This is a genomic window from Caulobacter sp. RHG1, assembly GCF_013181195.1.
Lineage (GTDB): Bacteria > Pseudomonadota > Alphaproteobacteria > Caulobacterales > Caulobacteraceae > Caulobacter.
This window is the reverse complement of sequence record NZ_SMZP01000013.1, coordinates 1-52183: the sequence shown is the minus strand read 5'-3', so window position 1 is coordinate 52183 and position 52183 is coordinate 1. Positions and strand designations below refer to the sequence as shown.

Here is a 52183-nt window from a genome sequence, read left to right as displayed (position 1 = left end):
CCGCGCCCGCCCGTCGCCCGACTGCCAAGGCCCTGAAACCCTGACGTGACAGGAGGTCCCCTCCCCGTCATCCTGCCCAGGCCCTTCGTCGCACTTCAGTTAGAACCCACATTGGGCTCACCTCAAGGTTTGTTCGCTAGAGTGCGCCAAGAAGAACAAAAGCGGCATAAGGCGGCTAACGCCTCATCGCAACCTGTAGAGTGGAAGGAGTCCAGGGGCAGCGAAACTAAGCCGCGTTCCGCTGCGCGCCCTTGCTGCGCCCCGCGAACACTTCAACCAATCGCCCTAGCTGAACCGCCTCGCGGCTCAGGCTGTGGCTCGCCGCCGTCGTCTGCTCGACCATAGCGGCGTTCTGCTGTGTGACCTGGTCCATTTCGTTTACTGCCGTGTTCACCTCGGCGAGGCCGGCAGCTTGTTCTCTGGCGGCCTGCGCGATGTCCCGAACCAACCCTTCAATTCGGCTGAACTCGGAAACGACACTGGTCAGTGCGTCGCCTACCTTGACCACAAGGTCCACACCGCTCTGGACGCTTGAAGACGCTTCAGCAATCAGCCCCTTGATCTCCTTGGCGGCATCGGCGGACCGCTGGGCGAGTGCTCTCACCTCTTGAGCCACAACCGCAAAACCCCGGCCCGCTTCGCCAGCTCGTGCGGCTTCAACGCCTGCGTTCAACGCCAGAAGATTGGTCTGGAAGGCGATCTCGTCGATCACCCCGATGATTTGGCCGATCTGACGCGAAGAGGCGTCGATGCGCTCCATGGCGCTGATCGCCTGGCCCGCCACTGCGCTGGATCCGGCGACGTTGTTGCGACTTTCGGACATGGCCTGCTGCGCCATCAGGGCGCTTTCCGAGGTCTGCCGGATAGTGGCAGTCACTTCGTCCAAAGCAGCTGCCGTTTGTTCGAGACTGGCAGCCTGATGCTCGGTGCGTCGTGACAAATCATCAGCAGCAGCGGAGATCTCACGCGCACCGCTGTCGACGGCAGCCGCGCTCGCAACAACCTGCGCAATGATGTTCTGGAGCGATTGCAACGAGCTATTGAAGTTCACACGCAGCTGCTCAAATTCCTCCGGGAACGTGTTGGCGATCCGGTGCTGCAGATCGCCGGCGGCCAGGGCCCGCAGCCCCTGATCCAGCGACCGGACGACTTCGTCGCGCCGTTGCGCTTCTGCGGCAATCCGCTCTTGCTGCTCGGCCCTTTCCTGCCAGACACGGGCTTCCATGGCTTCGTTCTGCTCGCGCGCCGTTCGGCGCTCCAGCACTGCCTGGCGGAAAACGCCGACGGATCGGGCCATGTCGCCGACCTCGTCGGGCCGGGCGCGATGCGGAACCTCTTGGGAATAGTCCCCCGCCGCCAGACGGCCCATGTAGCCGGCCATATGCAGGACGGGATGAACGACTTTTGCGCGTAGCGAAGCGACCCCGCCGATCACGACAGAGAGCATCAGCAGTGAAGTCACCGACAACAGGGCGACGATTTCGATTGTCAGCCTATTTGCCCGCTGGATCTTCTCGTCGGCGATGCGCTGGGCTTGGATCGCCATTTCGTCAATGACAAGCCGGTGGGCTTGATAGTGCATGCTGAGGTCTGAGATAGCGGCATCCATCTGCGTTGTATCGCCAACCCTTAACGCAGGAATGAACTGACTATCAATCACCTTCCAGAATTTCTGAACCTCAACGTCCGACTTATTCAAAGATTGCAGCAACTCATCTGAAAGCGGGTTTTCGCGCCAATACTCGCGGCGGGAATCATAATCTTGTTTTAGACTTTTTAGCTTTTTCTCAATCTCAGCCGCCCTATCCAGCTCATCTGGTCCCCGATGGGCCGTCAACAGCGCCTCTACTAGGTAGAGCGGGGGCGGAAGGATGTCGGCAATGAACGTCTGGGCCTTTGTCTGCTGCTCGGACACCGGTCCGCCAACGCGAAGCTCCATGAGCGAGTAGGCAGCTGCGCCCGTAGCAAGAATAAAGCCTGCAATGAGCAGCGCTGCGAAGAGGTTCAAAACCCCACTGATGCGGATTGCCATCGTTTGCATGACCCCAGACGTCCAGCCCAAGGGTTGCGCCAGAATGGTTAATGAACAGTAGAAGGCAGATGCGACAATGTAGCCCTCACGTGAGGCCTTAATGCACTGCCGCCATCGCTCGCCCTAGCGATCAGATGGAGGTATCCGCCCAATTGTCGCTTTGCTGACACCCAAGACCTTGGCTAGGTGGCGAACGCTCTCACCACTGGCGCGCTGTTGAGCGACGAAGGTGCGCTGAGCGACGGTCAGGCAGTGGCGGCGTCCAAGCTTAACACCGCGGGCTTTGGCCCGTTCACGGCCCTCGCTGGTGCGCGATCGGATCAAGTCGCGCTCGAACTCGGCCAGGCCACCCAGGACTGTTAGCATCAATCGGCCGTGCGGCGTGGTGGTGTCCGCCCAACTGTCGCGGATTGAGCGAAATTGCGCGCCCTTCTCGGTGAGTGCGGCCAGGACATTGAGCAGATCTCGCGTCGAGCGCGCCAGGCGATCTAGCCGCGTGACCACAAGCACGTCGCCAGCGGCCAGCGAAGCGATGGCTCTATTAAGCTGAGTTCGATCTGTCTTGGCCCCGGACGCCGTCTCGCTGAACACTTTCTGGCAGCCGGCTGCTGTCAGCTCGGCGACCTGGGCGGCGACACTCTGGCCGTCGGTCGAAACACGTGCATATCCGCAAATCATGCGTCTATTTCTGAGACTATAATTCGAGACAGGCAAGCTGCTGAATTCGTTGGGGCTGGTCAGCGTCTCATTTTTCTTAAATTCTGAGCCACCGCAGAAGGTGGGGAGGCTTTCCGATGGCACGGCGTAGCTTGCTTACGGGAGAGGAACGGCGAAAGCTGTTCGAGCCGCCGACCAGCGATTGCGAGATAGCCACCCGTTACACCCTGTCCCCCGACGATCTCGATTGGATCGAAGAACGACGCAATCCCGCCAACAAGCTTGGGGCAGCCTTGCAGTTGGCGCTTCTACGACATCCCGGGTTCGGATGGGCCCTGATGCGGTCCTCGCGCCTACGCTTGTGGATTTCATCGCTGAGCAGATCCACGTGCCGCCAGGTGTGTTGGCCAGTTACGGTGCTCGAGGACAGACGAGAAGCGCTCACCTTACGGCGCTCCGTGCTCGGCTTGGCCTCCGTGCCTTTGGCCGTTCGGATTTGCAAACGACGATCACCATCGCAGCCGAGGCGGCGCGTTCGACCGACAAGGGCGGACCAATCGTCGAAGCGGTCATGGCGCAGCTTCGTCGCCTGGGCATTGCGTTCCCGTCTCCGGACACCCTCGAGCGCATAGGACTGGCCGGGCGCGCCCAAGCAAGGCGACAGTCAGCCACTGACCTTCTGGCGAGCCTATCGCGGGAGCAGCTTGCGGCGCTGGACCAGCTGCTCGTCAATGACGAGACCCTTGGCAAGTCACCGCTGGCCTGGCTGCGAGATCTGCCGGAGGCCCCAAGCGCTCTCAATATGAGCGCGCTGATGGAGCGGTTGGACTACCTTCGCGCCATTGACTTACCCCCGAAGCTCGCCGACGCAATCCACGAACGGCGCTTTGATCAATATGTCCGCGAAGGGGCGATCGCCCCGGCGTTCCTGCTAGGTGGCTATAGCGTAGGACGGCGGCGCGCGACTGTGGCCGCCCAACTCCTCGATCTTGAGCGCCGGATCAGCGACGTGGCTGTCGACATGTTTGACAAGATGGTCGGTTCGCTCTTCGCTGTCCGTCGTCAGGACATTTGGCTCAGATGGGGGCGTAAATTAGCGGAGAGCGGGCCTCGTCTGGGGGTTGATGTTAGGCGGCGAGCTTGCGGTGCAGCAAGCGCCGATATTCGAGGGTCTGTCGCTTGACCCTTTCGCGGTGTTTGATGATGGCGGCGGCCCTTCCGAAGTAGGCGTCGGCCGGGGTCACGTTGGCCAGGCTCTCGTGGTAGCGCTGGTGGTTGTAGTGCTCGACGAAGGCCGCGATCTGGGCCTCCAGATCGCTGGGCAGGAAGTAGTTCTCCAGCAGGATGCGGTTCTTCAAGGTCTGATGCCAGCGCTCGATCTTGCCCTGGGTCTGGGGATGCATCGGGGCGCCTCGGACATGGCTCATCTTGTTGGCCTCGATGTATTGAGCCAGCTCATCGGCGATATAGCTGGGGCCGTTGTCGCTGAGCAGGCGGGGCTTGTGCAGCACCGTGGCGCTGTCGCAGCCGGAAGCCGCCAGGGCCAGGTCCAGCGTGTCGGTGACGTCCTGCGCGCGCATGTTGGCGCACAGCTTCCAAGCGATGATGTAGCGCGAGAAGTCGTCGAGCACGGTCGACAGATACATCCAGCCCCACCCGATGATCTTGAAGTAGGTAAAATCGGTCTGCCACATCTGGTTCGGCCGCGTGGTCTTGGTGTGGAAGGCCTCGGCGGCCTTGATCACGACGAAGGCCGGGCTGGTGATCAGGTCGTGGGCCTTGAGCAGCCGGTAGACCGTGGCCTCGGAGACAAAGTACTGACGTTCATCGGTAAATCGCACCGCCAGTTCACGCGGGGACAGCTCGCTGTGCTCCAGCGCCATCTCGACGATCTGGCCCTGGATGTCGTCGCCGATGCGGTTCCACACCCTGCTCGGCGCCGAGGACCGATCCTCCAAGGCTTCGGGCCCGCCGTCGAGGTAGCGGTCGTACCAGCGGTAGAAGGTCCGGCGGGGGATGCCCAGCTGGTCCAGCGTGCGCTTGGCCGGCAGGTGCGACTGCTCCACGATCCTGATGATCTCCAGCTTCTCGGATGCGGGATACCTCATGCGTCGTCGCCCCCATCCGCGATCATGCTTTTTTTGAGCAGACGGTTTTCCAGCGTCAGGTCCGCCACGCATTCCTTCAGGGCGCGAGCTTCACGGCGCAGGTCCTGCACTTCGCCCGTGGTCGCGGCCCGGGCGGTGTCCCCGGCCAGGCGGCGCTTGCCCGCCTCCATGAACTCCTTCGACCAGGTGTAGTACAGGCTTTGGGCGATCCCTTCCTTGCGGCACAGCTCGGCGATGCTGTCCTCACCGCGCAGGCCCTCGAGCACGATGCGGATCTTGTCCTCAGCCGAGAAGTGGCGCCGCGTCTGCCGTCGAATGTCCTTCACCACCTGCTCCGCAGGGGCCTTCGCCGGCAATTTCACGTTGGAGGATCTGGGCTTCATCTTCGTTCCTTCGTCACTGCGACGAAGCCCAGATCCTCCTCAACTCACAACCTCAAATCTGTGCCAGTGGCGCTGACGGGGGACAGTCAGGCGCATACCAGTAGCGGTCGGGCTCAGCCCGTAGCGACGGCTCTCCTGACCATCAGACTGGACTGTGGGCGTCCCGAATGCGAGCGCGACGGAAGGCGGTGGAAGGGACCATTGGGACGGTCTGTGAACCACACTCAAGCCTTGGCGAAGCCGTCCGGCCCCGCGACACCGGGGTCACCGGTGGGTGCGGGTGCAATAGCGGACAATGGTGATCGCGCCATAGAGCAACGTCAGCGCCGCGAGGTTGAGCAGCTCGATCTTCTGCTCCGCCAGACTGGCCCCCATCTGGTTCACGCCCACCATCAGATGGATGCCGGGCGTCGTCGGCAGCAGCCGCGCCAGCATCGCCAGCCAGCCCGGCGTCGCCTCCGCGGGCCAGGACAGTCCGGAAAGGAAATAGATCGGCACGGAGGTGATGATCCAGAGCTGGATCGGCCGTTCGCGCACCGCGAAGCAACTCGCCAGGGCCAGCGCGCCGGCCACTGTAGCGGCGACGAACAGCACGCTGGCCACCGCCAGCGCGCCAAGGCTTCCGGCGGCGCGCGGGAAGTCCTGGAACCAGAAGACGAAGCCGGTGAAATAGGCGACGTCCGCGCAGCCGATGACGAAGAAGGCCAGCGCAACGCCCAGCAGCTCGCGTGGGCGGAAGGCGAGCGGGCCCTGACGCTCGCTCATGGTTCCCGCCAGCAGCGCCAGACCCATCAGCAGCGTCTGGTGTATGATGACGAAGGTGACGCCGGGGACCACCGCGCTGCCATAGCCTTCATGCGTGTTGAACAGCGGCCGCTGGATCACCTCCAGGGCGGGCGGGGCCGGCGCGCCCCGCGCCATGGCCTGGTCGACCGCCGCTTCCCGGCCCAGCGTTCCCAGCGCCGCGCCCACCCCTGCGAGCGCAGTGCTGCTGCGCAGCAGGTAGGCCCCGTTGCCATGAAGCGTGACCACGCCCTGCTCTCCCCGCAGGATGCGCCGTTCGAACCCTTCCGGGATGACGACGACGGCGCTCGCCCGGCGATCTTCGACCCAGCGCAGGGCCTCTGACGGCGACGCCGGCCGGGCGACCACCTGCGCCTGCTGCAGGGCCGACAGCTTGCTGACCAGCGAACGGCTGGCGGCTGTCCGGTCCAGGTCCACCACCGCGACGGGAATGCGGGTCGGCGTCTCGCCGGAATAGGCGGCGGGATAGAAGAAGGAATAGAGGATCGCCGAGCCGATCAGCAGCATCAGCGCCGTGCTGTCGGTGAGGATCGCCCGGAAGGTGGCGAGGAACGACTTCCCGATCATCGGCGCCCCCAGGCGGCCGGCGTCGCCGCCGCATGGATATAGCGCGGCAGGCCGATGGCCGCGCCGACGGCGAGGAAGACCAGCATGATGAGGACCTGTGGGAACGACACCGCCGCGGGCGACCCCATCATCCATTGCTCGGCGAGCAGCTTGGCGAAGGCCGTGTAGGGCAGGATCGCGCTCCAGAACTGCGCGAAGCCGGAAGCGGATTCGACAGGAAAGATCGCCCCCGCGAAGGCGAAGGACGCCCCCGCGTAGAGCCCCGCGACCGAAAGCGCCCTGCCCATGGACAGGGTTATCCCCGTCACCAGCAGCGCGACCCCGGCGTAGGCCAGATACATCGCCACATAGCCGGCGAAGAGCATCAGCGGGCTGCCCAGCACCGGCCAGCCGCGCAGGCCGGCCAGATAGCCGGTGGCCAGCACGCCCCAGCCCATGAAGAAGACGAAATAGACGGAGATCTTGCCCGCCACGGCCGCCGCCGCCGACAGCCTGGGCGCGCCGCCGAGCCAGGCGCCGATGGTCCCGTCGCGGAGCTCGCGGCCCAGCGCGCTGACCACCGCGACCATGAAGACGAGGTGGAGAAGGGCCGGATGGATCAGGGCCACGAGCTGCAGCTCATAGCTGCCCTGCGGATTGAACAGGATCGTGGTCTGCGCGGCCACCGGCGGCGGCCGGACCTTGTCCGGCCCCGCGACCGCCGCCGTCTGCTCCACGGCGAGCCGCGCCGCATAGCCCTGCGTCACATTGCCGACCTCGCGGAGCGCGGCGCCGGACGCGGTGGAGAAGCTCGCATTGTAGAAGACGGGGATGCTGGCCGTGCTCCCGTGCAGCACCGCCCGCTCCGTTTCCCGGGGGATCAGCACGATGGCGTAGACGGCTTGAGACCGCACCAGCCGCTCGGCGTCCCGCATCTCGGCGGGACGGGCGGCCACGCGCAGGCCCGGCGCCGCGTCCAGGCGGCGCGTCAGTTCGCGGGCGATCGCGCCGCCGTCCTCGTCCACCACGGCGATCGGCAGGTCGCGCATCACGCCGGAAGAGAGCTGGATCGCCATGACCGCCAGGAGCGCGAGGGGTATCCAGCTTACGAGGGCGAGATCCCAGAAGCTCGACCGGAGGAAGCGGACTTCCCTGCGCAGGCCGGCGAGAAAGGCCTTTCCCGTTCCCGCCGTCGCGCCCGTTCCCGGCACTACTGGGGCCATTCGAACAGCACGGTCATGCCCGGCCGCAGACCGCGCACCGGCGAAACCGGGGTGACGCGCACCTCGAAGCTCTTGATATCGAACCCGCTGGACTGGCGCGTCGCGCGCCAGGTGGCGAAGTCGCCGGCCGGGGCAAGATAGGTCACCCGGAAGCGGACGCGGCGCTCGCGCAGGGCCGGAATCGCGCCGACCAGCTCGGCGCCTCGCGCGAGCCCGCGCAACTGGTCCTCCCGCACGTTGAGCGTGACCCAGGGATGGGCGACGTCGGTGAGCACGAAGACCGGGAAGCCTTGCGGCACAAGCTCGCCGGGCTGTGCGAGACGGCGGCCGATCTCGCCGGCGATCGGGGCCGTCACGCGGGTCTCGGCCGCGGCGGCTTCCACTTCGGCGACGGCGCCGCGCGCCTGTCGCACCTGCCCGCTGGCTGCGGCCTTGTCCTCGCCGCGAGCGCCCGCCAGCGCTTGATCGTATTGCGCCCGCGCCGCCTTCGCCGCCTCGTTGGAGGCGATCGCATTGGTGCGCGCCTCGTCGCGCTTCTGGCCGGCGATCACGCCCTCGTCGTGGAGACGCTGGGTGCGCTGGTAGGTGGTCTGCGCGAGGGCGGCGGCGGCCTCGGCGCGGCGCCACTGCGCCTCCGCCGCGCGGATGTCCTCGGGCCGCGCCCCGGTGTTGGCCTTGTTTTCCACCGCCTGGGCCGAGGCGAGCGCGCCGCCGGCCTGCTGCGACCTGGCGGCGATCTCGGGGCTGGCGACGGTGTAGAGCAGCTGACCCGCGCGGACCGCTTGCCCCTCCTCGACATGGAAGGCGGCGATCCGGCCCGTGACCTTGCTTGTGATCCGGACCTCGCGCGCGTCCGCCATGCCCTGGATCTGGCCGGGCGCCGGGCGGTAGGCGAGCCACAGGCCGATCGCCAGCAGCAGCGCGACCCCCGCCGCCACGCCGATCGCCAGCCGACGCCTGTTCCGCTGGCGGGGGGCCGGTCCTTCCGGGCGCGGTTCCACGGCCGTCTCGCTCACGGGACCTCCTTGTCGGCGCGGGCGACATAGTCGGGCAGGCTCGAGATCTGTCCGCTCAGATCGAGAAGCTGCGCGAGCGCCAGCACATACTCATAAGCCGCCTGGGCGCGCTGGATACGTGCGCGGCCAAGGCCCAGTTCGGCGTCGATCACGTCGAGCGACGTCGCCTGCTGCTCGCGATAGGAAAGGCCCTGGAGTCGCAGGTTCTCGCTCGCGGCGTCGAGCGAGCCGTCCAGCAACAGAAAACGCCTGCGTGCGGCTTCCGCCTCGTTCCACGCCCTGGCGACGCCGACTTCGATCTGCATCCGGGCCTCGCGGACGCCGGCGTTCGCCTGCATGGAGGTCTGGCGCGCGGCCTCGACCGTCTGGTTGCGTCCGAGACCAGACACGAGCTTGTAGCGAAGGCCGATTCCGACAGTCCAGTCCGGGTCCGTCAGCAGCGAATTCCGCCGATCGAAACTATACTGGCTAAAGCCATAGATCGTCGGGCGCAGCTTGGACTTCTCGATCTTCAGGCCCGCCTCGGCCTGAGCTTCCAGCGCACGCAGCCGGTCGAGCTCAGGATAGGAATTGAGGGCTTCGGCCCTGTACGTCTCCAAGGGGTCGAGCGGCTGGGAGACGACGAAGAGCGGCGTGGTGGGACGTACGCCCTGCGGCGCGCGGAGCAGGCCGGCGAGAACGGCGTTCGCGGTCTCAAGCTCCGCCACGGCCTTCTCGAACTCACGCGCGGCGTCATCGCGTGCGACCTGCGCCTGGAGGCGCTGCGCGCGGCTGATGAACTGCTCCCGCTCCAGCTTGACCGCATCGGCGAGATGCCGGTCTAGGCCGGCCAGCACGTCGCGCCGCACGCCGAGCGCCTGTTCGGCGAGCTGCTGGCCGTAATAGGCTTGCACGAGTTGCAGCAGCGCCTTGTCGACGGCGCCTTTCTGTTCCGCGCGCGCCTGATCGAGCTGCGCCCTGGCGCCGGCTTTCGCGCCGGCGATCTGGCCGCCGGTGTAGAGCGGAAGCGTCGCCGTCACGATCGGACGGACGGCGGTCTCCCCGCGTCGGAACCGCAGCGGATCCTCGATCCCGAATGATCCGGCAACCGGCGCCAGCGATCCCAGCGGCAGATAGAGCGTCTTCTGGTAGTCCAGAAGCTGCGCCTCGAAGTCCACCTCAGGTCCGCCCAATGTGCGGGTCGCGCCGACCTGGGCCTGCTTGCCGCGCACGTTGGCGTCCGAGGCGGCGATCGCGTCCGATCGATCAAGCAGGCGTTGCTGGGCGGCCTGATAATCGAGCACGATGGCGGCGCTGTCCTGCGCTGCGGCCGGCGCCGACACCGCCAGCGTCACAATCGCCAAGGTCGCTGGAATTCGCATGGCTTGGCCTGACCCCACTGGGTTATCCGGGTTCAATGTTAGTGGACAGCGTTTGCTGGCGCTACGGTCGGGGTGGGTGATCGCGCGTTTTCCGATCGAGCTGGGGGCGTCACATAAAACGGGCACAGATATACGCTAAGGCCTGAGAGCGTCGGAAAACACCTGATTTTCGGTGCTGACTGCCCTGCAGTGGACGTGGTCGGTCGATATTATGAGGCTTACCATCGCTCGCTGTTGGGCGACGTCGCACATTTTCTGCATATTGAATTTTGATTATCGGGAGAACCATATGAGGTGTCTTGCCACAAGCAGCGCGGTGAGCGCCGCTCTGCTTCTTTTCAATCAGTCGGCACAGGCTCAATATGCGCCCGTCGATCCAATGCCAATGGGGCAAACGGCGACCAGTACGATGGCGAATAAACTGTCTGGCGACATCGCCAACGGGAACTCGCGGTCCAATTCGGTATCGGCCCGATGTCTTGCTGATTCTGGTCCGGGACCGGAGAGGCGCGCGATGGAAGCCGAATATAAGCGCCGGTTAGCTGCAAAGGGAACCGCGAATGCGAATGCATGGCGGGCCGAACATGGTCGCTGCTATCGTGCGGCTCTCGTTGCAGCAGGGAAGTGCAAATAGTTAACCGAGTTTGCCTGCTATTCCGGTAGGCGGCAATCACATGTTTTCCGACAGGGTAGCATCGCAACCAGGCTACGCCTCGACAACCATGGTTGATTTTGCACGACAAACCCTGTCGCTTTGATCTAGTGCGCGACAACATCAATTTCAGGGTTTGTCGCACATGCTCATCGGGTACATGCGTGTCTCATCGGTCGATGACCGTCAGTCGGTTGACCTTCAACGCGATGCCCTCCTCGCCGCAGGTGTCGATGAGCGCCATCTCTATTCCGACAAGGCATCGGGCGCCCGGGATGATCGTCCCGGCCTGAAGGCTTGCCTCGAATTCCTGAAGGCCGGCGACACCTTGGTCGTTTGGAAACTCGACCGTCTCGGGCGATCATTGACCAATCTTCTGGCGATCATAACCGATCTGAAAAATCGAGGTGTGGCCTTCCGATCGCTAACGGAGCAGATGGACACAAGCACGCCCCATGGTGAATTGCTGTTTTCGCTCTTCGGCGCGCTCGCCCAATATGAACGCGCGCTCACGCGTGAGCGGGTGATGGCAGGCTTGGTCGCAGCTCGACGACGGGGCCGGCGCGGGGGCCGGCCGCCCAGCATTGACGCGGAAACGATCGAGCAGATCACGGCAGCCCTCGATGCCGGCGCAAGCAAGGCGTCGGTGTGCCGATCATTCAAGGTGCCGCGATCGACCCTCATCGGCACGCTCGATCGCATTGGCTGGACGGGACCGGTCAAGGCCTGACCCGATGCCCCGCCGCTCTGTTCTGACCGAGGCGCAACACGCCGAGTTGTTCGCCTTGCCGGAGAGCGAGCCAGATCTGGTGCGATACTGGACGCTCAGTTCCGCAGATCTGCGCGTCTTCACGAGCCGGAGGCGTCCCCACAACCGCCTCGGTTTTGCGCTGCAGCTCTGCGCCTTGCGATATCCTGGCCGATTGCTGAAACCCGGCGAATTCATCCCTGATGCTCCTCTCAGGTTCGTCGGGGATCAGCTCGGCGTCGAGCCGGACGCGCTTGCCGATTATGCCACGCGTGGTCCCACCCGGTATGAGCAACTCGATACGCTGCGCGAGGTATTCGGTTTCCGGCAATTGAGCCGTCCGATCCATGCAGAACTGCAGGCTTGGCTCTTGCCGATCGCACTGACCATGACCGGTGGAATCGATCTCGCGCGGATCCTGATGGAAGAATTCCGCCGCCGGCAGATAATCGTGCCCGGTATCACGTCCCTGGAACGCATGGTGAGCAAAGCTCTGTTAGATGCCGAGCGGAACGTGGGCAACCTGCTGACGGGAAGTCTGACTTCAGTGCAATGCGGCCTGCTGGACTCGCTGCTGCTGCAGCACAATGCAGGCCGCATCAGCATTCTTGCCTGGATCCGCCAACCACCCGGTAGACCGGGACGACGTGCCTTCGCGGAAATTCTCGAGCGATTGTCCACATTGCGGGCAATCGGCTTGGAGCCTGAAGTTGTAGCCCCAGTCCATCCAGAACGACTGCGGCGCCTTAATCAGGAGGGCGTGCGGCTCACTGCGCAACATCTATCCGTCCTGAACGCGATCCGTCGCCGGGCCATTCTGGCTGCCACCGTTGCCGAAATGCAGATCGCCCTGACTGACGATGCCGTGATGATGTTCGAACGTTTGATCGGACAGATGTTCCGGCGTGCCGAGCGCCGGGAAGAGGCTGCGCTGAAGCGCGACAAACGCACCATCAATGGCAAAATTCGTCTGCTGGCCCGTCTCGGAACTGCGATCATTGATGCAAGGGACAGCGGTGCAGATCCTCTCAGCGCCATTGAAGAGGTTATCGGATGGGACGATCTCGGTTCCGAGATCGAGGAAGCCAAGCGACTTGTCCGTCCCGATCCGCTCGATCCCGTCGAACTCGCGCGATCGAACCTGCCGATCCTGCGACAGATCGGTCCGGCCTTCGTCGCAAGCTTCACCTTCGGTGCGGTGCCTGCCTGTGTGGGTCTTGCTCGAGCCATCGCGACAATGCGCGATCTCGGAAGTGGCCGCCTGCGCAAGCTACCAGCAGATGCCGCGCTTGGTTTCGTCCGACCGGCATGGCGGCGACGGATTGGCCGAGCCGGTCTTGATCGCCGTATTTTCGAGTTCTGTGTCCTCGCCGAGTTGCGGGACCGCTTGCGAGCGGGTGACGTGTGGGTCGAAGGCAGCCGGCGATACAGAGCCGTGGAGCAGCAACTTATCTCCACCCCGGTGTTCACTGCGATGAGGGCCGCTGGTCCATTGCCTGTCCCGGTCGCCGATACGGCCGCAGTCTGGCTCGAGGAGCGCAAGGCGCTCCTTTCCCGAAGGCTGGCCGAGGTGGACGCAAAGGTGGAAGCGGACGCGCTCGAAGATGTGCACTTTTCAGGCGGCAAGCTGCGGATATCGCCACTTCGAGCCATCACACCGGAGGAAGCCGAAAGGGCACTCTCTCCCTTGTATGGCCATTTGCCGGCCATCCGCATTACTGACCTGCTGGCGGAGGTTGATCGTTGGACCGGCTTCTCGAAATGCTTTACCCATCTCACCACGGGCCGCGTACATGATGATCCCCGCACTGTCCTGACAGCGGTTCTTGCCGACGCCACCAATCTCGGCCACGCCCGCATGGCAGAGGCCTGCGATTTGGTGAGCCAGCGCCAACTCGGTTGGCTTGCGGCATGGCATTTACGCGAAGACAGCTACGGCGCCGCCTTGGCGATGTTGGCCGATGCTCAGCATCGCATGACGCTGTCAAATGTGTTCGGCGATGGAAATGTGTCGAGTTCCGATGGCCAGAACTTTCCACTTGATCGCCGCGCGCAGGCGACCGGTTCTGTTAATCCCCACAAGGGCAGTGAACCTTCGGTATCCTTCTATACTCACGTCTCGGATCGCTATGCGCCGTTTCATGCCAAGGTTATTTCCGCCGGTGCGAGCGAGGCAGCCCACGTCCTTGACGGCCTGCTGCATCATGGTGCCGAACTTGCGATTGAACGCCACCATACCGATGGCGGCGGCATTTCCGACCATGTTTTCGCGCTCTGCCATTTGCTGGGGTTCCAGTTCGCACCGCGAATTCCCAATATCGCCGCCCGGCGCCTCCACTTGTTCCGCGATGCGCGGCCAGGGCCGACCATAGCCCCGATGGCCGCGCAAGCCATTGATGAACAGCTCATCGCTAGCCACTGGGAAGACATCGTCCGCCTCGCAACATCTATCCGGACCGGAGTCACGAGTGCCTCCACCATGCTCGAGCGCCTTGGTTCATATCCGCGCGCCAACGGCCTGGCGCTGACGCTACGCGAGATAGGCCGGGTTGAACGGACGCTTTTCACCCTAGACTGGATCGAAAAGCCGGAAGAACGGCGCCGTGCTACGCGCGAACTGAACAAGGGCGAGGCGCAGAACGCCCTCAAGCGCGCGATCTTCTTTCACCGCACCGGCCGGATACGCGACCATGGGCTACAGGCTCAAGGACACCGAGCGTCCGCGCTCAATCTGGTGGCTGGAGCCATTGTCCTCTGGAACACGACCTACCTCGAGGCGGTGCTTCGCCATATGGAGCAGCAAGGAAAGGCAATCCCGGCCGAATTTCTCCAACATCTGTCACCGCTGGGCTGGCAACACATCAATCTGACCGGCGATTACCTTTGGACGGATCATGACTTAACGACCGGCACGCTACGGCCGCTGCGCCAAAAGATCGGCGCTACCGTGCCCCAAAAGGCTTAGCGTATATCTGTGCCCGTTTTATGTGACGCCCCCCACCTGAGTCCGTTTCAGACCGGCGGCTGCTGTAAGAAGTAAATCGTCACCAAAACTGACGCAGCAATGACTTCAAGCCTCAGAGCAACCCCGAACGTGGATAGCCGGCGCGGAGCGGTTTGACCCTAACCGGGTGGTCACCAAGCGCGCCGTTAAGGATTTCGTAACCATACCTACCGATGAATGTTTTCTCCTTTGTTTTAGAGAAAAATCATTCAATTTACGCACCTGCAGTGCGTGTGTGGCGATTCACGGTGGGGATGGCGAAGATGGATGCAAACGTGACCGAGGCGGATCGAATTGGTCAATTGGCCAATGCTGGCGAACAGATGGTTGAGCGGCTTCGTCGCACGGCGTTTCTCCCCGGACAGACCAAGAGCCTCGATGTCCGCATCGGGATTGCTGACGCCGCTGAGCTGTTGGGTTGCTCGTCTAATCGGATTCGAATGGCCGAACAGGATGGGCGCCTCCCCTCCCCGCCCGAATCCGAGACAGGCCGACGGATCGGCTATGACATTCCGGCGCTTCTCAACATGCGACAGGTCTTGGGCGCTTCACCCCAGCGCGGGCCCAACGACACACCGTCCATAATCACCGTGCAGAACTTCAAAGGCGGCGTCGGCAAGTCGACGGTCACAACCCATCTGGCTCACTATCTGGCCGTCGCAGGGTATCGCGTGCTGGTGGTCGACTGCGACAGTCAGGCGACAACCACCACACTCTTCGGGTTCAACCCTCACTTCGCCATTCGACGTGAGGAGACCCTCTATCCTTATCTTTCGATCGAGCCCACCCAGGATGACCTTGCCTATGCGGTCAAGAAGACGGTGTGGCCAAATGTCGATCTTATCCCCTCGAACCTGCAGATGTTCGACATCGAGTATGAACTGGCGGCGGCGGGCACGGGCGGCGGCGGGGTTCTGGCCTCACGATTCCGCAAGCTTCGCGCGGGCCTGTTTGAACTGGCCCAGAACTATGATGTCGTCCTTTTGGATCCGCCACCAGCCCTCGGGACAATCTCCCTAGCCGTCATGCAGGCGGCCAATGCGCTCCTCGTCCCGCTGGCGGCCACAACGCCAGACTTCTGCTCAACAGTTCAATTCCTGTCGATGATGGACCAGGTGATCGGACAGCTCACCGCTGCGGGCATCACCGTCGAATACGATTTTTGCCGGCTGATCTGTTCCAAGTTCAACGCCAATGACCCTAGCCAGGACATGGTCCAGCGCGTGATGGACCAGGCCTTTGGCCCGGCGCTTCTGCCCGTACCCATCCTGGAGTCTGCTGAGATCAGTCACGCCGCGCTTCGGATGATGACGATCTACGAACTCGACAAGCCGATCGGCACGCCGCGGACGCACAAGCGCTGCCGCTCCAACCTGGATGAGGCGCTTTCGCAAGTGGAACAGCTCATCCGCCGGCGATGGGGACGCCCTGCCATGCAGCAGCCGTCCACACTGGCCTCAGTGACGGTCTAAGGCGTCAGGAGGAAGCACGATGTCAAAGCGTCAGTCCGACTATCTGAACTCCCTTCTTGGCCCTGATCCTGGAGCGATGGAACCTGCGGCCGAGCCGGTGGCTTCAACGCCACAGCCGGCAGGCGCCGGCAGCAATCCAGGTGACGCCTCCCCTCCCCTGCCCTCGGCGCGCACCAGTCCCGGTATGACCTTGCTTGCGCGAGAATCCGCCTTGGCGCGGGTCGCTGCGGGCGAGGTCAAGCAAGTGACCCAGCTTCTGCTGAACCCCGCGCGGGTGCGGGTCTGGGGGGGCAATGCGCGGCATCAGCAAAGCTTAAATGAAGCGTCCTGCAGAGATCTGATCGATTCAATCCTGGCGGAGGGCGGGCAGAAGGTGCCCGTGGTTGTACGGCGCGTAACGGACGATCCCGAGCATGACTATGAGCTTATTGCTGGAACCCGTCGCCACTGGTCCATTAGCTGGCTTCGGGCCAACAGCTATCCCGACCTGCAGCTGCTTGCTCAGGTACATACGCTCGACGATGAGAGCGCTTTTCGGCTCGCCGATCTTGAAAACAGAGCGCGTAAGGACGTCTCGGATTTCGAGCGTGCGAGGAACTATCGCGACGCTCTGAGGAGCTATTACGGGGATCGTCAAGTTCGCATGGCCGAGCGCCTGAACCTCTCCAAGGGCTGGCTCTCGAAGATGCTCTTGGTCGCGGATATCCCAGACTGGGCTGTATCGGCCTTTTCGGGGCTTGGCGATATCCAGCTTAAGGCCTGTTACCCGCTCGCCCAGCGGATCAAGACGCTTTCGCAATCTGATCCTGCGGCCCTGAAGCGGATGCAGAAGGAGGCCGTGCGCCTCAAGCAGGCCCAGCACGCGCGCTTGGCCGACGGGGTACCCGGTCTAACTGCCGCCGAAGTGTCCGATGCGCTTCTCAAGGCTGCTCAACCTTCAAGCCAGGAGCAGGAGTCGCTGTTCGCGGCCGACTCGGTGCATGGTCGCCGCGCTCTGTCGGTTCTTTCCGCCAATCGGAATGGAGCGACCCTCCGGATTCACGCGGGGTCAGGGGCGAGCGATGCGGAGTTACTGGGTCTGGTCGAGCGCGCTTTGGCTTTCCTTCGCACACAAGGTCGAGGCGTCGCTGAGTAGGGCAGAAAAAGTTTCCCCGGGGAAACTTTTTGGTCGCAGCGATGATCGGCCAGGGCCGGTGCGTGAAAGTTTCCCCGGGGAAACTTTCGTCGAGGGTGGAGTTAACGCGCGCATGTCTGAAACGGTCGGGCATCATGGCTAACAACACGAGCAAGGTCGGCGTGGAGCAGATCGATCTGTTCCTGCCTTATCTGGCTGATCTGAACCTTCGTGATCAGCGGGAGATGATGGAAAGGCCCTTTTTCAGCCTTTCCAAAACCAAGCGCACCAAGCCGATCGACTACACCTCGCCAGATGGAAAGGTCTGGGTCCACGTTTCGGCCAACCCCGACTACGGCATGGCGACCATCTGGGACGCCGACATCCTCATCTATTGCGCAAGCGTTCTAAACGACCTGAAAGAGCGGCGGGTCAATGATATCCCGCGCGTACTTAAGGTTATGCCCTATGACATCCTGAGGAGCATCGGTCGTCCGGTAACGGGCCGCTCTTACGAGCTTCTCGGGGCCGCACTCGACCGCCTGCAATCGACGACTGTCAAAACCAATATCCGCGCCGACCAACGCCGGGAAGCGACCTTCTCTTGGCTCGATAGTTGGAGCCAACTGGTCGATGAGAAGACCGACCGCTCTCGAGGAATCTCAATCGCCCTGTCGAGTTGGTTTTACGATGGCGTGTTGATGGCCGGAGGGGTTCTGTCGATTGATCGATCCTACTTCTCGATCACCGGCGGACGAGAGCGCTGGCTGTACAAGGTCGCCCGCAAGCATGCCGGTGGGGCAGGGGACGATGGCTTTGCGATCGCTCTTCCAACCCTCTTTGAAAAATCCGGCGCAGAAGGCCAGTACCGGCGGTTCAAGTTCGAGATGGCTGCGCTAGTCCGGGAGAACGCCATCCCGGGCTACGATTTAGCGCTTGAGCCCGCGGTGACCTCGAAAGAACCCCTCCTCCGCATTCGGCGAAAGGCGGACGACAAGGGCCCGGCTCACAGAAAAGCCAGCAGCCAGACGGTCGACGTTAGCAAGACATCGGCTCCTGCTGCTAAGCCGCCCTCGCAAAACCTAGAGCCACGCGGCTACTTGACAGACGAAACGCTAGCCCATCTGCGTGAGCATTACCGCGGCTGGGATTTCTACGCCCTGCACCGCGAGTTCCAAACTTGGTTGCGCAGTCAGGACGACCGTGAGCCCGATCGCTACCAGAAGGCCTTCATTGGCTTTGTGCGGCGTTATCACGAGAAAAACCGTTTCCAGCTGCGCAGCTGAACTGGCGGCCTCAATCCATGTGGCAACAAGCAGGGTCGCTGGCTAAGCGCGCCCTGTTCCCGAAATGTCGTGTGGCCACCAACACGACCGTAACGATCCCAGTCGGTCGATGCGGTAGACATCCCTAGCTGAACGTTTTTCCGCGGGCCGGTTGGCAAAGTGATTCAATCACCAGATCCGGCATGGTCCAATTGCCACCATTTCCTCGATGATCGACACTTCAGGAACACCCGACGATACGTTGGGAACGGTTTATCGACACTTCAGGAACCCATGCTTCGACACATTGGGAACGCGCGCGCGACACTCCAGGAACGCTGTGGATAGATTCAACGAGCAGATTCTACGGGTTGGCCGAAAAGCTTCGCTCTTAACCTTCTAACTTTTCTCTTCTAACCCTCTAACGCGCTGAGATGTCTTGAGAAGGAAAAATTTGTAGCCGGAGGCAACCAGAGCAACTGCGCCACGGTGGCCAAAGTTGGAAAATCCCGATGTGCGCCGCCAACCCCGCGCACGATGCGGCTATCCGACAGTCTCAGCCGAAAACCCATGGCACAAGGCAACCCACGAGGGCGCATCCGGGGCCAATGACCAGCGCCATAGCGCCGGTCCAACGCTCTGTCCCTGATAAGGGCGCGCAACCCCAGACCGACCGCGGCCGAAGAAGCTCAAGCGCCCGATATCCCTCGACCAAGGCCGACAGCGCAAAGGCCAACCAACCGGCTGCCGGCCGCCACACAAACAGCCCGTAGCTGCCGAAGAGATAGACCAGGGCGAGGACCACATTGGTCACCGCCCAGCCAGGAACAATATCGATCGGCCGGGATCTGCCGCGCTGGAGCACACTCGATGGAGGTGCGGCATCCAGGACTACAGGCGGCAAGGGTTCGAGCAGGCCGTCTATCCGGGTTTCGTAGCGCTGAACTAGGTTCACGGCGCCACCGGAGCTGGTTGATAGCCTCGGCGAAGTTTCTGCCGACGCAGAACTTCAAGACGCGCCTCGGCAGCACCTGGCGTTTCGAACCATTCAATGATCGATCGCCCACCACGTGCGCCGATACGTCCCCAGGTCCTGCAAAGACCTGTATCGCCGAAAAGGCCTGGAACGACCCTCAAGGCGTAGAAGCGGGCCATGTTCCGACTGGCGTCTCGCCGATGCAGCTCGTGGGCCATCTCAACTGCCTTTCGGACCTGACGGGAGTGATCACATCCCGCGCACGACACACTAGGCCCTCTATACGACAAAATCGGTCGCATAGCTATCGCGCAGCTACGGAAAAGGGGAAGGGGAGGGCGGGGGAGGGGTGCGACTAACCGCACTTCAGAGGGTTCTCCCACCATGTCAGACGCTCTTGCTCGCCAGATCGGCCCCATCAACTACTGGCCCGCCGCCGACGCCCAGTTCAGGCTCCCCAAGCCCCTGATCACTATGATCGATCAAGTCCTGACCGCCCCGCTTATGCCAGGTATTACCAAGGAGGCTCGCCACGCCGTGTTGCAACTGCGGCTCCATGCCCTTGGCGTCTGCCTTGGCTATCAGTCGAGAATGGAGGTGGGCACCGGCTACCGGCGCTTCATCTTCCAGGGACGGTTCGATGTCGTCTGGACCCTCGATCCTGCAAACGACGCCGGCTTTCTGGAGAAGCCGATCATTTTCGAGGTCGACAGTCACTGGAAGCACGAGTCGGCGCTGAAGCTTGGAAGGGTAGGGGAGGAGGCTTTCAAGCTCTGGATCTACTACGGCACCCGGCCAGCACCGCCCGAGCCCGTTGAACCGGGGTTTCGGCGTCTCAACATCCTGAGCATCCAACCATGGCGACTTGGGATCAAGGAGGCCCGCACGGTTCGTCGGCGGGACCCGGGAGCTTGGCCCGATCCGTTTTATCCGACGATGGCGCCGCAGGGCCGGCGCTCTTGAACGCTGGAAAGGCCAAGCCCAAACTCATCGACCAAAGCTGCCGCTGGAGGGCGTGATGACCAAGACGGATTTGGATCGACAGATCACGAAGCATAACGAGGCGCTCGTTGCGATCATACGCGAAGGCGCCCGCTGGCAGCTCCTTGGGTTCACGATCGTTTTCGGCTTGGCGATGGGCGCCTTCGTCGTGCTGGGCCGATAAGCCCGACGCCGCCGGCTTGGATCCACATGCGCCCCGTCAGGCCCTCAAGCCTGACGGGGCTATTCTTTGCTAGATGGCGGAGGCTGGCGCATTCCAAGCATCCTGGTTCACGGCAGTTTGCAGACTTACCTCGCCGTCAACGGAGCGACCTTAAGTCCCTCCGAACAGCACCAAACGGAGCCTATGCAATTGGTCTGCACGGTCCGGCGCTCTGGCGAGGTTCATCTGGCGCCACTTCACTGCGCGAAGATTGGCGACCCCAGGTAGATCAACCAACGTCCAATCTGGTTCACCAAGCTTGACCAATTTCAGTCTTGCCAGGAACCCTGCGGCGATCGGTTGCCTGACTGCGGCGGCGAAGCCTGAGGGGAGGGCGCTCGAAACCCCATCCAGCGCGACTGGCGCCGCAGCCAACAGCGCCACTAATACGAGCGTGATGGCATCGGGGTCGGCCTTGACGACTTTCAACGCGACCAGGATTTTCACCACGCAGTGAAAGTGCCGAAACTGGTGAAATTCCCTTGACGTTTTTCACTTTCAGTGCGCTTTTCACCCTATGGTGAAAGCTCTCGGTCTGATGAAAATTGAACGTGAGGCAGAAGCTGCACTGGTGGCGTTGATCAACAGCGCCCCAAACGCTCGGGCTGGCGGTGTTGTTCGCCACATCCAACGCGATGGTCGCCAGATCGACTTGGTGCTCGAAGCCTGGGTCAATGATCGACCCACGAGTCTGATCTGCGAAATAAAGGCCGATGGACGCGGTATGGCGGCGCAGAAGGCGATCGGGCATCTGAAGTCATGGTTGTCGCCTGATCCGCGGGGCGAAGCGCCTGTTTTCATTGCGCCATTCATCGGACCGGACGTGCGCGAACTCTGCCGCGCCTCGGGCGTTGGCTATCTCGACCTGACCGGCAACTGTCGCCTGTTTCTCAATGGCCTCTTCATCGAAAGAGCCTCGGGCATCAAACCGCCAGCCGCGCGCCGGGAGCTGCGCTCGCTATTCAAGCCCAAGAGCGCCCGGGTGCTGCGCCTGTTGCTCCAAGAGCCTGATACTCCCAGGCGTCTTAGCGAAATCTCTCAGAAGACCAAGGTCAGCATCGGCCAGGTCCACAAGGTCAAGGAAGCGCTGCGGGCAAACGACTGGCTCTCTGAGACTTCAGACGGCATCTTCCTGATCAGGCCCGCTGCGGTGCTCGACAGCTGGCGCGAGGAGTACGCGCCGCCCAACGGGGAACGCTCGGAGCTCTACACTCCGCTTTTTGGCGAATCCTTGCAGCAAGCCTTGCGCGCCCTACAGATGGACGCCCCAGGTGATCGCGCCGCGCTAGCAGGGTTTTCCGCAGCCGACTGGATCGCGCCCTATGTGCGCGCCAACACCCTTCAGATCTATGCCTCTCCGTATTCTGCGGATCGCGTACGGGAACTGCTAAAAGCCACGCCCACGCCGAGAGGCGCAAATCTGGTGCTCATTGAACTGGATGATGAGGGGCCGCTCCTGGATGCGCGAGAGGCGGTCCCTGGCATCGTTACGACCAGTCCTATCCAGACCTATCTGGACCTTTGGACGAGTGGCGATCGCGGGCTGGAGGCGGCCGAGCATCTGCGGCGGGAGGCGATCGGATGGTGAGGCCGCCGATGGATAATCCACACCCGGCCGAATATGAGCCGCGCTCAGTCGCTGCGGTCCGTTCGGTGCTGCTCGAGATAGGGCAGCTCCTTGGCAGCTACCGCGGAAAGTTCGTGGTGATAGGCGGCGCGGTGCCGTGGCTCCTGCTCGACAATCCGCAGATGCGCCACATTGGCTCGCTTGACGTCGACTTGAGTCTCGATCCGGTGGCCTTGGAGGATGGCGAGTACGCCATGCTAGTCGAGACCTTGTTGGGGCGCGGCTATCGGCAGGCTGAGGACCTGCGCAAGTTCCAACTGGTGCGTGAAGTGCCCGTCGACGACGGCGGGCCGGCGATCAACATCGTCGTCGACTTCCTGATGCCGCGCGACGCCGTTGTCGAAAAGCGCGAGACCCCGCTTGTGGCCGGATTTGCAGTGCAGAAGGCCAGCGGCGCGGATCTGGCGCTGCGCTACGCCAAGATCATCGAGATCGCGGGCGTCATGCCCCTGGGTGGAGAAAACCGCGTCGAGATCGCCGTCGCCTCCGTGCCGGCACTCTTGGCGATGAAGGGCTTCGCGCTGAATAACCGTCAGAAGGAGAAGGACGCCTACGACGTCTACTACTGCATACGCAACTACGCCGGCGGCCCAGAGGCCCTGGCGGCCGACTGCAGGCTGTTGCTCGATCAGCCGGAGGCCGTCGAGGGCTTCAAGTATCTCGCCGCCAAGTTCGAAAGTCGCGAGAGCGTTGGTCCCGTCTGGACGGCGCGGTTCGCCGAGGCAGCGGGGATTCTGGACGGGCGCACAAGCGACCAATGGCAGACTGACGCCTTCGGCCAGGTCGACCTCTGGGCGAGGGCGATGGACCTGCGCTAGCGGACGACTGCAACAAGGCCAAGGTCACGGATGCTGCCTGCGCGTCGGGGCGAACAACCAAATCATGACTCTAGGCGGCTAGCACCGCGAACGGCGTTTCTGGGGAGCTGCCCGCGCCGGTCTCTAGACTGGAAGTCTCCCACCTGGCTCCCGCTCAAGGAACCGTCAGTCGGGTCGTTTGGCGCTAGTGATTGTCATGGCGAGGGTCTCGAAGCAGGGTGCTGTGTCGCCATCTCTGGAGCTCTCATGAGCATGGTCGCCGTCGCTAAGGCGATGCTGTTTCTCACAGGCTGAACGACCCCAAGCCCAACCCCTACCGGGTCGTCAGAGCCCCGTCAGGTCCGCCGCCCGACGGGGCTTTTCTGTTCTGGACGCGAAAGCCGAAAGTGCAGCGTGCGCCAACCTGGCGACGACGGTCGCCGTTGCCATGCCGAATAACTTTGCAAATTCGACTACGGAGGGTCGCCGAGAGCTTGGCCTGAAGGGAGCGTTTTTGAAGGGCACGTAATGCACACCTGCGGTTTTTGTAGGGCTTTGAAATATCAGAGGATTTGCTTATCGCAAAGAGTATGCCCGGGCATACCGTTTTAGCGTTGAATACGCTATAACAATAACTTAGGCTGTATTCCCGGTAATACACAAAGCACGAAGCGAGGCGTTTCCCTTGGGCCGCAGACCTAGAGCCACCACGACGCCTATGGTCGTCAGGATCAAATCAAGCGCGGTCGATCGTGCGCGTCGTAAGGCCGACGACCTGGGCATGACCCTGGCGGATTACATCGAAACGCTGATCATGGAGCAGGCGCCGCCAGCCCTAGATTACCACGCCCAGCACGCAGCGTTTCAGTCGCTTATCGCCACCGCACTTTCGCTGGCCATCGCGAGGCGAGCGCTGACGCCGGCGGAGTTCCAAGCGGCGCAGCAGCACGCCTATCAAGCGGCAGCCATGCTGTTCGGCGAACCGCCCGGCAGGCCCGAATCCATGGGCGCTCCATCACCGAATGCTGACCCCCGACTGACAGCCCTTTTCGAGGCCTTCGCAGGCAGGTAGAACTATCAGATCGACGCCCGCCTAGCCTTCCAACCCCCTGGTTGAAAGGTTGATGCGACATGGCCCGAATTCACCGCGGTAAAGGCGAGGCTTGGCTTCGCGGCGGTCAGACGTTCTCCCACAATATCGACATGGTCATGGAGGTTCTCGGGAAGCTCGTGATCCTCAGTCTGGTGTGGGGGATGGTCTGCTTCTGGATGGGCAACCGCTCATCCTCGGAGCTGGAGCAGGAGTACGGGATCCAGGCCGCGCAGGCGGCGCTCTTCGAGAAGTTCGGACACCCGCTCCCTGAGAAGATCGCCATCAAGGGTCTCGACGGTATCGAGCGCACCTACACCAACGCGCAGATCGCCGAGCTTGAGTGGCTGCAGCCGATCGCCAAGCGCTACTATCACAACCTTCGCAAGGCGCTCCTCATGTGGGGCCTTGGCGTCTTCGCCATCTTCACCCTGGCCACGGCCTGGTTCATCCACTCGGGCGAAGAGAAACTGCGCGCGCGCCAGATCCGTGGCCAGAAGGTGGTCGGCATCGCCGACCTCCTGCGCCAGATCTACGAGTTCAATGAGAAGAAGAAGGCGGCCGAGAAGGACCCCACCTACCAGCCCGCAAAGATCGTCGGCGTGCCGTTCCCGTACCGGACCGAGAGCGAGCACCTCTTCGCCGTCGGGGCGCCGGGCGCTGGCAAGTCGCAGGCCATCCACACGCTCCTGGAGTCGATCCGCGCGCGCGGCGATCGGGCCATCGTCTATGACCCGGAGCTGGATTACATCCGCGCCCATTACCGGCCAGAGACCGACCTGATCCTCAATCCCTACGACGCGCGGTCGGTGGGCTGGTCGCCGTTCAACGACGCGACCGACAAGACAGAGCTCGACAAGCTGGCGGCCTGTCTCTGGAAGGATCCGAAGTCGGGCGATCCCTACTGGTCGGAGGCCTCGCGCCAGACCTTTGTGTGGGCCACCTACCAGTTCAAGCGTCTCTTCCCCGAGGCGACCTTGCAGGACCTCCTGCAGATGTTCTTCGGGCCGCATGAGCTTCTGGAGTGGCTCGTGCGCGGTACGCCGGCGGCCTCGCATCTCGCCGGTGGCGGCAATCGCGTCACCTCGATCAAGAGCGTGATGACCACGGGCCTCAACAGCCTCACGCACCTGTCGGCCGACTACTCGACCTTCTCGATCCGAGAATGGGTCAACAGCCGGGACGGGGAGGGCGGTATCCTCTTCCTGTCGGCGCCGGAGACCCACATCGAGAGCTTGCGGCCGCTGCTCTCGTTCTGGACGGAACTGGTGGTCGGCGCCTTGCTCAGCCGCCCGGAGGACAACCGGCCGCAGACCTGGATCGTCCTGGACGAGTTCTCGTCGCTGGGCCGGATCGACGGGCTGGCCACCGGACCGGTGCGGCTTCGCAAATACAACGGCTCAATGGTTCTGGGCCTGCAGCAGTTCAGCCAGCTGCAAGAGATCTACGGCCACGAGACCGCCACCACGATCATCGGCCAGTGCGCGACCAAGCTGATCCTGCGTTGTCAGGATCCGGAGACCGCCAAGTTCATGAGCGACCAGCTTGGCCGCGCCCAGGTGCGGCGCGTGGACGAGAGCATCTCGTTCGGCGCCAACTCCCAGCGTGACGGGGTCAACCTCAACGCCCGTGAGGAGATTGAACCGGTCGCCCTGCCCGAAGACCTCATGAACCAGCCCAAGATGCACGGGTTCATCAAGGTCTCGTCGGCGCGTGATGGCGAAGCCTTCCCGGCCGCCACGTTGAAGTTCTCGTTCAAGAGCCGGCCCAAGGTCGCCGACGGCATCGTCCCGCCCGAGGGGCCGACGCCTACCGAGATCTTCCTGGCCGAGCTGCAGAAGACCAACGAGCTGATCGCCGAAGCCGAGGCGAAGCGGCAGAAGGGCTCCGAGCCGCCGGCCGTCGAAGCCACAGCCGCCTCGGCCGGCGCCCCGATGGTTATTGATCCCAAAAGCGGTCTGCCCATAGCGGCTGCGGATACCCCCGTCGTCGCCGCCAATGATCCCGAACTACCGGATGAGGACGGCGCCGAGGCCGCTGCGGAGGCGTCTGACGGCGACCCTGCCATCATCACGCCAGACGAGGCCAATGCGCCAGGAAACGCCGCGCCCGTCGAGCCTATCTCGACGGGCGACGTAGCTTTGCCCGAGCTTGCTGCGGCCGGGAACCTGGACCGAACCAGTCGACTGGCGGTCGACGCCTATCGCTCGCGCCTGGATCTCGACGCCAAGCAGTCGGCGTTCATGCAGCTTTATGACCGCGTGCGTCGCGACATGGAGCAGGGCATTCCGCTCAACGGCCTTGCGGTTTGGAAGGGCAAGGAGCGCGGTCCGGCTCGTGGCGCTGGTCGGCCGCCGCCGACGGGACCATGGCTCGCTCAGGATCTAGACGATGACCGGAACGATCTGGACGGACCGTCGACCTCGGGGTCGATGCGATGATGACGCCGTCGCGTATCAGCAGCGCTTCGGGCGCTGCAGGCTACTACGCCAAGGATGACTACTACATTGAGGGGGAGGCGGGGACGCCGAACCTGGAGTGGGGCGGCAAGGCCGCTGCGGACCTTGGCCTGGAGGGCAGGGTCAGCGCCGAGGATCTGCGGTCCGTCCTGGACGGCAAGAACCCTGATCCGGCTGGGCCTGCGCTCACCGCGTCGGAGAACAAGGCCAAACACCACGCCGGTTGGGACTTCACCTTCGCTGTGCCCAAGTCGGTCACGCTGCTCGTCCTGGCGGCCGAGAAACATGATCCGACGCTCGCCGATCGGATCAAGGAGCACATCATGGGCGCCAATCAGGCGGCCATGGCCTACCTCGAGGAGAACCATGCGATCACACGCGTGCGGGACAAGGAAGGCGGGCTCCGCGAGGTCCTGACCGGCAACCTCCTCTACGCGTCGGTGATGCACGTCACTACCCGGGGCGGCGATCCGCACATCCACGTCCACAATCCGATCGCGAACACCACCAAGAACCCGGAGACAGGCCAATACGGCGCCCTCGAAACACGGCAGATGTACCGGTGGCAGCAGAACACATCGCTTGTGGCCGCGCGGGATCTGCAGGACCGGCTGATGTCTGAGGGCTTCAGTATCCAGCGAAAGGGCAAGCTGGGGTGGGAAGTCGCCGGCTCCAGCGCGAAGCTGGTGGCGGAGTTCAGTTCGCGATCTCAGGAGATCAACGCAGCGGCGAAGGGGCTGGAAGCGGAACGCGGGATCGAAGCCACCGAGCACCAGCGCACGATGCTGCAGAAGCAGACGCGCAAGGCCAAGGGCGAGATCGTCCGCGAAGACCTGCAGGCCGAATGGGCTGAACGCGCCGAGAAGGCCGATCCTGGCGCCATGATGCGCCAGCTGGCCTCGCGAACCGTAGAACGCGGCCGTGACGTCACCGAGAGGGTGATAGGGGCCATGAGTAACAGAGTTTCAGCCGTGCGTCGGTTGATGCGCGATCTGCGCGGCGAGAATGAGAGGATCGACCGTTACACGGTCACGGTCCGCGATCCTGACCAGGAAGCCCAGCAGCTGGTCACCCTCGGGCTCAAGTCGGCCGAGGAGCGCGAGGCGGTCTTCAGCAAGCATCTGGTCATGCAAAAGGCGCTCATAGCCTCGAGCGCGGGGATGACCTACGAGCGCCTGAAGGCCTCGTTTGATCGCTTGGTGGCCGCCGGCGCAATCAAGGACGCCGATCAGAAGGTGGTCGGCGCGGTGACCACGGACCGAACGATCCAGCGCGAGCAGGAAATCGTCGGGGCCATGGAGGCGGGCAAGGGCAAGGCGCCGGCCCTACTTTCCAGAGAGACGCTCAACAGGGCGCTGGACCCGGTCAACATCAAGGAACGGACGGGCATGACCCTGACCGGCGGCCAGATCGCCGGAGCGGCGATGATGCTGGGATCGCGTGATCGCTACGCCGTCGTTGAAGGGTTCGCCGGCGTTGGCAAGTCCACGTCGCTGCGGGTGACCAACGACATCGCCGAGCGAAACGGGTTCAAGCTCTATGGCATTGCCTCCCAGCACCGGTTCGCCGACGAGATCCGCAAGACGGGCGTGGTGGCGCGCACAGTCGAATCCTTTCTGCGCGGGGCCGAGGCCAAGCTGAACGCGGGCGGTGAAGAGGCCGACCGCCTCAAGCGCGACTTTTCCAAGACGATCCTGATCGTCGATGAGGCCTCAACCCTCACGAACGACACCATGCTTCGGCTCACCCGCGTGGCCGAAAGGCTCGAAATCCCCGCCGTTCGCTTTCTAGGCGATCGGGGCCAGTTGGGCGGTCCAGGGGCGGGCAATCCGTTCAAGGCGATCATCGATCGCGGCGCCGAGCGCGCGGAGATGGGCGAGATCCTGCGCCAACGCCATGCGCCCGATCATCTGCGCGACGCTGTCCAGCACATGGCCCATGGCCGGTTCAAGGAGGGCTTGGCCAAGCTGGCGCCTAACATCCTCGAGGTGGGCAAGGACGGCGATAACGCCGCCGTCGCGCAGAAGGTGGTCGAAGCCTATCTCGATCAGCGCCAGGCGCGCGACACGCAGATCGTAGTCGCCACCAACGCCATGCGGGGCCTGGTGTCGGTTCAGCTTCGCGAGCACCTCAAGAACTCGGGCGAGCTTGGCGCCCGAGAGCATGACGTCGCGCGTCTCTACGAGAAGAAGCTCACCCGGGCCGAGCACCTAGATGCGAGGAGCTACGCGCTCGGCGACAAGGTGGTTGATCACAAGGGCTTCCAGGGCGTCGGGACGCCGCGGAACATGGTCGAGACCATCATCGGCATCGACCAGGTCAACAACCTCCTCAAGGTGCGGGGCGAGAAGGGCGGCGAGCGTCTGATCGATCTCAACGCCGAGGCTGACCGGAAAAGCCCCTCATTTGCGAGTTTCACGGAGCGGGCGCACCCGATCGCCGCCGGCGAGAAGATGGTCTGGGAAGCGCGCTTTGGCGATCGCGGCTATGAGCGGGGAGGGGCCTTCTCGGTTCTGGCCGTCGACAGCCGGTCGGTGACGATCCGTCACGAGGGCGAAGGCAAGCTCGCCGGAAAAACCGAAACCCTGTCTTCACGCGACGAGGCCCTACGGTTCAGCGGCTACGGCTATGCCATGACGGCCGATCGCGCCCAGGGCGCGACATTTGACGGGGTGGTGTTCGAGCTCACCAGCAAGGTGGGCGAAGCGGCCAACATGGCGCGCCTCTATGTTCAGGCCTCGCGCCTCTCCCAGGACGCGCGGATGGTCACCGACGATCTGGCCAGGGTGTCTCAGCTCATTCTGCAACAGGACGGTCAGAAGCCAGTCGCCCTCGATCACCTGCGGGCTGCGGCGGAGGCTTTGAAGCAGTACGGGCGGGACCGCGAGCGCGGCGGCGAAGTCAAAGAAATGGCCCTTGAGCGGTCCATGAGCCTTGATCTGAGCGATGGACCGTCCATGCGAGGCATGGTGCTGGGTCGTCAGAAAACGCGGGAGCGAGAGCGCGACTACGGCATGGGGATGTAGGCTTCGTGCCGGCTAGATCGGATCTTTGCCCATCAGACGGCTGAGGAGGAGGCCTGGGTCGAGGTCCAAGGCCCTGGCGAGCTCCTCCAGGTCGATCACATCGAGCCGGCGTTCAGCGAGCTCAAGCTTGGCGATATAGGAGGCTGGCCGACCGACCCGTTCGGCCAGTTGCCTTTGGGTGAGGCCGTAGGCCTTGCGAACCAGCGCCAGGCGCCCGCCGATCTCCCGGAACGGCTCGATGCTTCGTCCAGCCATGTCCGCCGTCCTCGATGTTTTTTGCAGGACAGGGCTAGCCAAGCGGTCAAATGCTCCCATAATAGGAGCAATCGGGCAAGTGGCCATTGAGGGTCCGCCATGTGCTTAGCCTCTGTGCGCCCCGAAAGCGGGGATGCTGATGACCCTCGCAACCCCTTTGCAGGGATCTCGCAGCCTGTGCGGGTCCCGTCGGAACCATCACATGTCGAAGACCAAGGTCACCATCACCACGATCACCGCCGACTTTGACGGCGAGATGAACGCAGGATCGGGGGCGGCTTTTGCCGCGGAGCTTGCTTCTGTCGTGGGCGCGAAGCTTCAGGACGCGGGCCCTGCGAGCAAGCCCGGGCCTTCACAGCTGGACTGGGTGATGGACGCGCCGGCCGAGCGAGCGGAGCCCCGGGATGACCAGGGCGCTGGCGCCAAGACGATGTTGACTATGCGGCTGACCGATGATGCTAAGGCGCGTTTCAGCGATATCTGTTACCAGCACCGCGGTGAGACCGTCAGCGACGTGCTGGTGAAGCTGATGGACGCATACGAGTTTGGTCGGCGGTAGCTTTCCGTCTCTGTCGAAAGCAGACGGAGTCGGGGTTAGAGGACTGCAGGCGGCCAATAGGTCAGGTCGCCTTGGCCACGCGGGACCGCTTGCGGAGAATAGCGCCCACATAATCCGCAAAGTATGCGGAGAATATCCTTGCGGACCGAACGGGCTCCCGTCACAATTGGTTCTGAGGACAAGCTGATGGCCCTATATATCTACGAACGCGAAGGTTGGCCTAACCTTCGGTGGGACAGGGCAGCCTTGGCCGGTCAGCTCGCCCATGTACGCCACCGCCAGGGTCGTCTGCTCGGCCGCATGGAGGGGCTGGGCTTTTCCTTGCGCGAAGAGGCCTCGTTGCGCACCCTCACCGAGGACGTCCTTAAGTCCAGTGAAATCGAAGGCGAGGTTCTGGACAAGGAGCAGGTCCGGTCATCCATTGCACGCCGGCTGGGCATCGACATCGGCGCGCTAAAGCCGGCCGATCGTCACGTCGATGGCGTGGTTGAGATGATGCTCGACGCCACGCAAGGCTTCCAGGCGCCGTTGTCACAGGAGCGGCTCTTTGCCTGGCACGCGGGTCTCTTCCCCACGGGTTACAGCGGGTTGAGCAGGATCACGGTCGGCGTCTGGCGAGGGGAGGGGGCTGGGCCGATGCAGGTCATCTCTGGAGCCATCGGCCGGGAGCGGGTTCACTTTGAGGCGCCGCCGGCCAAGCGGCTGGCGGCCGAGATGGAGGCCTTTCTCACTTGGTTCAATGGGGACGCCGTTGATGATCCAGTGATCAAGGCGGCGCTGGCGCACCTGTGGTTTGTCACCATCCACCCGTTTGAAGACGGCAACGGTCGTATCGCCCGGGCGATCGCCGACATGGCGCTGGCGCGATCGGATGGCAGCTCCCAGCGCTTCTACAGCATGTCTTCCCAGATTCGGATTGAGCGCAAAGCCTACTACGACGTCCTGGAGACCACGCAGAAGGGCGACACGGATGTCACCGGCTGGCTCGGCTGGTTCCTGGGTTGTTTGGAGCGCTCGTTCGACGGCGCCGAGGTGACATTGGCCGTGGTGCTCGCCGCGGCGTGCTTCTGGGAGCGGCATGCCGGAGAAGCGTTCAATGAGCGTCAGCGGATCATGCTTCAGCGTCTTCTCGCTGGGTTCGAGGGCAAGTTGACCTCTTCAAAATGGGCGCTGATCGCCAAGTGCTCCCAGGACACCGCTGGCCGTGACATCGACGACCTGGTCAAGCGCGGCGTTCTGGCGAAGGACGCCGCTGGCGGGCGTAGTACGAGCTATTCGCTCGCCGGAGAGGGCAAGGTCTGACTCTTCGGTGACCTTGGGAAGGTCCGCTTTCCGCACGGCGTCTTGAGCGGCAGCGGCCCGGCTGGTTCATCCCATTAGCTGAGGCTGGAAACGTCTACTTCGGGGCTAATGGGTGAAAGTCCCGGGCCAGAACGGGCTGACTCATTGGCAAAGCTTGAATCTTCATCAGTGTGGCTAGCCGCATTGACTTCGAGAACCGGACTGAAACCAAACTCGTAAACTTTGGAGGTGCCGCCGCATGCCTCTATATCGTCGAAGCACGTGACCGAACCGGCGATCACTTCATAAGCGACTCCGCCATTGAGCCGACGGACGAGCTCTGAGATCGCAAGCGATGCGGCCACAAGGCCCACAAATGGAACACCCACAGTTCGAGACGCCAGCTGAGCTAGACCGCAAGCGTCGACCCCCTTCTCTTTGAGGTCTATGTAGGCCGGCATGTGCGACACGTCCGGCCCTTCCGACGAAAGTGTCGTTGGCCATAGGTCACTTGCGCGACTCGGGCCGGGAAAGGTGTGCATCGCGAAGCTACGGAAACTCTGTGGGCCAGCGCCCAACCCGGCTTCAATGACTAGCTCGAACCCCGCATCTTCCAGTGCGGCGCGGGCGATCGCGTTGTCCACCCCACACAACGCCACGGCGGGTTCATCGGTCTGACGCCGCGTCCAAGCGCCAAACCGCCGCTCTTCAACGTTGGTCGTGAAGCCCCGCGCCTCCAACCACTCCGCCGCCCATCGCGTCTTCTTCCGACCAAGGACGTCCAGGCTGGTGAGAACGGAGGTGCTGTCGTTGGAAAGGGCCAGGCGGTCGAAATCCTGCAGCACCAGTTCCAGGCCGCTGACCGGGTAGGGCAGGCACGCCAGGAGCCAGGAATAGGCCTGACCGAGATTGCCAAGGCCGATGAGCCACAGGCGGGAGGGAAGGAACGCCAGAACCGGCTCCGTTTCATCAACTTCGGTCCAGTCGGATTCCGGACGCCAGAGCGATAGACCCGAAGCTCGCTTGCCGGCTAGCGGGTGATCGGCGGCATGCAGTGTGAACACCTCGGCCGCGCAGATTGCGGCCGCCAGGGCGGGAGCTAGCGACATGACCGCGTCATCATTCATCGCCCAACCATCGCGGACGGGGACGACGCCAGCGCGCCAGCCCTGCCAGGTTACGCGCCACGCGCACGCCTGAGGCGTCTGCATCTGGACTGAGCCAATGATCGCCACCGGCCAGTCGGGTTGAGCATGTGACGCGATACGCCCACCAAGGTTTGTGACCGCATCGACCAGGCTGGCTTCCAGTGCGAGCCGGGTGAGGACCGGTGCATCGGTCAGACCAACGATCTCGACGCCAGCCAAGAATGTGCGGCGCGCCAGGTTTACCAGGGTGAGCAGAGCAATCTGCGCCGCCGGGCTCGTCTGGACTTCAGGGCCGACAGCGATGGTGAGACCGAAGGAATTCAGGAGATCCATAGCCTCCTCGATCGTCTGCACGCGCCCGCTATCCATGAAATACTTGGCGGTGCGGTGCAGGGAGGTGTGAAGCGGGTCGGTCATGTCAGCTCCATAGGCCGGTGTAAAAGAAGCCACGGCGCACCCGTGGCGAGCGGTCGTGCCATTGGTGGTCGCCTCGGTATTCGTAGATGCCCACTTGATCCCAGCGGATCGGCGCGACCGCGAAATCGGGCAGGATCAAGCCGACGTGGCCGGCGCGCGCCACCATCGGGTTGGTGCGATCCGCTTCGCTCTGGATCGCGTGTCCGCCATGTGTGTGAACATCAGCCACCACGGTGAGCTTGCGCTCGCGGCAGAGCGACCAGAGCTTGGCGAAGGCTGGGGCGTACAGGACGCAGACGCCGGTCGAGTACGCCTGCGGGTCGAGGTCATCGTAGAAGACGACATCGGTCACTTCCCGGCGTTCGCCGTTGGCGTGGCCCAGCAGGAAGGCTCCTGCTTCATGGGCTCTCTCTCCCCTGCGGTCGAGCTCATGCGTCACCGTATCCCACAGCCGCCGCGGGCAGCTCACACGGTGATCAGGCGCCACGAACGCCCGAATAGTCGCTTTGATAGAAAAGGTCATAGAGCTGCTCCAGATAACAGATGATCCCGCGGCGCGGCTGCCAGAGCCGGCTAGGGTGTTCGTTGCGCCAGTTGTCGTGGCCTTCGATGGAGAAGCGATCGCAGGGCAGGTACAGGCACTGGCCGCTCTTCCAATCGGGCCGGAAGATGGACGGAAGGATCGTTCTACCCGTTGGCCACTGGCCGAACGGCAGTGGTCGGTTGGCCATGACGTCCCAGGGCTGAGCCGTCGCAGGGTTCTGGCGATAGCCGGAACACTCGAAGCGAAACCCGTACTCGTCGGGCGCGCCAGGCCGCGCGTCGGCACTGACAGTGATGATCACATGCGGCCACGTGGTGGACACATGCCTCCAGCGACCCTCGATCTCGCCACACCGGAACTCCGGTGCGGCGAGGTCTTGTTCGAGGAGCAGCCGGGCCGGGGAGACCGCGACGTTCATCTAGCCCTCGACGCGCTTTTCGGGGACGAGGTCGAAGCACACCGAGCAGACCGGGGCCTTAGTCAGCTCGTGCAGCGGCGTATCGGTCGCCGGCCGGTCCGTCGAGTTGCAGAGCTGGAGCACGTGCTCAGCGGCGTCGTGGCGGTCGAGCTTGAACGTCTCGACCGCCCAGGCCTTGACCTTTTTGACCCGCGCGCCCGGCGTGAAGGTGCGCTCCTCGGTCTTCTCGAGGTAGTGCGCCGTCACCTTGACCTTGCGGCACTTGCTGACGTGGATGCGGCAGCCGCGCTTGATGGGCGGCAGGGGCTCGTGGTGCTTGTGCACCAGCGGCTTTTCCGCCTCGTCGATGAAGATGAAGGTGTCATCGTCGAGTTCGATCCCGAGCGCTGCGATCACATCGTGCAGATGCTCGTGGGTCGCGTCGGGGGGCAGTTCGGCCTCGATGAGGCCGTCCCGCTCGTGGACCTGGATGAAAACAATGGTGGTCATAATTGATCCTTTCCGGCGCCTGAATGGCGTCCTGTGAAAGGAGCGAAGTCACTGAGGAAAAACCGGAAGCAGGGCTCGCGCGCGGCTCACACGCCGCAGATGAAGTAGCACTGGCAGTTCGGGCACTGTCGCGCCTCTGGGACCGCCGCGAACTCACCACGCTCGATGGCAGTGATCGCATCGGCATATTCGCGAAGCAGTTTGTCGTCATTCTTGGCGACCATTGCGAACGACTCGTCCGTAGCCGGATAATAGGCTTCCACCGAGACAGTGCGGCCCGGATACCGCTGGGTGGCTCCTTTTCGGATTAGCGCATAAACTCGGTTTTCCGGTTCGGACTTCGTCTTGCGACCCGTGCGGATACGCTGGACGCGCACCCGACCATCTGGCGCGATGACGACCCGGTCAGGGGTATAGGTGATCGTCTTGCTGCCGACCTGCACCGGCCACGACTCTCGATCATAGGTTCCAGTTTCGGAGGCGATCAAGCGGGCGATGGATACCACCATCGTCTCCGCCGCCGAGCGGTAGTAGCCCTCGAACCCGTGGCCACCAGGGCCATGCTCTTCCCATTGTCGAGCGAGTTCCTGCAAGGCCTGGGCGGGGCTCGCCGGCTGCCCGTTCTCAACCTGTTGCTCAAGCCATCCCATTGTTCGGTGGACGCAGCGATGGAACCGCAGATAGGCGGACGAGTCCCGCCCACCGCGCAGCCCATCCAGTACCTCATACCGATAGCGCGCCGGACACCTCAGATAGACATCGAGTTCGCGCTCGTCATAGCCATCGCGCGGCGGAAGGGGCGACCAGATCCGCGTCGCCTTGAGGGCCGGCGCCGGACCATTGAACCGCTTCACCTCGAGATGGCGCGATACGGTATCGAGAAACTTCGACGCGCTGGCGTTGACCTGGGTGTAGCGCTCGGCCCGGGTCAGGCAGAGATGGTCGCGCGCACGCGATAGGCCTACGAAAAACAGGCATTCCTCTTCCGCGTCGTGGTCTTCCTTCTGCATGGTGAGCTTGCTGAGCGTCGCCGGCGATGGGCAGCGTGCCCATTGGCGATTGGTCGGCATGTAGCGGGTTGCAAGCGCCGGCAGATGTACCCCGCGGAACTCCAATCCCTTGCTGCCATGGATCGTCATCACCCGCACTGCGTCGAAATCCGCAGCTTCGGAGACAACAGCTCGATACCGGCTGTCCTGACTTAGCGCTTCAATGCGGCGGATGCGTTCGAGGAAGGCCTTGCGGCCCGGGTCGCGCAGATCCGCGCGTCCCTCAACGTCGTGTTGCTCGCTGCACACTTTGAGTAGCTGATAGATCGCGATCAGCTTTTGCTGCGCCTGCGAGTCCGGACTCTCCAGCAAGGGCCGAAGATAGTTGCTGCGTTCGAACAGCCACGTCGTGAGCAGCACCCATGGCGAAGTGGTCGGACCCATGCCGGTAAGATGCTCCGCCAGCTTGCCTAGACCTGCGCGGCCCTTCTCGCTCAGGCTCTCAATCTCGTTTAATCTAGCGAGGGCTTCATATACGGTATGGCCTTGGTCCTCGGACCAGCGAATGACCGCAAGAGCGTCATCCTTGGACGCCGCGTACTCCGACAGTTGTGCGACACGGACCAGCCCGATGCCGCCGAACTCCGCGTCGATGGCGACAAGTGAGAGCAGATCCCGCACGTCGTCTCGTTCGAACAGGTCCCCCAGATAAAGGAGAGGAACGCCGAGCTGCTCCAGCACATCGGTGATGCGCGAGAGCGTGAGGTGGCTGCGCGCAAGGATCGCCTGATCGCGGTATGCGACGCCGCTCGCACGGAGGGCTTCGATCTGATCGCGGATGGCGGCGGCCTCTTCCGCGACCGTGCCTGCCACGGTGAGCGACACTTTGCCAAGTTCACCACGGAACGCATCCCAGTTCGCCGCCGCTCCAGGGTCGGCCGCCATGTGGCGCGAGAACTCCGAGAACGCGCGCACCACCGGTGCGCCTGAGCGGTAGTTGCTGGTAAGCGATAGCTTCGAACCGCTGAAATCAGTCTGGAAGCGCTCGACGTTAGCAGGCGACGCCCCACGGAATCTGTAGATGGACTGACGCTGATCCCCCACCACCCACACGTCGTGACAGCCGCCGGCCAGCAATTGGAGAAGGCGGGCGCTAGCGAAGTTCACGTCCTGATACTCGTCGACCAGAATGTGCTGGAAACGCTGCTGGAACTCTGCGCGGATATCTTCGTGGGCCGCCATCAACTGCGCCGGCAGCATGATGAGATCGCCGAAATCAACGGCGTCCGCCTCGCGCAACACGTCTTGGTAGATCTTGTAGATCTCCCCGACTTCGACGGCCTTCTCCGCAGCCTCGACCTCGTCAGGTGTCGCGCAGGCAAGGGCGGCCTTCGCCTCGCTCAGATAATCCTCTGGCGAGATAAGCTCATCCTTACAGCGAGAGATAGCTTGCAGGACGTAGACCAGCTCATAGGCGGGCTCGAACAGGTTCTGATAGTGGCGCAGCGGAAGGCGCGACAGGTTTGCTTCGAGAAGTGCGAGCTGCGCGGTCTGATCGAGAATTTTGACGTCGGCCGTGCGCCCAAGGCGTCCAGGCCATTTGGTTACCATCTCCAGGCCAAAGCCGTGGAATGTTCCTACCCACATCTCGATCGCGGCATCCTGATGGGAGTCGGAAAGCCGCTCACGCATCTCTTCAGCAGCTTTCTTCGAGAAGGTGAGCGCAAGGATCGAACCTGAAAGAGCTCCCTGGCCAAGGACATGCCCGATGCGGTGCACGAGCGTACGGGTTTTGCCCGTCCCCGGTCCTGCGTCGACTAGGAGAGGACCCCCGTTCCACGTCGCCGCGTGTTTCTGGCTTTCATCGAGTTCGATCAGCACTTCTGGACCTCGAGCATCCGGTTCGCGGAGGGGGGGCAACAGCAAGGCTCGGATGGCTTGGTTCAGGACAAGCCCGTTTGGAAGGCCCAATTCTTCAGCGACTTCTGATGGGCGCCGGGCCTTCTCCACTAGTTCGGTGCGTAGCCAGTCCGCAGGGCACAGGAACTCTCCGGCGAAGATATCCGCCTGCACCTCCTTGCGCTCGCGCGGCGAATAGCCCTCGACCACGCCCGCGCCGCTGTCGATCACGTCCCCCCCAAGGTGAGACTGGAGGTTTCGCACTTCGTTGCTTGGATCGTGGTGGAGTTCCGAGTGGCCGATCTCGTGAGCTATCACGACCACCTCTTCCTTTGGAGCCTGGCCGGTGACGACATAGACGAGCCCGTCCGCCCGCTCGAAAGACCCGTGGACACCAACGCCGAAGACTTCACCGGGCTGGCAGTAACGTAGCTCCAGATCTGCGTCCCTCAACGCGGCATTGACAAGAGCGCGACCGCGACGGTCGCCGTGGGACACAACCAGCGCCTTTACATGGCAAGCGCGGGCCTTCAGCCGAATGTCACGCCAAGCGTCCATGGCTAGTCCTCCTCAAGCCAGTAGGATTTGCGTTCCGGCGACATGCTGCTTCGTTGCACGCTCTCCTCGTAGCTGCATTTTATGACCGTGGGCTGCTGCGACGCCTTTGCATGGCCCATGGAGGGATGAGCCTGCGAATAGGCAAGCGCACATTCGAACTGCGCATGGGTCGCTTGAAGCTGGCCTAGCAGCGCCTTTACCAACCGCGGCCCAACCGGAGGCGACATGCGCCCACGAAAAAGGTCCGCAAGGACGTCGCGACCCACATCGAGAGCGCGGCTGAGCTGCCGCGTGTCCAAACCCACGGCGGACAGCAATTGATCGAACGTCGTTTCCGGCGCAACTTGAGTGTCGGCCTGTTCGGCCGCCTGAGCCTTGTAGATGGCGTTGAGCGCACGACTCCGGGCGCGGTTCATCATCAGTTCGTCGACCGCTTCCTCATCAGCTTCGTCGTCCGCCGCCCAATCACGCATGATCCCTGCATGCGCGCGAATATCGTCCGCGAACTCGGGGTAACGCCGCGTCCAGTCGATGATCTGATCCAGGGTCGGGGTGGCGCATTCCCGGTGGAATGCGAACAGGACCTCGTCCCGCCTCATGGCCTTGGTTTGGTCCGTCATGCCTTAGCTCCAAGAATGGCTTTAACCTGTTCCTCTGTTTCCTTGACCCACTCTTCCGCCGTCTTGGCGCTCACACCGAGCGCTGAGGCGATGGATTCGACCTTGATGGAGTTGCGTGGCACGCCATCCATGTGAAGGCGAAAGGCGAGGCGTCTACGCGGATCAGCGATCCGCTTGAGCACGCTTTCAACATGGGCCTGCTCTTCGGTCGGCGAGGACAATTCCTTCTGGCCACCTGCAGATGGCTGCTGCTCCTCCACGTGGACGTAGCGGTCAGAGTGGAGCTCCTCCCGCCGGATCGCGTCGGCGGCACGAAACCTGATGGTCGCGACGAACGCAGTGCGCATCGCAGTGCCGTCAGCCGACTTGGGCAGCAGCACCGCGTCGATCAGTTTGCCATGCGCCTCCTCGATCATGTCCCACCCCTCGTTGCGGTGGTTACGGCCGATACGCTTGCGCAGGATGCGCATGATGCGGTCGGAGATCTCGCTCATGAGGGCGTTGATAGTGCGTCGGCCGCCTGAAGACCCAATCTTCTGGGCGGCCATCACAAGGCGATGGCCCGGAATTTTAGAAAGCTCTTGGCGGTCGACTACTTGTCGCCAGCCGGCGATATCGCCGGGATCCGGTCCTTCTTCTTCGTCCATTATCGTTCCTCAACAGCCTCTTCGACGCGGTTCAGACGTGGAGCGAGCCCACGTCGAAAAAACCGGAAGCGATCAGCGAAATAACTTTCGCCACTAGGTTGTTGTGGTCAAGCTGGTTCCGAACAAGTAGTGAACGGGGCGCGCAATGGCCTGAACCCAGTTGGTGCGCTGAGGGTCCGAGGGGCGCACGTGCCGCTTCTAGAGGTTTCCCAAGCTCCGCCAATGGTACTACTCCACCGATGGTCGGACTTCAGGCCCTCGTCCTCATCGAGATCGAATGTCCGCGCTCCGGTTCTCATCAGCCGCTCGGACGGAAAGATGCCGGGCCAGCGCCGCCTGGCCGAACCGGTGAAGGTCGTAGTCGGTTTGGCCATAGAGCAGAACCAATCCACCCTCGATCATGTCCAATCCGACATCTGCGCTCTCGGCGATCGCCAAAACCTCGCCGGCCAGCTCCGCAGGCAGCGACATGGCCACCAGGGGAAAGCGTTCGACATGAACGCCGCCAAAACCACCGGCGTTACAGCTGTTGACAGTCAAAACGCCCAGGGCTGACAGGGCCATCACCGCACCGATGACGCCGACGTCCAGGCCCCACAGGTCTTCCTCAGGAAAGACGGCGTCGTCGAGTTCCTCGGCGTAGCGTCGGGCCTCGTGCTCCAGGTCAGCCGCCTCGGCGAAGCGTTCGAACAGCGCCTGCTCGCGCTTGAGCGCCTCGGCGACAAAATCCCAGCTTATCCCGCGCAGGTCGCGATACTGTTGGTTGCCCTCAAGACCTATATCCTCGCCGGCGTCGGCTTCTGCGTCACTGATTGGGCGCAGACGCGCGATATCCACTCGCCGTACGATCGCCCGATCATAGAACTTCTGGGGTGCCATCCCACCTCTCAGCCTGGTCTTGACCACGCGCCGAAGAAGAACAAAATAGAAACACTCGACGAGGCGCCGCGATGGCGCCAGTGTGGCGCCATGAACGACGATTCGAAAATCCCAAGCATCCGGGCGCTGGACCGCATCAACCTGCGGCTCTCGGCCGACACCTTCGCAGCGATCGACGAATCCCGTCTGGCCCGTTCTGGCCATGTCTCTCGTAACACTTGGGTAACCGAAGCAGTCGAGGAAAAACTGGCCCGGGATCGCGCGGACCGCGCCCTTGGGGAGGGTCGACGCCGCAATGGGTAGGTTCTACGAATTCTTCGCGGGCGCGGGCATGGCCCGCGCGGGCCTGGGTCCGGGCTGGACCTGCCTGTTCGCCAACGACTTCGATTTCAAGAAGGGCCTAACCTACCAGGACAACTGGGGCACGGGCGGCGAGCTGCATGTCGGCGACGTGCGCAAGGTCGAAACCAGCCAACTTCCCGGGCAGGCCGACCTAGTGTGGGGATCGTTTCCCTGTCAGGACCTGTCCCTTGCAGGAGGCGGCGCGGGCCTGAAGGGCGAACGCTCGGGTACTTTCTATCCGTTCTGGGACATAGTCACCGCGCTGATTGCCGAAGGCCGCGGTCCCAAGATGGTGGCGCTGGAGAATGTCTGCGGAACCTTGACCTCCCACCAAGGCCGCGACTTCGAGGCTATCTGCAAGACCTTCGCTGATGCCGGCTATCGCTACGGGGCTCTGGTCATCAACGCCCAGCTGTTCGTGCCCCAGTCGCGACCTCGGTTGTTCGTCATCGGCGTGCGCGCCGACGTGGAAATCGATCCGGCCCTTCTGTCGTCGGGCCCCATCGCGCCTTTCCACACCTCGGCCCTGCAGCGCGCCTTCGAACGGGTCGATCCCGCGGCGCTCGAGAGCATGGTGTGGTGGAACCTGCCCACCCCGCCGCGCCGCACACAGACCTTCGCCGATCTTATCGAGGACCAGCCCACCAGCGTTTCCTGGCACAGCCCGGCCGAGACGAAGGCGCTGCTGGCGATGATGTCGCGGATCAACCTGGACAAGGTCAACGCCGCTAAGCGCGCGGGCCGGCGGATGGTCGGAGGCGTCTACAAGCGCACACGGCTCGACGAGAAGGGCGCCAAGGTCCAGCGCGCCGAGATCCGCTTCGACGATGTCGCCGGCTGCCTGCGCACTCCTGCCGGCGGCTCCAGCCGCCAGGTGATCGTCGTGGTCGACGGCGAGAACGTCCGCAGCCGCCTGATCTCGGCCCGCGAAACCGCGAGCCTGATGGGCCTGGACAAGGACTACAAACTGCCCAGGAACTACAACGAAGCCTACCACTTGACGGGCGACGGCGTGGCCGTGCCCGTGGTGCGTCACTTGGCCGAGCACATCTTCGAACCCCTACTTGGTAAGGCCGCTAAGGCCAAGGCGGACGCTGCGTGAGCGTCATTCCCTGCGACCAGGATTCTCGGCTGCGCGCCCAGATCGATCGGTTCGCGGAGGCTTTGAAGACCCAGGCCCACGCCCTTGGCGATCACGGACTTAGCGAAGCCGATTTCTACGCGTCGCCGATCTTACGCGGCGCGATCGAGAAGCTGCGCGGTGAGTTTTCCGCCACCATGCGGGGCAAGCGCGAGTTCGTTCAGCATGTGCTCAACCACATGCAGGACGGCGGGTTCATCGCTGACTGGGATCGCGCCAAGGCCGGAGCCCGCAACGATTACTACGTCCAGCTCAACAGCGGCCGCATCGCCGTCATCGACCTGAAAGGCTGTCTGGACGGCGCCAACACCAACATCTTCGAGCGCCCTCCCGAGGCCGACGAGTTCGTCACCTGGAGTCTGTGTACCAACACCGGCGCGGACCCGCGCCGCAACGCCTGGTCAGGGATTCACACGCGGCTGAGCGCGGAGATGATCAGCCGCAACCAGCGCGTCGACGGCGTGGTGATCTGGGACTGGATCTGCGGGACGTTGGGGCGCCCCTGTCCCAAGCTGGCCACGCTCGCGCAGTCGCCTCGAACGACCTCTCTGGGTCCATTCACCACTCCGCCGCCTTGTATCTACGTGCTTCCCGGCGAGATCCCGTGCCTAGAGCGGCCGCACGCTCCGGCCCGGAGGTTGGAGGCCGTGGAGTTGCTGGCGGCCTTTCACCAGGCCTTCGGCGGGACCGACGACGAGGTCAACTATGTCGACTTCGATCTGGCCGAACAGGGCGAGGGTCTCTTCCGTCGCACCAGCGTCCGCCGAGCCGGCTTGCCGCAACACGCCTCCGAGATGACGCCGATCCGCCGTGTCTGAGCCCGCTCCTTCCCTGTTCGGGACCAACCCCGACTTTATCAAACGCCCGCCGTTCGAGACCGACGACCTACGCGCGTGCCTAACGCGTTTCCTCGACACGCCCTTCGAGCACGATCCGTCCGGCGAGCGCCCCTTGGTCGGTAACTATCGGTGGGGGGTCTACGCATTCTTCGACTATGACGACGAGCCGATCTATGTCGGCCAGACCAACGAGCAATTACGCACCCGCATCCGCCGCCACCTGACCAACCAACGCACCGACGCGGTAGCTATGTCGGTCTTGGACCCATTTGAGGTCTTGAGGATCAAGGTCTGGCCCCTGCCGCAGTTTCAAGCCGTCAATCCCAAGGACAAGGTCCTAGCGCCGCCGGCCCGCGCTCATCTCGACGCCCTGGAGCGGCTGATCACCAATAAGGCCGTCGCTGAATCTCAGTTCAAGGCGATCCTCAATGAGAAGGACCCGCCGCCAGGAACCCTGACCGTCGATGAGCCGCCCGCCTTTGAGGACCGTATCGTTTCCGACCGGGTCTTAGAATTGCGTGGCCATCCAGATTTTCGCATTGCCCGGCGCGCCCTCATCATCTCTCGGCTCGCTCAGGTCATCTCCGAGCGCCAAGTCAAAGGCGGTTTGCGGCGGGTGATGCTGACCCAGGCCAAGCGCCTGCAGTGGCTGGCCGCCCGCCGATTCGAGGCCACGGGAGGGGCGACCTCCGTGCCTAAGGAGGGCGAGGAGGACGCGGAGGAGTAGGACATGCGACAATCGCCGGCCTCCGCGGTCGAGAGCCGACGTCCTGTTTCTGGAGGTATGCCAATGTCTGTAAATGGCGCGCTGACGACAAATGATCGGGGAGGGAGGAGGCTTTGAGAAAGGGGTCTTTAAAGAACATCGGTCACCGAACGGGTGTCACTTTGTCGCACGCATCCGTTAACCCTGTTGCCACCTCTCGCGTCTAAGGTCTTGCAAACGATTGGGTGAGACGAGATGGGTGATCGCGAGGGGCAAAGGCTGGCAGCCTTGCGGGCCTATAGTGTCTTGGACACAGAGGCTGACGCCGCGATTGATCGCCTTGCCGGACTGGCTGGAAACCTGTTTTCGACACCGATTTCGCTGGTTTCGCTGATCGACGAGCATCGACAGTGGTTCAAGGCCAGGGTCGGCCTGGAAGCGTCGGAGACGCCGCGCGATCAGGCCTTCTGCGCCCACGCCATCGCCATGGGTCCCGACGCCGTGATGGTGGTCGAAGACGCCACTCAGGACCCGCGCTTTGCGAACAATCCCCTGGTCACCGGGGCGCCGGACATTCGCTTCTATGCGGGCGCGACCCTGACCACCAAGGAGGGCCACAACCTTGGCACCCTCTGCGTCATCGACGACAAGCCAAGGCCGCGCCCCAGCCCCGCCGAGCTGGAACGGCTTCAGCTACTGGCGCGCATCGTGGTCGACGAGTTCGAACTGACCCGCGCCCACCGCCAGGCCCGCGAAAAACAGCGGCTTCTCGAGATCGCCGAGACCATGTCTGGCGTTGGCCACTGGCGGCTGGATCTAGCCACCAACAAGCCGACCTGGTCAGACGGGGTTTACGCGATCCACGGCGTTGATCGCGAGAGCTTCGATCCCGGACTCGACGACGCCATCGCTTTCTATCATCCCGACGACCGCGACATGGTCCGGTCTCATCTGGCCAATGCTATCGAGACCAGCGCCGGGTTTGAGTTCAGGCTGAGGCTGATGCGCGCCGACGGCGCCATGCGCCACGTCGTCTCGCGCGGGGTCTGCGAACTGGACGACCATGGCAAGCCGTCTGCGATCATTGGGCTGTTCCAGGACATAACCGACACTGTCACGACCATCGAGACCCTGAAGGATCGCAAGCAGCGCTATCAACTGGTTACCCAACATGCCGGCGACGTCATCACCCGATACGATTTTGCAGGTGCGGGCCACTTCATCTCGCCGGCCATCGAGAAACTGCTCGGCTACACCGTTGAGGAAACCATCGGACTGACCGTGCCCTCGGTGCTGCACCCGGCGGATCGCGAGCAGGTGATGGCGGTGTTCGAGGCGATGTCGCGCGGGCTGGACCAGAGCACGCTTCAACACCGCTCGCGCCACAAGGCGGGTCACTACATCTGGGTGGAATCCAACCTGCAGCTGGTGCGCGATGAGTCCGGCGCGCCGCAGGAAATCGTCTCGGTCTCACGCGACATCACCGACCGTAAGGCCCTGGAACTGGAGATGATGGACGCCCGCGACACTGCGCGGGAACAGGCCCAGCGGGCGCGGCTGGCCGAGGACATCGGCGGCGTCGGCTACTGGCGATACGACCTGAAGGCCCTGGAGCTGGATGTGTCGCCCAAGATGTTCGAAATCTATGGGCTAGAGCGCGTCGAGCGGCCGGCCATGGCCAGCTTCAACGATCGTATCCATCCCGAAGAACGCGCCTGGACCATGGCCCGGATCGCCGAACGCCTGAAGACCGGCGAGGCCGACTACAACGTCACCACGCGCATCGTCCGCCCGGACGGCGAGGAGCGCTATATTTCTGGCAGCACGTTCATCGATATGGGTCCCGACGGCGTCCCGAACTTCATCATGGGCACGGTCCGCGACATCACCGACGAGCGCCGGGCTCAGGCCGATCTGGCGGCTAGTGAAAGCCGCTATCGGCTGATGGCCGACAGCGCCAGCGACATGATCACATCCTTCGGACCGGCCGGCGATATTCGATTCATCTCGCCAGCATGCCACCCCATTCTCGGCTATACGCCCGAGGAGATGATTGGCCGCCGGGTCATCGATATGACCCATCCCGAGGATGTGGCGGTGATGATAGGGTACTATGGCGACCTGATCGCCAAGGGGCCCTCCGCGACCTCCGAGCCCTATCAGTTTCGGGGACGGCACAAGGACGGTCATTGGGTCTGGCTGGAGGGACAGCCAAAGCTGTTTTTCGATGCGGAGACCGGCAAGCTGGCCGCGATCCAGGACGTCGCGCGGGACATCACCGGCCGCAAGGCGCTCGAGGCGGCGCTGGAACTGGCCCGCGCCGAGGCCGAGGCGGCTGCTGCGGTGAAGGCCGAATTCCTGTCGAACATGAGCCACGAGCTGCGCACACCGCTGACGGCCGTGCTGGGCTTCTCGCGCCTGATCGAGGATCAACCCGAACTGTCGCCCGCCACCCGCCGCTTCGTGGATCGGGTCTCCAACGCCGGCAAGGCGCTGCTATCGACGGTCAATGACATTCTGGACTTCTCCAAGCTGGAGGCTGGTCAGGTCGAGATCATCGTCGCCCCCAGCAATCCGCGCCAGGTCTTGGAAGACGCCATGGACCTCTTCTCGGGCCAGGCCCAGGAAAAGGGCCTGGATCTGGTCATGACCGGCCTAGATAAGCTGCCTGATGGACTGGCCCTGGCCCCCGACCGGATCCGCCAGATCCTGCTCAACCTGATCGGCAACGCGGTGAAGTTCACCGACCGCGGTCGAGTGACGCTGGACGCCAGGTGGACGGCCAGAACCCGCCGCCTTCGCGTCTCGATCACCGACAGCGGCGTGGGCATTCCCGCCGACCGTCTGGGCCAGCTGTTCAAGCGGTTCTCGCAGGTCGACGGGTCCTCCACGCGCCGACATGGCGGGACGGGCCTGGGCTTGGCGATCTGCAAGGGCCTGGTCGACGCCATGGGCGGCCGGATCGGCGTCTCTAGCCAGGCCGGCCAGGGATCCTGCTTCTGGTTTGAGATCCCGGCCGACAAGACCTCGCGCGCTGCGACCGAAGTAGATGGCGAGACGGCGTTCATACCCGAAGGTTGCCGGGTGCTGGTGGTTGACGACAACCCGGTCAATCGCGACCTGGTCTGTGCGGTGCTGCGGGCGTTCGGCGCTGAAATGGCCGAGGCGCCCGACGGCGAGACGGCTGTCCAGCTCGCCGCCGGTGAGCCCTTCGACGTGATCCTTATGGACCTGCGCATGCCGGGCATAGGCGGCGAGGCCGCGACCCGACAGATTCGCAAGGACGGGCTCAACGGCAATGTCCCGATCATCGCCTTCTCGGCCGATGTGGGCGGCGTCTTGCCGGTGGACGTCTTCGACGGCTTGGTCGCCAAGCCGCTGGATGCGCGCACGCTGATCGCGGAGATCAACCGCACCCTGTCCTTCGAGGGAGATATCGAAAATGCCGCCTAACGCGCGCACGAAACGGATCTTCATCGCGGAAGACGACCGCAACCTGCTGGAACTTCTGACCACGCGGCTTGACCTGGCCGGCTACGTGACCAGTTTCGGTCGCGATGGATGGGAGGCCCTGGAGGGCATCCACAGCACCCGGCCCGCCGCTATAGTACTGGACGTCAACATGCCCCGGCTGGACGGCTTTGGCGTGCTGCGCCATCTCAGGAAGAGCCCGGCCGTGTCCAATATCCCAGTGATGATGCTTACGGCCCGCAATGCACCAAACGACATTCGCGAAGCCCTCGCTCTAGGTGCAAAAGACTATCTCGCCAAGCCGTTCAACGACGCGATGTTGTTGGCGCGGGTAGCTCGCCTGCTGCGCCCCAGGCCGACGGCGCCTCCAGTCGTTTCAAACGAAGTGCTGCTCTAGCGGCCTTCATACATATCCAGCGGACAGGCTCAATTTAGCGGCGATTCCGCTCAGCGCTGCCTTGTCGGTATGGAATTCAGCGTCGTGTTCCTGCATCGACGCCAGAGTCCGCTTGTGGCGCTTGGCGGCCGAAGTGGTTGCCGCGTCCAAGCCTGCCGGTCCGGCACGCGAACTAGAATCGCGGATTCCAGCGCGCGACCATGTCGTCTTCATCTTCATTTTCGTCGTCGGTCGGGTCGTCGGCCAAGAGCAGCATGGTCACCGCGTGACCGTTGGCCTGCCGGAGAACCTGTTCAAGAACACGGGGCGACGGACGCCCCCACTCATGCTGAAGCCAGATCGTCCCATCCATCTCGATCCAGTCGGACGGCTCTGCGATACCGGCGTTCGCTCTGACTTTCGTGGCGCAGTCGGACGGAAGGCGACTTTTTCTCTCCACGGCCAACCGAGGGAAGCGCACATGCGAACGGGCGTACCGGACCAAGCCATCGTAAGAGAATACGACGGCGCATGGGGTCGAGGTCAACTCGACGAACCGGTTCGCGGCTGCTTCCAGGCTGACGTCATAGGACCTTGCTAGCTTGCGGAGATGGCTGGCCTCCGGGAGGCCAAGTCCGTCCGCGTCGCGCTCAAACCAGGGCTTCGGCATGAGAATGCCCGCCGCGAAACGGTTTGCTTCGGCCTCCCGCCTTTGCGCCGGTGTGGAGAACCCGCGCTCGCTGAGATGGGATTGGGTACACTGCTGGTTCCCGACGTGGGTGGGGATCAGGAAATGGCCCAACTCATGACCGATGGTGAAGCGCCGACGGCCGCCGGGCACGCCCGGCCTGCACAGAATGATGCCTTGGCTTTTGTCAGGATCGGTCAGCAAGGCCCCCTCGAAGGACGTCGTGTCCAGATCCTTGATCTCAAGAATATTCACTGCCGCCGCGAGCGCCTCGATCGGAACGGGCGGCGTCCAGTCAGGGTGATGCCTCAGGATGGTCTGGATCAGCCGCTCGGGAGAGCCGCAGTCTGCCAAATCCATGAGGAGCTCGCTCACGGCTTCTTCAGTGCCTCGGCCATGGCGCGAACGGCCGCCCAAGCCTTTTCGTCCAGCTTGCCGTCAAACTCCCGATAGAACTGGAGGGCAGGCGCCTCTTCCGAAGGCTCGCTCTCATCCGACAGGAACGCCACCGTCACTTTGTAGTGGTCGGCCAGTCGCCGGAGCAGGTCCAGGCTCGGATTTGTGCTGTCGCCGCGTTCGAGTTGCCAGATGTGAGCCTTGGACACGCCGACACCGTCAGCGACCTGTTGAAGCGATTGCCCGCTTTTGACCCGCAGATCCTTGAGCTTGTTGGCCAAAGACATTCGGTCCCTCGCAAGCGCTGTAAAGATGAATCGTACGCGCCGGAAGACCGGGTTGACAAGTGATATCACCGTAAACTATATCATACGTCACGTTCATCCCGGACGAGGAAGGAGGTGAAGGAAATGGGCAAGAACCAACACGTCGTCCCCCACGCCAATGGCTGGGCCGTCCGTGGCGCGGGCAATGCGCGCGCAACCACGGTGCATCAGACGCAGGCCGAAGCGATCTCTTACGCGCGAAACATCGCTCAAAATCAACAGAGCGAACTGCTGATCCACGGCCGCAACGGTCAGATCCGCGAGCGTGACAGCTTCGGAAACGATCCCTACCCGCCGAAAGGCTGAACTTCGAAAGGCCGCGTCAGTCGTGACGCGGCCTTTCGTTCATCAGGAGCATCCCCATGCGCTTCGAAGGCACCATCGTTCGCGAACAAGGGGTGGCCTTCGCCACCGTCGTGGTGAAGCGGCACATCCTCGATAACAACGCGGAAGCCATCCGGGTGGCGCGCAGCTTTCAGCCGGCTTTCCCCGGTCTGCCAGTGGTGCTGGTGGCGCAGAATCACCGGGGCGCGGCGACCTATTTCGGCCGGCCCGACATCGCCCGTTTCCTATCCCGCGTCCCCGTCAGCGCCATCCCCTGGCGCGAATACACCCTGCACTGAGGTCTCCATGGTAAAGCCCCCTCGAATCCGTCCGCCTCGCCCGCCCAAACCGGTCGATCGTCTGCAGAACATGCGGACAATCCGCCCCCTGGGGAAAACCAAATGGATCCGCGCCCACTGGCGCTGGGACTATGATCGGAACGCCTGGGAGTGGGTTCTCGGGCACTGGTCGAAGTAGGGCGTGGGCCCGTCCGCACACCGCCGCCGAGTGGGATGCGAGACCTTCAATGGAGACGCCGAAATGGACGGCCATAACTTCGAGAGGCTCAAGGCCCATGTCCTGCCGCTGTCGCTCTCCCAGGACTTCGACGTCGCCAGGCGAGAGTGGGGGCTTGTCGCCGTGGAGATCAGCGACGAGTGGGACCATTGTCCTTGCGGCCAGGAGATCAAGGAGCATTGCTACATCCGCAATCGGATGACCGGCCGCGAGACCTATGTCGGCAACGTCTGCATCAATCGCTTCATTCAGATCGACACAGGCAATCTGTTCGACGGCCTGAAGCGGATCGCGAAGGACCCTACGGCGAATGCGAACACCGACTTGATCGAGCATGCGATGCGCATGGGATATCTCTACGGCGAGAAGGAATACACCTTCCTCAAACAGACCGTGCGCAAGCGTATTCTGTCGGAGAAGCAGCTGGCTTGGAAAGTGAAGATTAACCAACGCATCGTCGCCCAGACCGTCGTCGTAAAACGCACAGTCAGATCAAGTTAGCGTCCGGGGGCTGCGGCCGCTTCCGCTTCTGGGCGCCGCTGACCTCCGGAAGCCAGAGCGCTTCGATTCGACTGGCGGATCAGCTGAAATGCCACGCCCGAACGAAAGCCTCCCCACTGGCGATCAAACTATCGACGCTCTCCGTCGGCGGGTTGGGAAGGGGGCGATCCTTGAATCGTTCAACGTCGAAACGTGCGAAGACTGCCTCAGCTAGGCGCTGGGCGTCTTGGTTGGGCCACCATTCCTGCAGGCCTTGTTCGAGGCTTGGCAAGCCGTCGACCGGCCCGGGACCCAGGAACAGGCGCGAGGCGAGCTGCCGACTCCCGAACTATACTAGGCTGCGATAAGCCAGCTGGCTGCGACGGGAAGGGTAGCGCTAGCCGTTGAGCTTCAGGACGGCGACTGTCGCGCCCACAGCGCAGGTCGAGAACGATATTCGCAATTTTGCGACTTTGTGATAGATTTTCGCGTGCGGTGATCGGTTCTCACAACTCAATTGTGGTCTGGTGAGCGAGAATCACGGAGTCCCCGATGGGTGAATGGCCTGCGCAGGTGGTGAGCGACTTTCGCGGCAAAGCTTTGCCGGAAGCCGGCGAGCCTGCGGGCTATGCCGCTCTTATAGCCCGATACGAGCTGGACCTTCCATCACCCCCCCGCATGGCGGCCATCGCCGGCCGGCATCATCCCGTCTCGAACGAGGAGTGGTTGATGCTGACGCCAAGGCATCGCCCCGATCGGTCCCTGGGTGATCAACTCACCTTCGCCTTCAGATACGAAGGCGTGGATCTACAGGTCCTTTCGAGCCTCTTCGAGACTGTGCCCCCCGAGGACATCGCTACGCTTGTCCGGGCCGCGCCGACTGGCGGCTTCGCCCGACGCCTGTGGTTCCTTTACGAATGGCTGACCGAACGCCAACTGGACGTCCCCGATCCAGGAAAGGTCCGCCTGATCCCTGTGCTCGACGCTGATCAGCAATACGCCCTGGCCGAGGGCGAGCCCTCGCCAAGGCATAAGGTCCTCAACAACCTGCCCGGCTCACGCGCCTTCTGCCCGCTCGTGCGCAAGGCGCCCGAGCTTGCAGCCTATTGCGAAAAGGCTCTCGACGAACGGGCCCGAGCGGCCATGGGCCGGGTCCGGCCCGACCTGATGGCGCGAGCCGCAGCCTTCCTCCTGCTCAACGACTCCAAGTCCTCCTTCGCTATCGAGGGTGAGCGCCCCACCGGACAGCGCGCCGCGCGATGGGGCCAGGCCATCGCCCAGGCAGGCATGGTGGCGCTCAGCCAAGCCGAACTTGACCGTTTGCAGCGCATTGTCATCGGCGATGCGCGCTTTGTGAGGTTGGGATTAAGAGAGGAGGGTGGCTTCGTCGGCGTCCATGACCGCGACACCAACCAGCCCATACCAGACCACATCAGCGCCCGGCACGAGGATCTTGCCAGTCTGATCGAGGGTGTCGTCGCCTTCGCCGAGCGCGCGGCGCGCGGCAGGATGGATCCCATTGTGACCGCAGCTTGTCTGGCCTTCGGCTTCGTCTACATCCATCCCTATGTCGACGGTAACGGCCGGCTGCATCGCTGGCTGATCCATCACGCTCTGGCACGAGCCGCCTTCAGCCCCCCAGGCCTAGTTTTCCCGGTCAGCGCGGTGATCTTGAGAAACATCGAGCGCTATCGAACCGTTCTCGAGGCCTATTCCAGGCCTTTGCTGGCTCATATCGAATGGCACCCCACGCCCGACGGCAATGTCGTGGTGCTCAACGACAGCGCGCGGTTCTACCGCTACTTTGACGCCACAGCCCATGCGGCCTTCCTCTACGACTGTGTCGAGCAGACCATCGAGCACGACTTGCCCGAAGAGGTCGGTTTTCTTCAGGCGTTCGACGCCTTCGGCCAGGCCGTGCAGCAGATCGTCGACATGCCAATGGCGCAGCTTGAGCTTCTCCATAAGTTCCTTGATCAGAACGATGGGCGACTGTCCCAGCGCGCCCGGGACCGGGAATTCGCCGCGTTGACGCCGGGCGAGATCGCCGGCGTCGAGGCCGCTTATGTGGACGCCTTCGCCAAAGCCTAGATATTGCGCAGCGCAATTTCAGAGAACGTATGTGTTTGCGGCGACTATGAATGCGCCTACTATTTTACACTCGCGTATTTCCGATAAGATATATTATACGAGGCGCGTCTGTAGCCGGGCGGATTCTATTTTGAAGTGCGATTTGTGAGGGTTTTTATGGACTTACGTCCACGGAGATTTTTCACATGGGATCGCGCTACGACCATATCACGATTGAAGA

The 52183-nt window shown here is 63.1% G+C and carries 44 protein-coding genes and 1 pseudogene; 25 read left to right on the top strand and 20 right to left on the bottom strand.

Going from position 1 to position 52183, the window contains the following annotated elements; translation table 11 throughout:
• Positions 1-226: 226 nt before the first annotated feature.
• Both E1H18_RS26100 and E1H18_RS26095 read right to left on the bottom strand, forming a co-directional pair.
• Positions 227-2032, bottom strand: coding sequence for a methyl-accepting chemotaxis protein (locus E1H18_RS26100; RefSeq protein ID WP_172275022.1), 1806 nt, complete (start codon positions 2030-2032; stop codon positions 227-229).
• Between the two features lie 123 nt (positions 2033-2155).
• Positions 2156-2710, bottom strand: coding sequence for a recombinase family protein (locus tag E1H18_RS26095; protein WP_172275020.1), 555 nt, complete (start codon positions 2708-2710; stop codon positions 2156-2158).
• A 116-nt stretch (positions 2711-2826) separates the two neighbouring features.
• On the opposite strand from E1H18_RS26095, the pseudogene E1H18_RS27460 reads away from it, so the two are divergent.
• Positions 2827-3009, top strand: a pseudogene (locus tag E1H18_RS27460) (DUF4158 domain-containing protein); the annotation flags it as partial.
• 8 nt (positions 3010-3017) lie between these two features.
• Positions 3018-3872 carry a DUF4158 domain-containing protein gene (locus E1H18_RS26090; protein ID WP_255501151.1) on the top strand — a complete coding sequence of 285 codons (855 nt, stop codon included), beginning with the start codon at positions 3018-3020 and terminating at the stop codon, positions 3870-3872.
• On the opposite strand, the gene E1H18_RS26085 is transcribed toward E1H18_RS26090, so the two are convergent.
• From E1H18_RS26085 to E1H18_RS26065, 5 genes are all read right to left on the bottom strand, one after another.
• Positions 3817-5180, bottom strand: a protein-coding gene (locus E1H18_RS26085; RefSeq protein WP_137803707.1) for an IS3 family transposase whose coding sequence is annotated in 2 segments (ribosomal slippage) — positions 3817-4830 and positions 4833-5180 — 1362 coding nt in all. Because the reading frame shifts where the segments join, the coding sequence is not laid out codon by codon here. The genes E1H18_RS26090 and E1H18_RS26085 overlap by 56 nt on opposite strands.
• A 264-nt stretch (positions 5181-5444) precedes the next feature.
• On the bottom strand, positions 5445-6551 hold the full coding sequence (locus E1H18_RS26080) for an ABC transporter permease (protein ID WP_168077947.1): 1107 nt from the start codon (positions 6549-6551) through the stop codon (positions 5445-5447).
• Positions 6548-7753 carry an ABC transporter permease gene (locus E1H18_RS26075; protein ID WP_168077949.1) on the bottom strand — a complete coding sequence of 402 codons (1206 nt, stop codon included), beginning with the start codon at positions 7751-7753 and terminating at the stop codon, positions 6548-6550. Before E1H18_RS26075 ends, E1H18_RS26080 begins: the two co-directional genes overlap by 4 nt.
• The gene (locus E1H18_RS26070) at positions 7741-8754 is read right to left on the bottom strand and encodes an HlyD family secretion protein (RefSeq protein WP_370526602.1); all 1014 of its coding nucleotides are present in this window, start codon (positions 8752-8754) and stop codon (positions 7741-7743) included. Before E1H18_RS26070 ends, E1H18_RS26075 begins: the two co-directional genes overlap by 13 nt.
• 11 nt (positions 8755-8765) lie before the next feature.
• Entirely contained in the window at positions 8766-10103 is a 1338-nt protein-coding gene (locus E1H18_RS26065) for a TolC family protein (RefSeq protein ID WP_241693687.1), read from the bottom strand.
• Positions 10104-10927: 824 nt separating this feature from the next.
• Here E1H18_RS26065 and E1H18_RS26060 point away from each other — a divergent pair.
• The 5 genes from E1H18_RS26060 (at position 10928) to E1H18_RS26040 (ending at position 18406) form a co-directional block, all read left to right on the top strand.
• On the top strand, positions 10928-11512 hold the full coding sequence (locus E1H18_RS26060) for a recombinase family protein (protein WP_126053394.1): 585 nt from the start codon (positions 10928-10930) through the stop codon (positions 11510-11512).
• A gap of 4 nt (positions 11513-11516) precedes the next feature.
• Positions 11517-14495: a Tn3 family transposase gene (locus E1H18_RS26055; protein ID WP_172275013.1), complete on the top strand. Its 2979-nt coding sequence runs from the start codon at positions 11517-11519 to the stop codon at positions 14493-14495.
• Between the two features lie 314 nt (positions 14496-14809).
• Positions 14810-16006 carry an AAA family ATPase gene (locus tag E1H18_RS26050; protein ID WP_370526601.1) on the top strand — a complete coding sequence of 399 codons (1197 nt, stop codon included), beginning with the start codon at positions 14810-14812 and terminating at the stop codon, positions 16004-16006.
• A 19-nt stretch (positions 16007-16025) separates the two neighbouring features.
• The gene (locus tag E1H18_RS26045) at positions 16026-17141 is read left to right on the top strand and encodes a ParB/RepB/Spo0J family partition protein (RefSeq protein ID WP_172275010.1); all 1116 of its coding nucleotides are present in this window, start codon (positions 16026-16028) and stop codon (positions 17139-17141) included.
• 134 nt (positions 17142-17275) lie between these two features.
• Entirely contained in the window at positions 17276-18406 is a 1131-nt protein-coding gene (locus E1H18_RS26040) for a replication initiator protein A (protein ID WP_172275007.1), read from the top strand.
• A gap of 930 nt (positions 18407-19336) precedes the next feature.
• Here E1H18_RS26040 and E1H18_RS26035 read toward each other — a convergent pair.
• Positions 19337-19579 carry a WGR domain-containing protein gene (locus tag E1H18_RS26035; protein ID WP_172275006.1) on the bottom strand — a complete coding sequence of 81 codons (243 nt, stop codon included), beginning with the start codon at positions 19577-19579 and terminating at the stop codon, positions 19337-19339.
• A gap of 166 nt (positions 19580-19745) precedes the next feature.
• On the opposite strand from E1H18_RS26035, the gene E1H18_RS26030 reads away from it, so the two are divergent.
• Positions 19746-20324, top strand: coding sequence for a hypothetical protein (locus tag E1H18_RS26030; protein ID WP_172275004.1), 579 nt, complete (start codon positions 19746-19748; stop codon positions 20322-20324).
• 55 nt (positions 20325-20379) lie between these two features.
• Complete coding sequence (locus E1H18_RS26025; protein ID WP_172275001.1) at positions 20380-20526, top strand: hypothetical protein; 147 nt, start codon at positions 20380-20382, stop codon at positions 20524-20526.
• A 150-nt stretch (positions 20527-20676) separates the two neighbouring features.
• Here E1H18_RS26025 and E1H18_RS26020 read toward each other — a convergent pair whose 3' ends face one another.
• Positions 20677-21012: a hypothetical protein gene (locus E1H18_RS26020; protein ID WP_172274998.1), complete on the bottom strand. Its 336-nt coding sequence runs from the start codon at positions 21010-21012 to the stop codon at positions 20677-20679.
• 91 nt (positions 21013-21103) lie between these two features.
• Between E1H18_RS26020 and E1H18_RS26015 the strand changes: the two genes are divergently transcribed.
• The 5 genes from E1H18_RS26015 (at position 21104) to mobF (ending at position 29564) form a co-directional block, all read left to right on the top strand.
• On the top strand, positions 21104-22153 hold the full coding sequence (locus E1H18_RS26015; RefSeq protein ID WP_172274995.1) for a type IV toxin-antitoxin system AbiEi family antitoxin: 1050 nt from the start codon (positions 21104-21106) through the stop codon (positions 22151-22153).
• Positions 22147-23010 carry a nucleotidyl transferase AbiEii/AbiGii toxin family protein gene (locus E1H18_RS26010; protein WP_172274993.1) on the top strand — a complete coding sequence of 288 codons (864 nt, stop codon included), beginning with the start codon at positions 22147-22149 and terminating at the stop codon, positions 23008-23010. The genes E1H18_RS26015 and E1H18_RS26010 overlap by 7 nt, the downstream gene beginning before the upstream one ends.
• 697 nt (positions 23011-23707) lie before the next feature.
• Positions 23708-24061 carry a hypothetical protein gene (locus tag E1H18_RS26005; protein ID WP_172274991.1) on the top strand — a complete coding sequence of 118 codons (354 nt, stop codon included), beginning with the start codon at positions 23708-23710 and terminating at the stop codon, positions 24059-24061.
• A 59-nt stretch (positions 24062-24120) separates the two neighbouring features.
• Complete coding sequence (locus E1H18_RS26000; protein ID WP_172274988.1) at positions 24121-26520, top strand: type IV secretion system DNA-binding domain-containing protein; 2400 nt, start codon at positions 24121-24123, stop codon at positions 26518-26520.
• Complete coding sequence (gene mobF, locus E1H18_RS25995) at positions 26517-29564, top strand: MobF family relaxase (protein WP_172274985.1); 3048 nt, start codon at positions 26517-26519, stop codon at positions 29562-29564. The genes E1H18_RS26000 and mobF overlap by 4 nt, the downstream gene beginning before the upstream one ends.
• A gap of 12 nt (positions 29565-29576) precedes the next feature.
• Here the strand turns inward: mobF and E1H18_RS25990 are convergent, their stop codons facing one another.
• Entirely contained in the window at positions 29577-29819 is a 243-nt protein-coding gene (locus E1H18_RS25990) for a helix-turn-helix domain-containing protein (protein WP_172274983.1), read from the bottom strand.
• A 202-nt stretch (positions 29820-30021) separates the two neighbouring features.
• Between E1H18_RS25990 and E1H18_RS25985 the strand changes: the two genes are divergently transcribed.
• Both E1H18_RS25985 and E1H18_RS25980 read left to right on the top strand, forming a co-directional pair.
• Entirely contained in the window at positions 30022-30378 is a 357-nt protein-coding gene (locus E1H18_RS25985) for a hypothetical protein (RefSeq protein ID WP_172274981.1), read from the top strand.
• A gap of 186 nt (positions 30379-30564) precedes the next feature.
• Positions 30565-31680 carry a Fic family protein gene (locus tag E1H18_RS25980; RefSeq protein ID WP_172274979.1) on the top strand — a complete coding sequence of 372 codons (1116 nt, stop codon included), beginning with the start codon at positions 30565-30567 and terminating at the stop codon, positions 31678-31680.
• A gap of 74 nt (positions 31681-31754) precedes the next feature.
• Here the strand turns inward: E1H18_RS25980 and E1H18_RS25975 are convergent, their stop codons facing one another.
• The 8 genes from E1H18_RS25975 to E1H18_RS25940 all read right to left on the bottom strand — a co-directional run bounded on the left by E1H18_RS25975 (position 31755) and on the right by E1H18_RS25940 (position 40471).
• Positions 31755-33224: a thiamine biosynthesis protein ThiF gene (locus tag E1H18_RS25975; protein ID WP_172274977.1), complete on the bottom strand. Its 1470-nt coding sequence runs from the start codon at positions 33222-33224 to the stop codon at positions 31755-31757.
• 1 nt (position 33225) lies between these two features.
• Complete coding sequence (locus E1H18_RS25970) at positions 33226-33747, bottom strand: Mov34/MPN/PAD-1 family protein (RefSeq protein ID WP_172274975.1); 522 nt, start codon at positions 33745-33747, stop codon at positions 33226-33228.
• Entirely contained in the window at positions 33701-34186 is a 486-nt protein-coding gene (locus tag E1H18_RS25965) for a hypothetical protein (protein ID WP_172274973.1), read from the bottom strand. Before E1H18_RS25965 ends, E1H18_RS25970 begins: the two co-directional genes overlap by 47 nt.
• On the bottom strand, positions 34187-34675 hold the full coding sequence (locus E1H18_RS25960) for a hypothetical protein (RefSeq protein ID WP_172274971.1): 489 nt from the start codon (positions 34673-34675) through the stop codon (positions 34187-34189). It abuts the gene before it with no gap.
• 86 nt (positions 34676-34761) lie between these two features.
• Positions 34762-38121, bottom strand: coding sequence for an ATP-dependent helicase (locus E1H18_RS25955; protein WP_172274969.1), 3360 nt, complete (start codon positions 38119-38121; stop codon positions 34762-34764).
• 2 nt (positions 38122-38123) lie between these two features.
• Positions 38124-38741 (bottom strand): hypothetical protein, encoded by a 618-nt coding sequence (locus E1H18_RS25950; RefSeq protein ID WP_172274967.1) that lies wholly within the window; start codon positions 38739-38741, stop codon positions 38124-38126.
• On the bottom strand, positions 38738-39388 hold the full coding sequence (locus tag E1H18_RS25945; protein WP_172274965.1) for a sigma-70 family RNA polymerase sigma factor: 651 nt from the start codon (positions 39386-39388) through the stop codon (positions 38738-38740). The genes E1H18_RS25950 and E1H18_RS25945 overlap by 4 nt, the downstream gene beginning before the upstream one ends.
• A gap of 264 nt (positions 39389-39652) precedes the next feature.
• The gene (locus tag E1H18_RS25940) at positions 39653-40471 is read right to left on the bottom strand and encodes a hypothetical protein (protein ID WP_172274963.1); all 819 of its coding nucleotides are present in this window, start codon (positions 40469-40471) and stop codon (positions 39653-39655) included.
• A 91-nt stretch (positions 40472-40562) separates the two neighbouring features.
• On the opposite strand from E1H18_RS25940, the gene E1H18_RS25935 reads away from it, so the two are divergent.
• From E1H18_RS25935 to E1H18_RS25915, 5 genes are all read left to right on the top strand, one after another.
• The gene (locus E1H18_RS25935) at positions 40563-41711 is read left to right on the top strand and encodes a DNA cytosine methyltransferase (RefSeq protein WP_172274960.1); all 1149 of its coding nucleotides are present in this window, start codon (positions 40563-40565) and stop codon (positions 41709-41711) included.
• A complete protein-coding gene (locus E1H18_RS25930) occupies positions 41708-42568 on the top strand; it encodes a hypothetical protein (RefSeq protein WP_172274958.1) in 861 nt (286 codons plus the stop codon). Before E1H18_RS25935 ends, E1H18_RS25930 begins: the two co-directional genes overlap by 4 nt.
• Positions 42561-43316 (top strand): GIY-YIG nuclease family protein, encoded by a 756-nt coding sequence (locus E1H18_RS25925; protein ID WP_172274955.1) that lies wholly within the window; start codon positions 42561-42563, stop codon positions 43314-43316. Before E1H18_RS25930 ends, E1H18_RS25925 begins: the two co-directional genes overlap by 8 nt.
• A 285-nt stretch (positions 43317-43601) precedes the next feature.
• Positions 43602-46748: a PAS domain-containing protein gene (locus E1H18_RS25920; protein WP_241736224.1), complete on the top strand. Its 3147-nt coding sequence runs from the start codon at positions 43602-43604 to the stop codon at positions 46746-46748.
• The gene (locus E1H18_RS25915) at positions 46738-47163 is read left to right on the top strand and encodes a response regulator transcription factor (protein ID WP_172274950.1); all 426 of its coding nucleotides are present in this window, start codon (positions 46738-46740) and stop codon (positions 47161-47163) included. The genes E1H18_RS25920 and E1H18_RS25915 overlap by 11 nt, the downstream gene beginning before the upstream one ends.
• Positions 47164-47335: 172 nt before the next feature.
• Here E1H18_RS25915 and E1H18_RS25910 read toward each other — a convergent pair whose 3' ends face one another.
• Both E1H18_RS25910 and E1H18_RS25905 read right to left on the bottom strand, forming a co-directional pair.
• The gene (locus tag E1H18_RS25910; RefSeq protein ID WP_206679140.1) at positions 47336-48190 is read right to left on the bottom strand and encodes an ImmA/IrrE family metallo-endopeptidase; all 855 of its coding nucleotides are present in this window, start codon (positions 48188-48190) and stop codon (positions 47336-47338) included.
• Positions 48191-48201: 11 nt separating this feature from the next.
• Positions 48202-48513 (bottom strand): helix-turn-helix domain-containing protein, encoded by a 312-nt coding sequence (locus E1H18_RS25905; RefSeq protein WP_172274944.1) that lies wholly within the window; start codon positions 48511-48513, stop codon positions 48202-48204.
• 123 nt (positions 48514-48636) lie between these two features.
• Here E1H18_RS25905 and E1H18_RS25900 point away from each other — a divergent pair, with 123 nt between their 5' ends.
• From E1H18_RS25900 to E1H18_RS25885, 4 genes are all read left to right on the top strand, one after another.
• Complete coding sequence (locus E1H18_RS25900; protein WP_172274941.1) at positions 48637-48858, top strand: DUF2188 domain-containing protein; 222 nt, start codon at positions 48637-48639, stop codon at positions 48856-48858.
• 56 nt (positions 48859-48914) lie between these two features.
• Positions 48915-49175: a hypothetical protein gene (locus E1H18_RS25895; protein ID WP_172274939.1), complete on the top strand. Its 261-nt coding sequence runs from the start codon at positions 48915-48917 to the stop codon at positions 49173-49175.
• 241 nt (positions 49176-49416) lie between these two features.
• Positions 49417-49893, top strand: a complete 477-nt coding sequence (locus tag E1H18_RS25890) for a hypothetical protein (protein ID WP_172274936.1) — start codon at positions 49417-49419, stop codon at positions 49891-49893.
• 531 nt (positions 49894-50424) lie between these two features.
• Entirely contained in the window at positions 50425-51963 is a 1539-nt protein-coding gene (locus E1H18_RS25885) for a Fic family protein (RefSeq protein WP_172274933.1), read from the top strand.
• The last annotated feature ends 220 nt before the right edge of the window (positions 51964-52183 follow it).

Bases quoted from the DNA above. Each gene is read 5' to 3' on its own strand.
- E1H18_RS26100 (WP_172275022.1), bottom strand. From the start codon at position 2,032: ATGGCAATCCGCATCAGTGGGGTTTTGAACCTCTTCGCAGCGCTGCTC.
- E1H18_RS26095 (WP_172275020.1), bottom strand. From the start codon at position 2,710: ATGATTTGCGGATATGCACGTGTTTCGACCGACGGCCAGAGTGTCGCC.
- E1H18_RS26090 (WP_255501151.1), top strand. From the start codon at position 3,018: ATGGGCCCTGATGCGGTCCTCGCGCCTACGCTTGTGGATTTCATCGCT.
- E1H18_RS26080 (WP_168077947.1), bottom strand. From the start codon at position 6,551: ATGATCGGGAAGTCGTTCCTCGCCACCTTCCGGGCGATCCTCACCGAC.
- E1H18_RS26075 (WP_168077949.1), bottom strand. From the start codon at position 7,753: ATGGCCCCAGTAGTGCCGGGAACGGGCGCGACGGCGGGAACGGGAAAG.
- E1H18_RS26060 (WP_126053394.1), top strand. From the start codon at position 10,928: ATGCTCATCGGGTACATGCGTGTCTCATCGGTCGATGACCGTCAGTCG.
- E1H18_RS26055 (WP_172275013.1), top strand. From the start codon at position 11,517: ATGCCCCGCCGCTCTGTTCTGACCGAGGCGCAACACGCCGAGTTGTTC.
- E1H18_RS26045 (WP_172275010.1), top strand. From the start codon at position 16,026: ATGTCAAAGCGTCAGTCCGACTATCTGAACTCCCTTCTTGGCCCTGAT.
- E1H18_RS26040 (WP_172275007.1), top strand. From the start codon at position 17,276: ATGGCTAACAACACGAGCAAGGTCGGCGTGGAGCAGATCGATCTGTTC.
- E1H18_RS26035 (WP_172275006.1), bottom strand. From the start codon at position 19,579: ATGGCCCACGAGCTGCATCGGCGAGACGCCAGTCGGAACATGGCCCGC.
- E1H18_RS26030 (WP_172275004.1), top strand. From the start codon at position 19,746: ATGTCAGACGCTCTTGCTCGCCAGATCGGCCCCATCAACTACTGGCCC.
- E1H18_RS26025 (WP_172275001.1), top strand. From the start codon at position 20,380: ATGACCAAGACGGATTTGGATCGACAGATCACGAAGCATAACGAGGCG.
- E1H18_RS26015 (WP_172274995.1), top strand. From the start codon at position 21,104: ATGAAAATTGAACGTGAGGCAGAAGCTGCACTGGTGGCGTTGATCAAC.
- E1H18_RS26010 (WP_172274993.1), top strand. From the start codon at position 22,147: ATGGTGAGGCCGCCGATGGATAATCCACACCCGGCCGAATATGAGCCG.
- E1H18_RS26005 (WP_172274991.1), top strand. From the start codon at position 23,708: ATGGTCGTCAGGATCAAATCAAGCGCGGTCGATCGTGCGCGTCGTAAG.
- E1H18_RS26000 (WP_172274988.1), top strand. From the start codon at position 24,121: ATGGCCCGAATTCACCGCGGTAAAGGCGAGGCTTGGCTTCGCGGCGGT.
- mobF (WP_172274985.1), top strand. From the start codon at position 26,517: ATGATGACGCCGTCGCGTATCAGCAGCGCTTCGGGCGCTGCAGGCTAC.
- E1H18_RS25990 (WP_172274983.1), bottom strand. From the start codon at position 29,819: ATGGCTGGACGAAGCATCGAGCCGTTCCGGGAGATCGGCGGGCGCCTG.
- E1H18_RS25985 (WP_172274981.1), top strand. From the start codon at position 30,022: ATGTCGAAGACCAAGGTCACCATCACCACGATCACCGCCGACTTTGAC.
- E1H18_RS25980 (WP_172274979.1), top strand. From the start codon at position 30,565: ATGGCCCTATATATCTACGAACGCGAAGGTTGGCCTAACCTTCGGTGG.
- E1H18_RS25975 (WP_172274977.1), bottom strand. From the start codon at position 33,224: ATGACCGACCCGCTTCACACCTCCCTGCACCGCACCGCCAAGTATTTC.
- E1H18_RS25970 (WP_172274975.1), bottom strand. From the start codon at position 33,747: ATGACCTTTTCTATCAAAGCGACTATTCGGGCGTTCGTGGCGCCTGAT.
- E1H18_RS25965 (WP_172274973.1), bottom strand. From the start codon at position 34,186: ATGAACGTCGCGGTCTCCCCGGCCCGGCTGCTCCTCGAACAAGACCTC.
- E1H18_RS25960 (WP_172274971.1), bottom strand. From the start codon at position 34,675: ATGACCACCATTGTTTTCATCCAGGTCCACGAGCGGGACGGCCTCATC.
- E1H18_RS25955 (WP_172274969.1), bottom strand. From the start codon at position 38,121: ATGGACGCTTGGCGTGACATTCGGCTGAAGGCCCGCGCTTGCCATGTA.
- E1H18_RS25950 (WP_172274967.1), bottom strand. From the start codon at position 38,741: ATGACGGACCAAACCAAGGCCATGAGGCGGGACGAGGTCCTGTTCGCA.
- E1H18_RS25945 (WP_172274965.1), bottom strand. From the start codon at position 39,388: ATGGACGAAGAAGAAGGACCGGATCCCGGCGATATCGCCGGCTGGCGA.
- E1H18_RS25940 (WP_172274963.1), bottom strand. From the start codon at position 40,471: ATGGCCAGAACGGGCCAGACGGGATTCGTCGATCGCTGCGAAGGTGTC.
- E1H18_RS25935 (WP_172274960.1), top strand. From the start codon at position 40,563: ATGGGTAGGTTCTACGAATTCTTCGCGGGCGCGGGCATGGCCCGCGCG.
- E1H18_RS25915 (WP_172274950.1), top strand. From the start codon at position 46,738: ATGCCGCCTAACGCGCGCACGAAACGGATCTTCATCGCGGAAGACGAC.
- E1H18_RS25910 (WP_206679140.1), bottom strand. From the start codon at position 48,190: ATGGATTTGGCAGACTGCGGCTCTCCCGAGCGGCTGATCCAGACCATC.
- E1H18_RS25905 (WP_172274944.1), bottom strand. From the start codon at position 48,513: ATGTCTTTGGCCAACAAGCTCAAGGATCTGCGGGTCAAAAGCGGGCAA.
- E1H18_RS25900 (WP_172274941.1), top strand. From the start codon at position 48,637: ATGGGCAAGAACCAACACGTCGTCCCCCACGCCAATGGCTGGGCCGTC.
- E1H18_RS25895 (WP_172274939.1), top strand. From the start codon at position 48,915: ATGCGCTTCGAAGGCACCATCGTTCGCGAACAAGGGGTGGCCTTCGCC.
- E1H18_RS25890 (WP_172274936.1), top strand. From the start codon at position 49,417: ATGGACGGCCATAACTTCGAGAGGCTCAAGGCCCATGTCCTGCCGCTG.
- E1H18_RS25885 (WP_172274933.1), top strand. From the start codon at position 50,425: ATGGGTGAATGGCCTGCGCAGGTGGTGAGCGACTTTCGCGGCAAAGCT.